Annotated in this window: 51 protein-coding genes, 2 tRNA genes and 1 pseudogene (2 of these 54 running past the window's edge); 36 read left to right on the plus strand and 18 right to left on the minus strand. The window is 46.4% G+C overall.

Annotated features, from left to right (window positions below):
- On the minus strand, positions 1 to 408 hold the beginning of the coding sequence (locus NDA03_RS00685) for a cob(I)yrinic acid a,c-diamide adenosyltransferase (protein WP_190413257.1). Its footprint begins 738 nt before the window's first position; 408 of the gene's 1146 nt are visible here — the first part of the coding sequence; it begins with the start codon at positions 406 to 408; its stop codon lies off the left edge, out of view.
- Between the two features lie 367 nt (positions 409 to 775).
- Here NDA03_RS00685 and fraC point away from each other — a divergent pair, with 367 nt between their 5' ends.
- The 5 genes from fraC to larE all read left to right on the plus strand — a co-directional run bounded on the left by fraC (position 776) and on the right by larE (position 6833).
- Positions 776 to 1312: a filament integrity protein FraC gene (fraC, locus tag NDA03_RS00690; RefSeq protein ID WP_190430429.1), complete on the plus strand. Its 537-nt coding sequence runs from the start codon at positions 776 to 778 to the stop codon at positions 1310 to 1312.
- A gap of 106 nt (positions 1313 to 1418) precedes the next feature.
- On the plus strand, positions 1419 to 2417 hold the full coding sequence (locus NDA03_RS00695; RefSeq protein ID WP_348237015.1) for a DUF5357 family protein: 999 nt from the start codon (positions 1419 to 1421) through the stop codon (positions 2415 to 2417).
- A gap of 205 nt (positions 2418 to 2622) precedes the next feature.
- Positions 2623 to 3414: an ABC transporter permease gene (locus NDA03_RS00700; RefSeq protein WP_347275854.1), complete on the plus strand. Its 792-nt coding sequence runs from the start codon at positions 2623 to 2625 to the stop codon at positions 3412 to 3414.
- A 110-nt stretch (positions 3415 to 3524) separates the two neighbouring features.
- Positions 3525 to 5801 (plus strand): GAF domain-containing protein, encoded by a 2277-nt coding sequence (locus tag NDA03_RS00705; RefSeq protein ID WP_348237016.1) that lies wholly within the window; start codon positions 3525 to 3527, stop codon positions 5799 to 5801.
- 213 nt (positions 5802 to 6014) lie between these two features.
- Positions 6015 to 6833, plus strand: a complete 819-nt coding sequence (larE, locus tag NDA03_RS00710; protein WP_348237017.1) for an ATP-dependent sacrificial sulfur transferase LarE — start codon at positions 6015 to 6017, stop codon at positions 6831 to 6833.
- A 159-nt stretch (positions 6834 to 6992) separates the two neighbouring features.
- Here larE and NDA03_RS00715 read toward each other — a convergent pair whose 3' ends face one another.
- On the minus strand, positions 6993 to 7169 hold the full coding sequence (locus NDA03_RS00715) for a hypothetical protein (RefSeq protein ID WP_348237018.1): 177 nt from the start codon (positions 7167 to 7169) through the stop codon (positions 6993 to 6995).
- 197 nt (positions 7170 to 7366) lie between these two features.
- Between NDA03_RS00715 and NDA03_RS00720 the strand changes: the two genes are divergently transcribed.
- Both NDA03_RS00720 and NDA03_RS00725 read left to right on the plus strand, forming a co-directional pair.
- Positions 7367 to 7771 (plus strand): hypothetical protein, encoded by a 405-nt coding sequence (locus tag NDA03_RS00720; protein WP_348237019.1) that lies wholly within the window; start codon positions 7367 to 7369, stop codon positions 7769 to 7771.
- Positions 7772 to 8057: 286 nt separating this feature from the next.
- Positions 8058 to 8744 carry an SAM-dependent methyltransferase gene (locus NDA03_RS00725; protein WP_348237082.1) on the plus strand — a complete coding sequence of 229 codons (687 nt, stop codon included), beginning with the start codon at positions 8058 to 8060 and terminating at the stop codon, positions 8742 to 8744.
- A gap of 441 nt (positions 8745 to 9185) precedes the next feature.
- Here the strand turns inward: NDA03_RS00725 and NDA03_RS00730 are convergent, their stop codons facing one another.
- Complete coding sequence (locus NDA03_RS00730) at positions 9186 to 9386, minus strand: hypothetical protein (RefSeq protein ID WP_190413235.1); 201 nt, start codon at positions 9384 to 9386, stop codon at positions 9186 to 9188.
- Between the two features lie 382 nt (positions 9387 to 9768).
- On the opposite strand from NDA03_RS00730, the gene NDA03_RS00735 reads away from it, so the two are divergent.
- The 7 genes from NDA03_RS00735 (at position 9769) to NDA03_RS00765 (ending at position 14626) form a co-directional block, all read left to right on the plus strand.
- A complete protein-coding gene (locus NDA03_RS00735; RefSeq protein WP_190413233.1) occupies positions 9769 to 10149 on the plus strand; it encodes a histidine kinase in 381 nt (126 codons plus the stop codon).
- A gap of 207 nt (positions 10150 to 10356) precedes the next feature.
- Entirely contained in the window at positions 10357 to 11802 is a 1446-nt protein-coding gene (ffh, locus tag NDA03_RS00740) for a signal recognition particle protein (protein WP_190413231.1), read from the plus strand.
- Positions 11803 to 11953: 151 nt separating this feature from the next.
- A complete protein-coding gene (rpsP, locus tag NDA03_RS00745; protein ID WP_190533223.1) occupies positions 11954 to 12214 on the plus strand; it encodes a 30S ribosomal protein S16 in 261 nt (86 codons plus the stop codon).
- Positions 12177 to 12626 (plus strand): KH domain-containing protein, encoded by a 450-nt coding sequence (locus NDA03_RS00750; RefSeq protein ID WP_190681654.1) that lies wholly within the window; start codon positions 12177 to 12179, stop codon positions 12624 to 12626. The genes rpsP and NDA03_RS00750 overlap by 38 nt, the downstream gene beginning before the upstream one ends.
- Before the next feature lie 209 nt (positions 12627 to 12835).
- Positions 12836 to 12967 (plus strand): hypothetical protein, encoded by a 132-nt coding sequence (locus NDA03_RS00755; protein WP_277879711.1) that lies wholly within the window; start codon positions 12836 to 12838, stop codon positions 12965 to 12967.
- A 134-nt stretch (positions 12968 to 13101) separates the two neighbouring features.
- Positions 13102 to 14058: a PhoH family protein gene (locus NDA03_RS00760; protein WP_190437647.1), complete on the plus strand. Its 957-nt coding sequence runs from the start codon at positions 13102 to 13104 to the stop codon at positions 14056 to 14058.
- Between the two features lie 193 nt (positions 14059 to 14251).
- Complete coding sequence (locus tag NDA03_RS00765; protein ID WP_348237021.1) at positions 14252 to 14626, plus strand: hypothetical protein; 375 nt, start codon at positions 14252 to 14254, stop codon at positions 14624 to 14626.
- Positions 14627 to 14638: 12 nt separating this feature from the next.
- Here NDA03_RS00765 and NDA03_RS00770 read toward each other — a convergent pair whose 3' ends face one another.
- Complete coding sequence (locus NDA03_RS00770; RefSeq protein WP_348237022.1) at positions 14639 to 15556, minus strand: phytanoyl-CoA dioxygenase family protein; 918 nt, start codon at positions 15554 to 15556, stop codon at positions 14639 to 14641.
- Positions 15557 to 15768: 212 nt separating this feature from the next.
- On the opposite strand from NDA03_RS00770, the gene NDA03_RS00775 reads away from it, so the two are divergent.
- From NDA03_RS00775 to NDA03_RS00785, 3 genes are all read left to right on the plus strand, one after another.
- The gene (locus NDA03_RS00775; RefSeq protein WP_348237023.1) at positions 15769 to 16962 is read left to right on the plus strand and encodes an NAD(P)/FAD-dependent oxidoreductase; all 1194 of its coding nucleotides are present in this window, start codon (positions 15769 to 15771) and stop codon (positions 16960 to 16962) included.
- A gap of 265 nt (positions 16963 to 17227) precedes the next feature.
- Positions 17228 to 17875 (plus strand): HAD family hydrolase, encoded by a 648-nt coding sequence (locus NDA03_RS00780; protein WP_348237024.1) that lies wholly within the window; start codon positions 17228 to 17230, stop codon positions 17873 to 17875.
- A gap of 204 nt (positions 17876 to 18079) precedes the next feature.
- A complete protein-coding gene (locus NDA03_RS00785; protein ID WP_348237025.1) occupies positions 18080 to 18571 on the plus strand; it encodes a hypothetical protein in 492 nt (163 codons plus the stop codon).
- Between the two features lie 143 nt (positions 18572 to 18714).
- On the opposite strand, the gene NDA03_RS00790 is transcribed toward NDA03_RS00785, so the two are convergent.
- Positions 18715 to 19440: a DUF4079 domain-containing protein gene (locus NDA03_RS00790; RefSeq protein ID WP_348237027.1), complete on the minus strand. Its 726-nt coding sequence runs from the start codon at positions 19438 to 19440 to the stop codon at positions 18715 to 18717.
- A gap of 25 nt (positions 19441 to 19465) precedes the next feature.
- Positions 19466 to 19876: a DM13 domain-containing protein gene (locus tag NDA03_RS00795; RefSeq protein ID WP_348237084.1), complete on the minus strand. Its 411-nt coding sequence runs from the start codon at positions 19874 to 19876 to the stop codon at positions 19466 to 19468.
- A gap of 247 nt (positions 19877 to 20123) precedes the next feature.
- On the opposite strand from NDA03_RS00795, the gene NDA03_RS00800 reads away from it, so the two are divergent.
- The 3 genes and pseudogenes from NDA03_RS00800 to uvrA all read left to right on the plus strand — a co-directional run bounded on the left by NDA03_RS00800 (position 20124) and on the right by uvrA (position 25680).
- Positions 20124 to 22397, plus strand: a complete 2274-nt coding sequence (locus NDA03_RS00800) for a glycosyltransferase (protein ID WP_348237028.1) — start codon at positions 20124 to 20126, stop codon at positions 22395 to 22397.
- Positions 22398 to 22440: 43 nt separating this feature from the next.
- A pseudogene (locus NDA03_RS00805) lies at positions 22441 to 22569 on the plus strand (Uma2 family endonuclease); the annotation flags it as partial.
- A 108-nt stretch (positions 22570 to 22677) separates the two neighbouring features.
- A complete protein-coding gene (gene uvrA, locus NDA03_RS00810; RefSeq protein WP_348233364.1) occupies positions 22678 to 25680 on the plus strand; it encodes an excinuclease ABC subunit UvrA in 3003 nt (1000 codons plus the stop codon).
- 349 nt (positions 25681 to 26029) lie between these two features.
- Here the strand turns inward: uvrA and NDA03_RS00815 are convergent, their stop codons facing one another.
- Complete coding sequence (locus tag NDA03_RS00815) at positions 26030 to 30037, minus strand: PAS domain S-box protein (RefSeq protein WP_348237029.1); 4008 nt, start codon at positions 30035 to 30037, stop codon at positions 26030 to 26032.
- A gap of 486 nt (positions 30038 to 30523) precedes the next feature.
- On the opposite strand from NDA03_RS00815, the gene alr reads away from it, so the two are divergent.
- Positions 30524 to 31762 carry an alanine racemase gene (gene alr / locus NDA03_RS00820; protein WP_348237030.1) on the plus strand — a complete coding sequence of 413 codons (1239 nt, stop codon included), beginning with the start codon at positions 30524 to 30526 and terminating at the stop codon, positions 31760 to 31762.
- Between the two features lie 111 nt (positions 31763 to 31873).
- On the opposite strand, the gene NDA03_RS00825 is transcribed toward alr, so the two are convergent.
- A complete protein-coding gene (locus NDA03_RS00825; protein WP_190426947.1) occupies positions 31874 to 32443 on the minus strand; it encodes a GNAT family N-acetyltransferase in 570 nt (189 codons plus the stop codon).
- Positions 32444 to 32497: 54 nt separating this feature from the next.
- Here NDA03_RS00825 and NDA03_RS00830 point away from each other — a divergent pair, with 54 nt between their 5' ends.
- Entirely contained in the window at positions 32498 to 33286 is a 789-nt protein-coding gene (locus tag NDA03_RS00830) for a mechanosensitive ion channel family protein (protein ID WP_190413201.1), read from the plus strand.
- A gap of 29 nt (positions 33287 to 33315) precedes the next feature.
- On the opposite strand, the gene NDA03_RS00835 is transcribed toward NDA03_RS00830, so the two are convergent.
- Both NDA03_RS00835 and NDA03_RS00840 read right to left on the minus strand, forming a co-directional pair.
- Positions 33316 to 35016: an ATP-binding protein gene (locus tag NDA03_RS00835; RefSeq protein ID WP_348237031.1), complete on the minus strand. Its 1701-nt coding sequence runs from the start codon at positions 35014 to 35016 to the stop codon at positions 33316 to 33318.
- A gap of 539 nt (positions 35017 to 35555) precedes the next feature.
- Positions 35556 to 36836, minus strand: a complete 1281-nt coding sequence (locus NDA03_RS00840; protein ID WP_190673390.1) for a glycosyltransferase family 1 protein — start codon at positions 36834 to 36836, stop codon at positions 35556 to 35558.
- 612 nt (positions 36837 to 37448) lie between these two features.
- Between NDA03_RS00840 and NDA03_RS00845 the strand changes: the two genes are divergently transcribed.
- A tRNA-Ser gene (locus tag NDA03_RS00845) sits at positions 37449 to 37540 on the plus strand.
- Between the two features lie 189 nt (positions 37541 to 37729).
- Positions 37730 to 39103 carry an ABC transporter substrate-binding protein gene (locus NDA03_RS00850; RefSeq protein ID WP_190525808.1) on the plus strand — a complete coding sequence of 458 codons (1374 nt, stop codon included), beginning with the start codon at positions 37730 to 37732 and terminating at the stop codon, positions 39101 to 39103.
- Between the two features lie 73 nt (positions 39104 to 39176).
- On the opposite strand, the gene NDA03_RS00855 is transcribed toward NDA03_RS00850, so the two are convergent.
- Positions 39177 to 40145 carry a hypothetical protein gene (locus tag NDA03_RS00855; RefSeq protein ID WP_190984480.1) on the minus strand — a complete coding sequence of 323 codons (969 nt, stop codon included), beginning with the start codon at positions 40143 to 40145 and terminating at the stop codon, positions 39177 to 39179.
- Positions 40146 to 40535: 390 nt separating this feature from the next.
- On the minus strand, positions 40536 to 41477 hold the full coding sequence (locus NDA03_RS00860; protein WP_348237032.1) for a serine hydrolase: 942 nt from the start codon (positions 41475 to 41477) through the stop codon (positions 40536 to 40538).
- An 81-nt stretch (positions 41478 to 41558) separates the two neighbouring features.
- Here NDA03_RS00860 and NDA03_RS00865 point away from each other — a divergent pair, with 81 nt between their 5' ends.
- Genes NDA03_RS00865 through NDA03_RS00875 form a run of 3 tightly spaced genes read left to right on the plus strand, consistent with a single transcriptional unit; the run spans position 41559 to position 44580 of the window.
- Positions 41559 to 42245 (plus strand): C40 family peptidase, encoded by a 687-nt coding sequence (locus NDA03_RS00865; RefSeq protein ID WP_348237033.1) that lies wholly within the window; start codon positions 41559 to 41561, stop codon positions 42243 to 42245.
- 60 nt (positions 42246 to 42305) lie between these two features.
- Entirely contained in the window at positions 42306 to 43295 is a 990-nt protein-coding gene (locus NDA03_RS00870; RefSeq protein WP_348237085.1) for a glycosyltransferase family 2 protein, read from the plus strand.
- A gap of 22 nt (positions 43296 to 43317) precedes the next feature.
- Positions 43318 to 44580 (plus strand): MFS transporter, encoded by a 1263-nt coding sequence (locus NDA03_RS00875; protein WP_348237034.1) that lies wholly within the window; start codon positions 43318 to 43320, stop codon positions 44578 to 44580.
- A 57-nt stretch (positions 44581 to 44637) separates the two neighbouring features.
- Here the strand turns inward: NDA03_RS00875 and NDA03_RS00880 are convergent.
- A tRNA-Arg gene (locus NDA03_RS00880) sits at positions 44638 to 44711 on the minus strand.
- Positions 44712 to 44745: 34 nt separating this feature from the next.
- Between NDA03_RS00880 and moaC the strand changes: the two genes are divergently transcribed.
- The 3 genes from moaC to NDA03_RS00895 all read left to right on the plus strand — a co-directional run bounded on the left by moaC (position 44746) and on the right by NDA03_RS00895 (position 46052).
- Positions 44746 to 45255 (plus strand): cyclic pyranopterin monophosphate synthase MoaC, encoded by a 510-nt coding sequence (moaC, locus tag NDA03_RS00885; protein WP_348237035.1) that lies wholly within the window; start codon positions 44746 to 44748, stop codon positions 45253 to 45255.
- Positions 45256 to 45323: 68 nt separating this feature from the next.
- Complete coding sequence (locus NDA03_RS00890) at positions 45324 to 45641, plus strand: 2TM domain-containing protein (protein WP_190525817.1); 318 nt, start codon at positions 45324 to 45326, stop codon at positions 45639 to 45641.
- A gap of 102 nt (positions 45642 to 45743) precedes the next feature.
- Positions 45744 to 46052 (plus strand): DUF3181 family protein, encoded by a 309-nt coding sequence (locus NDA03_RS00895; protein WP_348233355.1) that lies wholly within the window; start codon positions 45744 to 45746, stop codon positions 46050 to 46052.
- 99 nt (positions 46053 to 46151) lie between these two features.
- On the opposite strand, the gene nrtS is transcribed toward NDA03_RS00895, so the two are convergent.
- Both nrtS and murJ read right to left on the minus strand, forming a co-directional pair.
- Positions 46152 to 46412: a nitrate/nitrite transporter NrtS gene (gene nrtS / locus NDA03_RS00900; protein WP_348233354.1), complete on the minus strand. Its 261-nt coding sequence runs from the start codon at positions 46410 to 46412 to the stop codon at positions 46152 to 46154.
- Between the two features lie 132 nt (positions 46413 to 46544).
- Positions 46545 to 48161 carry a murein biosynthesis integral membrane protein MurJ gene (murJ, locus tag NDA03_RS00905; RefSeq protein ID WP_348237036.1) on the minus strand — a complete coding sequence of 539 codons (1617 nt, stop codon included), beginning with the start codon at positions 48159 to 48161 and terminating at the stop codon, positions 46545 to 46547.
- A gap of 129 nt (positions 48162 to 48290) precedes the next feature.
- On the opposite strand from murJ, the gene sfsA reads away from it, so the two are divergent.
- Complete coding sequence (gene sfsA, locus NDA03_RS00910; protein WP_348237037.1) at positions 48291 to 49052, plus strand: DNA/RNA nuclease SfsA; 762 nt, start codon at positions 48291 to 48293, stop codon at positions 49050 to 49052.
- Positions 49053 to 49231: 179 nt separating this feature from the next.
- Positions 49232 to 50152, plus strand: coding sequence for an NAD(+) kinase (locus NDA03_RS00915; RefSeq protein WP_190681712.1), 921 nt, complete (start codon positions 49232 to 49234; stop codon positions 50150 to 50152).
- Between the two features lie 145 nt (positions 50153 to 50297).
- On the opposite strand, the gene NDA03_RS00920 is transcribed toward NDA03_RS00915, so the two are convergent.
- On the minus strand, positions 50298 to 52466 hold the full coding sequence (locus NDA03_RS00920; RefSeq protein WP_348237038.1) for a tetratricopeptide repeat protein: 2169 nt from the start codon (positions 52464 to 52466) through the stop codon (positions 50298 to 50300).
- Positions 52467 to 52535: 69 nt separating this feature from the next.
- Here NDA03_RS00920 and NDA03_RS00925 point away from each other — a divergent pair, with 69 nt between their 5' ends.
- Positions 52536 to 52682 (plus strand): hypothetical protein, encoded by a 147-nt coding sequence (locus NDA03_RS00925; protein ID WP_190413174.1) that lies wholly within the window; start codon positions 52536 to 52538, stop codon positions 52680 to 52682.
- Between the two features lie 91 nt (positions 52683 to 52773).
- Here the strand turns inward: NDA03_RS00925 and NDA03_RS00930 are convergent, their stop codons facing one another.
- Complete coding sequence (locus NDA03_RS00930; RefSeq protein ID WP_348237039.1) at positions 52774 to 53304, minus strand: hypothetical protein; 531 nt, start codon at positions 53302 to 53304, stop codon at positions 52774 to 52776.
- Between the two features lie 429 nt (positions 53305 to 53733).
- On the opposite strand from NDA03_RS00930, the gene NDA03_RS00935 reads away from it, so the two are divergent.
- Both NDA03_RS00935 and smpB read left to right on the plus strand, forming a co-directional pair.
- Positions 53734 to 55614 carry a serine/threonine-protein kinase gene (locus NDA03_RS00935; protein WP_348237040.1) on the plus strand — a complete coding sequence of 627 codons (1881 nt, stop codon included), beginning with the start codon at positions 53734 to 53736 and terminating at the stop codon, positions 55612 to 55614.
- Between the two features lie 75 nt (positions 55615 to 55689).
- Positions 55690 to 56157 carry an SsrA-binding protein SmpB gene (gene smpB, locus NDA03_RS00940; protein WP_190413167.1) on the plus strand — a complete coding sequence of 156 codons (468 nt, stop codon included), beginning with the start codon at positions 55690 to 55692 and terminating at the stop codon, positions 56155 to 56157.
- A gap of 245 nt (positions 56158 to 56402) precedes the next feature.
- Here smpB and NDA03_RS00945 read toward each other — a convergent pair whose 3' ends face one another.
- Positions 56403 to 57374: a cation transporter gene (locus NDA03_RS00945; protein ID WP_348237041.1), complete on the minus strand. Its 972-nt coding sequence runs from the start codon at positions 57372 to 57374 to the stop codon at positions 56403 to 56405.
- Positions 57375 to 57460: 86 nt separating this feature from the next.
- Here NDA03_RS00945 and NDA03_RS00950 point away from each other — a divergent pair, with 86 nt between their 5' ends.
- Positions 57461 to 57671, plus strand: partial view of a Cof-type HAD-IIB family hydrolase gene (locus tag NDA03_RS00950; RefSeq protein ID WP_190681733.1) — the beginning only. It continues 668 nt past the right edge of the window; only the first 211 of its 879 coding nucleotides appear in the window; the start codon lies at positions 57461 to 57463; the stop codon falls past the right edge of the window.

Here is a 57671-nt window from a genome sequence, read left to right on the forward strand (position 1 = left end):
CGGGTTCAGTTCGTCCAGAACTAGGACAGAATAGAGGTCAGATGCGATCGCGCCTTTTGCCACATCCCAACCGCGCTGCGCCTCCTGGCGGTCAAAGCGCGTTATTTCCTCCGCACCAAAAAATTCTGACCGCCCTGTGCGAACTTGGTCAATCAAGTGAGGGAAGCCTTGTTGCAAGGCAGCGATCGCCCCATCTTCATCGTAGGAGCGTCCCGGTCCTTTGAGAAACCGCAACAGCAGCACTCTCGTTGCTAAATCAGTATTAATTCCCAGCCCAATTGAGCGTAACACCACGCCCAGCGCCGCCTGGGACTTTCCCTTCCCTGCCCCATCGTAAACATGAATCTGACCGACGAGACGCTCAGAACGCACTTGAGCCGTGCGAATGCCGATCCCCATTCTACTCATAATTCTCATGAATCTTAGCTGTCACAAACTGTTAACAATAGCAGCTTAGAAGGGTAAAGTGAAAAGAATCAAGAGTAGCCGTTCCACAAAAGCTAAAGTTGAGACTAGAAATAGGTAGTAGGGGATAGGGAGTCAATTGTCCATCATTCAGTTATCAGTTCTTTTTTCTCTTCTACTGAGTTATTTCTCGCGCTAAACTACCCACCCCTCTACTTAATTTAGGAGTATTCCAAATATGCTTTCTTTACATAAAAGTTTTCTTGATATTCCCAAATTCGCAGGATAATAGAAGTAAAGAGCAAGCTGCCATCAAAACATCAAAATTTACGTCTAAACTTAATTAAATAGGTTTCACAGAGACAACCTTATGCTTGCAAATGTTTTCCCGCTTCAAACGATTTTATTTCAATTTTTATTGCTGTTGGTTGGAATTGCGATTGAATCATTCATTTTATACCGACAATTAAATCTTAGCCAAAGAAGAAGCATTGACTATGCCATTTCGATTAATTTATTTTCAACAATTTTGGGTTGGGTAGTTTTCTTTTACGTACATCCTTGGCTTCCCCGGTCACTGAAATCTCAGTTAATCAGTTATATCTTTTTTGATCGATTCTTTCCATTTGCTCAGTCGTCCAATATTGTAACAGAACTAATCTTAAGTGGCTTTGTTGTCTTCTTTGCCACCTTTATCGTTAAACTAAAAGGATTAGAACTTTTACAAATGTTACTGGAAACACCGTCTTATGGGGAAAGACAAAACCAAGAAAAGTTCAACCTACAAGATTTTCGACTTCTTACTTTTAATTCCAACCCTCTTTTAACTAATACTATTTTTCAGGCTAATATCTACAGCTTTGGGGGATTCGTATTGCTTCTATTTATTCGGACTCAATTTAGTTAAACTACAAACATTTTTTGAGTTAATCATCTTTTGATAGATGAATTTAAATTTTAGTTGCGACCAATTTATCAAGTTAGGCTTAACTTAATAAAGACTTACAAAGAATATGGCATCGATTCTTGACTTTTTTATTTTCAAATACTTAATTAATACTTTTAAAGTATTATGGAAATCCCTAGCTCCTTCCCGTGCTTATTCCTGGAAAACGTTTATTTATCTCAGTTTCTTTTCTTGGGTAATGTCATTTTTTGCAACTGACTTAGTACATGATATTATCACTCATTGCGGTTGGTTATTTTTAATTATTGGAGTGAGCTGGGCTACAACAGAGAATCCAATAAAAATTTGGGGTGTTCCGATTGGTCCTTGGATTACGGGTGCCTTAATCTGTATGTTTTTATTTGGCGATTGGACTGGGAGTATCCCACCGATTGCTTTAATAGTTTGGCCTACGCTTTCATCAGTAATTGCTGTGTTTCCAACCTTTTTTGATGAAAGATTTAGATTAAAAGTACCGGCGCTGCAATTTCGTCAAAAAAGTGTTATTTTGATTGGCAGCAATATGGTAATTAGCTGCTGGATTCAATTTTATTTTATTAGTCAAGATTGGTTAGAACAATATCCTACCTTGCTGTCGGATCATTTTGGGAAAACCACGATGGTATCCCAATCAGCATCTCAATCAACAAGGACTCTTAGAGGTACGGTTATTTTAGAATTTATGGAACCCTTGATCGTACAAGAATTAGAAAATAAACCTTGGTCGGAAGTGGAGCGATGGCTGCTAGAACCACAACCGCGTATAGAAGCAATTCGGGCAGAAGCCGCAAAAAAAATTCCGCTTGTGGAAGAAGATTTTTGGTGGCGTTATACCTATAATATTGGTTCGATTAACTCAGGATACAACTTACAATTACGCGCAATTTGGCAAGGTCCTCGTTCGCAAACCGAAGCATATTATGTGGAAAAAAACTGTCAAATTACTCAAAGTTATCAACCAATAGTAACTGGAGCAAGGACAACGCCTAGCCAGACAGCAGCACAAAATATTGCGGTTGCACAAGTCAATTGTCAGCCTATCAGCGAACTAAAAAGCTATGAATGATGAAGACTCTCTCTAAAACTTATCAATAGAGCTAGGAAGTGGCTGCTCGTGGAAGATAGTTGATCGCATAAAGAATTAACTATTAGTAACAAAAGAGTTATTTTTTATTCGTGCCAAGGATAAAATATAAATCGTTGAGAGAAATCATCAATGATGATTTAGAAGGACGATGAGTTTAAGCACAGTAAAATCGAGGAAAATAAATGTGTTTCGGGCAGCGATCGAGAGTTTAAAGAGAATTTGGGCGATCGCAGTGAATGGGTTTCGGGAAGTCATCCGCGATCGCGTTCTCTATATCATCGGTTTGTTTGCGCTGTTAATGGTGGTGGCGTGGCGACTGTTGCCAGAAGTGGCAGCAACAACAGAAGATAAAATTCTTAAAGATGTTGGATTAGCAGCAATGGATGTACTGGGAACCATTGTTGCTGTATTTGTCGGGACTGGATTGATTAACAAAGAAATCGAAAAGCGCACTGTCTTAGTGTTAATTCCCAAACCGCTCAGTCGCGCCGAATTTATTATTGGCAAACATCTGGGGCTATCAGCCGTTTTAGGCGTCTCGATCGCAGCTATGACGGCAATTTATCTTGGCATCCTCAGTTTAAGTAAGATTTCTTACCCGCTAGGTAGCATTCTGATTTCGGCGCTGTACTTGTTTTTTAAGCTATCTTTACTGACTGCTGTCGCGTTGATGTTTGGCGTCTTTACAAGTTCGCTGTTAGCGACCTTGTTTACATTTGCAGTGTATTTGATGGGACATTCCAGCCGAGATTTAGTAGAGCTGGGAAAATTAAGTCGGAATGTAGACATCGAACGGATCGTAAATGCTTTATATGTGGTACTGCCAGATTTATCTCGGCTAGACCTCAAAAATCAGGCGGTTTATGGTCTTTTGCCTTCTTCCTCGGCGCTTTTAACCGATGCTTTGTATGGTTTGGTGTATACCGTCCTCCTCTTAGCGATCGCTATCATAATTTTTTCGCGACGTGAGTTTTGAGCTGCCTCGCGATACAAACTAGCTAGAAGAAGCGCGAAAGTAAAAGAAGCAAACCCGTCCCTAATCCTTCGTCCGTTACTCCTTGTTTCCAGCTCGTACTTCGCCTCGTGATGCCACAACTGCAACAAGCTCCGTCCCCAGATGCCCTCCGCCTCTTGATCGTGATAGCTTCAAGCGCGGATGTCGGGCTGATTACAAATCCACTGCGGGAAGCGGACATTGATTTTACTTACGAAATTGCCGCTACATCTGCCGCTTGTCGAGAACAATTGCAGCAAAACACCTACGATGCAGTGTTGTCAGTGCAGCGGAGGGGGGATGCTAGCTCAATGACAGATAGGAAGGCTGGGAGGCAGGGAAAACTAGAAAATTCCCCTTCTCACCCCCTCACAGATGCCCCAAGCTCCTTAGAAGCATTGGAGTTAGTCCAACAATCCGGGCAGTTTATTCCTTTGATTGCGATCGCGCCGGAAGCTGAAATCGCCGATGCTGGCTCAGAACAGATGAAACATCTGCCAAAGATTTTGATGCGATCGCTCCACGAATTTGAACAACACCGAATCGAGCGCGATCGCATTGTCAAAATTCAGCAGCAAGCTCAACGAGAGGTAATTATCAACCGCATTGTCCAAGCAATGCGCGAAACGCTGGTTCTGGAGGAAGTGCTGCAAACCACCGTCAATTTGCTGCACGAAGCGCTCAACCTCAGTCGGTGTCTAATTTTTCTGCCCGATCCCAATCAACAAATGCAGGCTTGCCTTGCTAGCGAATCTACCCCTCAAAGGCAGAGCCTGATTGGCGTCTATTGCGGTTTCTACTCCTATTACCATTCCTCCCTTGCTCAAGGTGAGCCGCTGATATTCAACCAAATTGACGACCGCATCCCGCTCAAACTGCAAGAATTAGCCAGAGAGTATGAAGTTTGCTCCATGCTGACGATGCCGATGTTGTATCAGCAATCCTTGGTGGGGGGGATTAGCCTGCATCAATGTGTTAGCGAACGGGAATGGACAGAAGATGAAATCGCTTTGGTGAGTGCGATCGCGAATCAATGCGCGATCGCCATCCACCAAGCGCAGCTGTTCGCTCAAATTCAACAACAAGCAACGCGGGAGCGATTGTTAAATAATATCTGTCAGAGCTTAAATTCCAGCCTCGATCCACAATATATTTTGCAGGAAATTGTGAATCTAACTGGAGAGTTCTTCGGCGTTGATCGAGTCGCTATCTTTGCCTTAGAACCAGAGGAAATAAAGATTCTCAAAGAATGGCGAGTCAGCGAACAAGTGGTTTCTCTGTTGAACCGCAGATTTCCTCTATCGGAAAACCGCGATGTATTAGATCCTGCCTCCGAGTATTCGGTTCAGCGGGTTTTCCATGCTCCCAAACTCGCAGACGTTCCTTCTTCTTCCACCCGCCAAGAGCAAATTCAACAGTTACAAATCCTGTCTATGGTAAGAGTGCCAATTTTTATTCGCGGTCAGCTTTTTGGTGGCATTTCGTTACAATCCACAACCCGTTACCGAACTTTCACCGAAGACGAAATTCACCTTCTCGAAAGAATTGCTGACCAAGTGGCGATCGCGCTTTACAATGCCCAAAGCTATGAAGCAAGCGAGCAACTTGTCAAAGAACGTACCCAACAATTAGAGCAAGAAAAACAACTCTCAGAAGCCGCGAATCGTTCCAAAAGCGAATTTATCGCTACGATGAGCCACGAACTGCGAACCCCTCTAACTAGCATTTTGGGGCTTTCTCGCCTGCTAGTCGATCAAATTGTCGGATCGCTCAATGACAAACAGCAAGAATATCTTACTTTGATTACATCCGGCGGCGAACATTTATTGGAATTGATTAACGACCTTTTAGATTTATCCCTGATTGATGCCGGTCGAGAAGAATTCAGCCTAGAAATCCTGTTAGTGGAGGAAGTGTGTCAGGCGTCTATTTCAGTCGTGCGTGAACGCGCGCAAAACAAAGGATTGCAATTAATTGTAGATATTGCCCCAGACATCGCCACCTGCCTAGGCGACCATCACCGCTTGAGGCAGATTTTAGTCAACCTGCTCTCTAATGCGGTGAAATTTACACAAGTTGGCTCAGTTACGCTAAAAGTGGAAAAAACCGCAGACACTATCTTATTTTCAGTGATTGACACCGGAATTGGCATCGCCAAAGCCAATCATGCCACCCTCTTTGAACCGTTCCTACAGATAGATAGTGGTTTAAATCGTCAATATGAAGGAACGGGTCTCGGCTTAGCTTTATCCCGCAAACTGGCATTCCTTCATGGCGGCAATATCACCGTAGATTCAGAACTGGGACAAGGCAGCTGCTTTACTTTACACTTACCGATCCAGCCACCAGACGAATTGAATCAACCCTAAAATTCGTTACGATCTGGAGAGTGCCGAGGACTTAGGACTGAGGACTGAGGGAAGGATGAAAAACTTCTCCCCATCTCCTCTGCACCATTTGGAGAGTGCTGAGGACTTAGGACTGAGGACTGAGGGAAGGATGAAAAACTTCTCCCCATCTCCTCTGCACCGGAAGCGCCTGAAGCACCTTTGCGTCCTCTGTGATTCGATTTAAAAAAAACCATGATAAAGCAGAAACTTGAGCAACTAAAAACCCTCTTTGCAGAAATGGATCGGGCATTAATTGCCTATTCTGGGGGCGTCGATAGTACCTTGGTTGCCAAGATAGCTTACGACGTTTTGGGCGATCGCGCTTTAGCTGTTACCGCCGTTTCTCCCTCCCTCCTCCCGGAAGAACTCGAAGACGCCCAAATCCAAGCAGCAGCGATTGGAATTGCCCATCAAGTGATACAGACGCACGAAATGGACAATCCTAATTACACCTCGAATCCTGTCAACCGCTGCTATTTTTGTAAAAGCGAACTTCACGACAACCTTAAACCCCTGGCACTTCAACTGGGTTATCCCTATGTTGTAGATGGAGTGAACGCCGACGATTTGGGGGATTATCGTCCGGGAATTCAAGCGGCAAAAGAGAGGGGTGCGCGATCGCCTTTAGCAGAATTAGGCATTACCAAAGCTGAAGTCCGCCAACTTTCTCAACACCTCGGACTTTCCTGGTGGGATAAACCCGCCCAACCTTGCCTAAGTTCCCGCTTCCCCTACGGCGAAGAAATCACCGTCAGCAAACTGCAACGAGTCGGACGCGCAGAAATCTATCTGCGTAAATTAGGATTAAAAAATCTCCGCGTTCGTTCCGAAGGTGATACCGCCAGAATCGAGTTACCGTCAGAACAAATTAAAGAATTTGTTCTTACCACCGATTTACCCACCCTGGTTTCCGCCTTTCAAGAATTCGGCTTTATTTACGTCACCCTCGATTTAGAAGGCTACCGCAGTGGCAAACTCAATCAGGTGTTACCGCTGGCAGTAAAAGCCTAAAATTCTGGCGTTGTACAAAGTTAAGTTGTACAAAGTTAAATAGATTCTAGGGGATGGGGACGTGTCTACCCCCTCAACGCCGATCGAGATTACGATCCCCCATCCTCTCAAAAGTTGCGATCGCTTCTAGCAACTAAATTAGGTTTTAATACAAATCCATCAACAATAATCACTCATGCCATAAGATAGTAGTTTTCTCGCAGGATGGGCACGACGCCCAAGAGTGCGAACAAATGGCATGAAAGCTTCGGCTTTGTCTACATCATCTTCGATCGAGAACGAGCGATCGCTCTGGCAAGCAGAATTAGCTTGGAATCGGGAAGTATTGTACGTCAAAGTCTGACTTCTCAATTTACAACTCAACCAAAAAGTAGGGGTACCTGATTGCCGTACCCTTAAAATTGAAATATACGAGGCGAAGCGCGGCGACGATACTACCCGATTATAAGCTTAGGCAAAAAGGCAATTCCTGCCAAACAACGATTCCTCATGAGTTAGCTGTGTGGCAACCAATGGAGGGCAAGGCTAGGGCAATGCATAAACTTTCAGAAATGGTATATTCGACTGTATTTTGGTTAATTTCCGGCTTACTTGTGTGGCTGGTAGTTCTGCCCGCAGCACTCATTACTTTACCCCTTATTTTACTGGGGAAAGTAGTCAAACAGCTACTTTTCAAGATACCTCAACAAAATCTGACAGAGGTCGAAATCTCATTAGAAAATCACTCCGAACAGAAACCTAAAAATGCAGGAGAATCGCTTTTGACTTCGTTGCTCATGACAACGCTTGTGGGAGTGCCCGCTCTACTCGCATCAGCCATTTCTTTGCAGCCAATGAGAGTTATTAAAAGAGAAACAGAACTTGGCCCAAAGCCTCCGCTACAGCCAACAACAGCACAGACAACCTCATGGATAGAGACTGAGGAAAGTGAAACTTAAACTAGAAAGGCATCAGTGACATTGCCAGACCCAGAAAAAATGCTAGTCATCTTATAAATTGGAAAGTCCACTTTGAGATAAGGAACCCGGCATTTCCTGTATGAGGATGGCACAAAAACGATCTACTCAAAATCTCTTATATTTATTAAAATTTTGTGCGACAAATTTAAATAACTTACTCAACTATCTAACCATCACCAAGTCAATTTTCCATCTTAGTTGGTTGATTACAGAGCCTTCAGTCATTTTATAATCAGCCAAGGAAAGTATGCGATCGCTCGAAAAAATGGGATTAAAACTTGAAAGTGTCATTCCTTGGGGACGTTCCCTGGCAGAATACATCAGGATGTTCAACTTAACGCCTGATGACCTCCAGTTAAAAATTCTGGATTGTGGCGGTGGCCCTGCCAGCTTCAATATTGAGATGACACGCCTAGGCTACAACGTCATCTCTTGCGATCCGGTATATCAGTTTACCAACCACGAAATTCGAGAACGTATCCAGAAAACCTATCAAAAAGTGATCGATGGAGTCCAAGCCAACCTCGATAGCTACGTTTGGCACGAGATCCAGTCACCAGAAGATTTAGGGCAAATTCGGATGTCAGCCATGCAGCAATTTTTAGAAGATTTTCTACAAGGAATTCAACAAGGACGCTATTTAACCGCTGAGTTACCTGTTTTACCCTTCAAGACTCAGCAGTTCGATTTAGCCTTATGCAGTCACTTGTTGTTCACCTATTCGGATTTCTTCTCAGAAGACTTTCACCTCGCCTCCATTGTGGAATTGTGCCGTGTTGCTGCTGCGGTACGGGTTTTTCCTCTCTTAAATGTTTCTGGAGAGGCGTCGCCAGTCCTTCAGCCAGTAATGGAGAAATTAAAAGCGCAAGGCTACAGTGTAGAAATTCAGCCAGTACCCTACGAATTCCAAAAAGACGGCAATCAAATGTTGCAGATAAAGTCAGTCGTGTAAATATGTACTGCAATCTGTCGCTCCTTTGAACCTAGATGATTCAAGAAGGCGAAATCCCCGACTTCTTAAAGAAGTCGGGGATCTGAAGGGCTAGTATTTCACAATTTAAATAGGATTGCTGTATATGCCTGCTACACATCATGCAGGTTAGCGGTAATGGATAAAAGGTCATACGATAACGTGAAATGGTATAAGAAACACTTTTTTCTCTAATTACCTATTCCCAAAAACCTATAAGTCGCGCATTTAAAGGGAAATACTCAAAAGGAGATACTATTTTTTCAAAAAAAAAGTTTCAGGGTGTTCTTATTGAAAAGAACACCCTGAATTAGGTTAATTATTTATTTAGCAGCCTTTGATATATCAAATAAAGCTGCTACACCACTATGCAAGCGAGATAATACAAAAAACTAACTCTAGCCGGTTAACTTTAGCTCAAACCTAGCTCAGCGAGGCACCGCTGCGGTCGTAGCTAGAGCGGAAGCTTGGGTGTGGTTGTCCTTGAATGTGATTCCAGTATTCAGATGATTCAACATCTAGACCCACTTCAGCAGCGGCGCGACCCAGCATAGACTGCTGACGGTTCTTGATGAGGTGATGATGACGCATCATGAGGGCGCGAGCTTGTTCTTGAGTAGACATACCAGGTTTCTCCGTACTGCTTCAGTGATGTTTGACTAACTTATTTTCTCTTACCTATTTAATATAACAGAAAATTCTGTATCTAAATTTACAAAATGCTTTTAAAAACAAAACTTTACAAAAAAATTAAGGTTAGGTGCGGCACTCATCCGATAGAGCGATTCTAAATGAGGAAAAAATCGGAATTGCTGATTCCAATTTTGCATAGGGGATAATAGCCAGACGCAGAAACTGTAAAATTTGACAAACATCCTGAAAGTTTAAACGGCTACATCCTCCAAAAGTGTGATTTAGTAGTCGCCTTTGGCAGCCTAAAAGCATCATGGACGATGTGGAGTTTGTGCCCAGATCCAAAAGAGACAGCTGACCAGGAGATAAAACAATGGCTACCCCCTGTCACATTCTTGTAGAAGGCAACCCGGTCATCATCTATGCTTCCCGGAATGGCAGCCCTAAAAAAGTTTTGCCTATCCTCAATCGCTTTCTAGAGAAGTTTTGGCAAGAGAGAGAAACCTGCGGAGAATACTGCGATACACCTGGGTGCTTAGTGGCTCAGATTCTCGTCCGTTTTGGCTACGAGATATGCGAAGATGATTTTTCTAACCTGCGAGTGGGAGTGAGTTTCGACCCAGCGGTGGAATATCTCTACTGGGTTTCTTTGGATTACAAAGTGAGTATCTGGGTTCCAGAGGAGTCCTATCGCAATAATCCCGCTTTGGGACTGCAAGGCTGTCACCAGGACTTAGTTTTGAGTACTATCTGAATGCTGTGTGCGCGATCGCACATTTTGTTTGCATTTTATTATTTGCACTCCTCACCCCCATTCCTGACCTGACTGCACGCCAGATAACAGCGAAAACGACTAATCTGTATACAGATGGATAAGACCCACAAACTCACAAATGTGGGCTTTCTTCAGCCGATTTTGATAAGCAGATAACTATCTAGCCGCCTAAAAGATACACATATTATGTTCGACGCACTTGCTGAACGCTTAGAATCTGCCTGGAAAAGCCTGCGGGGTCAGGACAAAATTTCCCAATCCAACATTCAAGATGCCCTGAAGGAGGTGCGTCGCGCTTTATTGGAGGCGGATGTCAATCTCCAGGTCGTCAAAGATTTTATTGCCGATGTTGAAACCAAGGCACAGGGAGCCGAGGTCCTTTCCGGCGTGCGCCCCGACCAGCAGTTCATCAAAATTGTTTACGATGAGCTAGTTCAGGTGATGGGGGAAACCAACGTCCCCCTGGCTTCAGTAGATAAGCCTCCCACGATTGTACTGATGGCTGGGTTGCAGGGAACGGGTAAAACCACAGCTACAGCAAAGCTAGCTTTGTACCTACGCAAGCAAAATCGCAGTACCTTGCTAGTCGCAACCGACATCTATCGCCCAGCCGCCATCGATCAGCTAGTGACGTTGGGACAGCAAATTGAGGTGCCAGTGTTTGAACTCGGCACCAATGCTGACCCAGTAGAGATTGCGCGACAGGGGGTTGAACGAGCTAAAGCAGACGGCGTAGATACAGTCATTATTGATACTGCCGGACGCCTCCAGATTGACCAGGACATGATGGCGGAATTAGCCCGCATCAAACAAACCGTCCAGCCGCACGAGACGCTGCTGGTGGTGGATGCCATGACCGGGCAAGAAGCGGCGAATCTCACCCGAACTTTCCACGAACAAATTGGGATCACGGGTGCCATTTTGACGAAGCTGGATGGCGATAGTCGCGGCGGTGCAGCGCTATCAGTGCGACGGATTTCCGGTCAGCCGATTAAATTTGTCGGCGTTGGAGAAAAAGTCGAGGCGCTGCAACCGTTTTATCCGGAGCGCATGGCTTCCCGAATTCTGGGCATGGGAGACGTGATCTCCTTTGTGGAGAAAGCCCAGGAGGAAATAGACCTGGCAGATGCCGAGAAGATGCAGGAAAAAATGCTCTCGGCTAAGTTTGACTTCAGCGATTTCCTCAAGCAGATGCGGCTGCTGAAGAATATGGGTTCTCTGGGGGGCATCCTGAAGATGATTCCAGGAATGAATAAGATTTCCGACGAACAGTTGCGCCAAGGAGAAACCCAGCTAAAGCGGGCTGAGGCGATGATTAATTCTATGACGAAGGAAGAACGCCAAAACCCAGACTTATTAGCGAAGTCTCCCAGTCGTCGTCGCCGGATTGCTCGCGGTGCTGGCTATCAGGAGACGGATGTCAGCAAGCTGGTAACTGATTTCACAAAAATGAGAACCGTCATGCAGCAAATGGGTCAAGGCGGTTTCCCCGGTATGCCCGGAATGGGCGGTATGCCCGGAATGGGTGGTGGCAATCGTCCTTCTCAAGCCGGTTGGCGGGGCTACGCCCAAGGAAGTCCCGGCAAGAAAAAGAAAAAGGAGAAAAAGAAGAAAGGCTTCGGCACTCTCTAGCTGGAACCGTTAATCCAATTAGCTTTTAGCTTGGAGGGGTAGAACTTGATGCCAAAAAATGGTACAATCAATGACTCTGCGTCTAAAGTCTAAAAGCTAATCGCTAAAGAGCTGATAGCTTAAAATCCAAACAGGAACATTCTTCATCAACATGATCAAACTGCGATTAAAGAGATACGGCAAAAAGCGGGAAGCTAGCTACCGGATTGTGGTAATGCAAAGCACTTCCCGCCGCGATGGGCGTCCTTTGGAAGAACTGGGCTTTTACAACCCCAGAACCGATGAAGTCAGACTAAAGGTGCCAGAAATCCAACTGCGCCTCCAACAGGGAGCGCAACCTACGCCAACGGTGCGCCGGATTCTTCAAAAAGCTAATGTCTTGGAACAAGTCAGTGCCCCAACTACCGCATGAGTCCGAGTTGGATTCCCCAGATTCAACCAGCCAGCCTGTAAGGTCATCCCACGGGAGTTCCCTACCGGATTATGCTGCTCTGGTGAAATTTTTGGTGCAGCCGTTTTTAGAATCACCAAAATTGCTGAGCGTGGACTGCGAAATGTCGCAGGGAAATACTAAAGCGTGGGTGCGGCTGGCTTTTGAAGGCGAAGACAAGGGAAGAGTTTTTGGTCGGGGAGGACGTAATATTCAGGCAATTCGGACGGTGATTGAAGCGGCTGCGAAAGCTGCCAATCAATCTGTCTACCTGGACATCTATGGGAGTTCGGCGCGATCGCTTGAAAGTACGTCAGGAAGTCCAGAAGTTGCGAAAAAAGATCCACCCCGCCGGTCTTCCTCGGTAGCTGCTCCCAAATTCCGCTCCCGTTAAAACTTTAGACGGTTAGCATTGAGGAGGTGATGGATCGCCTCCGATTATGGATATCTCTTAAGTAAATCGCTTGTTATCCTTAGCCAAAGAGGCTATTAACCTGGTGGAACTAACCAAAAGCTAGCGTTGATGGTTAACTGAAGCAAAAAAAACAGCGAGTGGCTGCAAGTCCGTTTGGTTGACAACAAGTTGATTAACTCGGCGTGAAGATGCAACCAACTAGAAAATCTAGCGATGCGGAATTTTCTGGGGTTAAATCTCGCCAACGGTACGAAAAGCCGAGTATTCGTCGAAAGCGGAAGCCTCCCGTCAGCGCCTACGCTCTCATTGAGGATCTGTAGCCAATTAATTTGGGACGCCTGAGCTGTTATGGAAAGTCATATATCGGGCGTCTTTTCGCATCAAAGGGACGGATTTTACTAATTAATTCCGTCCTCTCACCGACGAATGCTGTAAACTCGCCCATAATATTACGATGACCGAGGCATTTAAAACAATACATCTACCAAATGCTAATAGCGCGATCGCCTTAGCAGGCGACCGTGAAGAAAACCTCAAAACCCTGGCAAAAACGACTGGCGCGGTTCTAGTGTTGCGGGGTCAAGAACTGATGGTTTCTGGCACTCCTAAACAAGTAGACCGCACCAACGATCTGGTGAATGCCCTCAAACCTTTTTGGAAAGATGGGAAACGGATCTCCAAAGTAGATATCCGTACGGCTTGCCAAGCTCTGGATACTGGACGCCAAGTAGAATGGCAGGCAATGCAAGAGGAAGTTCTAGCGCGAAACCGTCGTGGCGAAGAAATTCGAGCTAAAACATTTCCTCAGTTGCAATATATCCAAGCAGTACGCACCCACGACCTCACTTTCTGCATTGGCCCAGCAGGCACCGGAAAAACCTACCTAGCAGCCGTTCTGGCAGTTCAGGCGCTGCTGTCCGATCAGTACGAACGACTGATTCTCACCCGTCCAGCAGTGGAAGCTGGGGAAAAATTGGGCTTTTTGCCTGGGGACTTACAGCAGAAAATTGACCCGTTTCTGCGTCCCCTTTATGACGCGCTCTATGAATTTATCGATACAGATAAAATTCCCAGTTTGATGGAACGCGGGGTGATTGAAGTTGCTCCCCTGGCTTATATGCGGGGTCGAACCCTCAACAACTCCTTTGTAATTGTGGATGAAGCCCAGAACACCACCCCAGCACAGATGAAAATGGTGCTGACTCGCCTAGGGTTTCGTTCTCGCATGGTTGTCACGGGTGACATTACCCAGACCGATTTACCACTCAACCAACAATCTGGGTTAGCCGTTGCCCAAAAAATTCTCCAACGGGTTGAAGGCATTGCCTTCTGCAATCTCTCCAAAACTGATGTTGTCCGCAATCCGTTAGTTGAGCGAATTGTAGCGGCATACGAAAATGATGCGTTGTGAGGGATGAGTGAGGAGAACTCTTCGGGTTTTCTAACCAGGAGAATGTCGGTTCTCAGACTATTTGAAAATTTGCTTGCAGTTCTCTACCCAAACAATCAGGGAAGAAGTTCTCGAATGCGTGCGTCGAGAGTAAAGATAAAACTAGAAAATTTTGCCTTTTTCAGCAGCTGATAGAGGTAAAAAAAGTAAAAGAATGAACGATACCACAGTGCTATTTCGTCCGGTGGGTCAAAAAGAGCTAGATTTAATCGGAGAAAGCGGCTACACTGCCTTTCCACCTCGGCTTCCCTACCAACCGATATTTTATCCAGTGCTAACTGAGGCGTATGCCGTGCAGATTGCTAGAGATTGGAATACGAAAGATGAAGCTTCTGGCTATGTAGGTTATGTCACCCGCTTTTATGTCAAAACGGAATTTCTAGTGCAGTATGACGTGCAGACAGTGGGTAGTTCTCAACACCAAGAGTATTGGATACCGGCGGAGGATTTAGCCGAGTTCAACCGGAATATTGTTGGGAAGATAGAAGCGATCGCTAAATTTCAACCCAAACCAGAAACCGCATCATAAAATGTTTTTGTCTTAGCAGATACGACCTCGCTTCCCTGCGGCTGAGTGACCAACAGGGTTGCTCCCCACCCATCTTTCATCCACGGGTTCCGAAGCTAGCTGATAACGGCTATCTGAAGAAAGCCGAATTTGCTGGGAGTGGTTATCTAAGCTGGCATGAATTGTAAACATACCGAAAATCAAAACATCTCCAGCTTTGAAATCGGCGGTTAGCCAACGTCCTCCGTATTTTTTTCGCAGAGAAACTGGATTTTTTGATAACGCCCCATTCCACCACTTTTCACCAGATGCATACAATTGGGCAGTCTTTCGGTTGGAACAATAACTATCTACATCCTTGCACCCATAATCGTTTTTAATCCTTTCCAGCCGATGCGAGTTTTCTAAAATTATCAACCCTCCCATCTCCAGAGATACGTCGCCCAACGGTGTCCAAGTTGTGTAAAGGTCATGAGTTCCCCGTCCCATGTACACGATATCGCAGTGAGCATAAGTACCATGACCGGGGGCAATTGCCCTTAACCAGGTGTAATCGAAAGGTCGGACATCTCTGCCTAAAAAAACTTGATAAAATTCCATCATTCGACCCGAATAAAGCAGTTTTTTAATCGCCTGACTTTGGGCTGCTAAATCGGGTCTAAAATGCATTTTTAATCCCGGTTTTGCCACACATTCTAGAATCGGGTGTCCGGGTTTGAGACAATCTTCTGCGGCTAAGAGTTCGGCAATTTCCTGACGGCTTTGCCAAACTTCTTGGGAATTTAGAAGTGCCCGAAGGTATAAATACCCGTCCTGTTGCATCCGCTGGCGCAGTTTTTGGGGCTGATTGAGTAAATTTGAAGAATCGGTTAAATAACCAAAAGCTTCGCCGCTGCAATCGAGTTCGTAACCTAAAGAAGTGAGGACGGTTTTCTCAGGTAAGACGATCATCACTCAGTATTTAAAGTTGCTATTCTCACATCTTATTCTCGTTATCAGGCAGCAGCCCAGGAACGAGAGGTGCGAGGCTACTGCCGCCCCAGCGCCAGCGCTCAGACGAACGTTATCAAATCACATAATTGGACAACCCACTTGCTTGAAGGATTGTATTGCTATCCTGTAAGTTAGTTGCCCTGCGCTTGAATCGCCCACTCACTAGAACCATGACCCAGCAACCTAAACGCATATGTATCCTCGGTGGCGGCTTTGGCGGTCTCTACACTGCCCTGCGCTTGAGCCAGTTGCCTTGGGAAAAGTCGGAACGTCCGGAAATTGTCCTGGTGGATCGAGATGACCGCTTTTTGTTCACGCCGCTGCTGTATGAACTACTCACCGGGGAACTGCAAACTTGGGAAATTGCCCCACCGTTTCAAGAGATTTTAGCGAACACGGGTGTGCGCTTCTGCCAGGGCGTTGTGGCTGGAATAGATATCCAAGAAAAACTGGTACATTTGCATGATGGCCCTGCCTTCTCCTACGATCGCTTGGTGTTAGCCCTGGGTGGAGAGACGCCCCTAGATATGGTGCCGGGGGCTGCCGAATATGCGTTTCCTTTCCGGACGATTGCTCACGCCTACCGCTTAGAAGAACGGCTGAGAATTTTGGAAGAGTCGGAAACAGATAAGATTCGCATCGCCATTGTGGGGGCGGGTTATTGTGGGGTTGAATTGGCTTGCAAGTTGGCGGATCGCCTTGGCGAACGAGGTCGCATCCGGTTAATTGAACAAGCTGATATGATTCTCCGGACATCGCCAGAATTTAACCGGGAAGCGGCGCGAAAAGCTTTGGAAGAAAGGGGTGTGTGGATTGATTTGGACACCGCTGTGGAGTCGATGACACCGACTACGATCTCGCTAGTGTACAAAGCACAGGTAGACCCAATCCCAGTGGATTTAGTGCTGTGGACGGTGGGAACGCAAATGGCAGAGGCAGTGCGATCGCTCGAACTCAAACACAATCAACGCGGTCAAATTACCACTACGCCGACTCTACAAGTGGTTGACTATCCAGAAATCTTTGCCCTTGGCGACCTTTCGGACGCTCGCGACGCTGACGGTCAGCAAATACCGGCAACTGCCCAGTCTGCCTTCCAGCAATCAGATTATACTGCCTGGAATATCTGGGCGTCGCTGACCGGGCGTCCTTTGCTTCCCTTCCGCTATCAGAGTTTCGGCGAAATCATGACCTTGGGGACGGATAACGCCACTTTCACCGGCATGGGAGTAAAGCTGGATGGTTCCCTTGCCTATCTCTTCCGGCGTCTGGCGTATCTGTATCGGATGCCAACGCTCAACCATCAGTTGAAAGTCGGATTCAATTGGATTGCCCAACCTTTGTTGGAAATGTTCTCGAAGTAATCCGGAATGCGGGGTCATCGGCTTGGAGTCAAAGGTGGGCAATGCCCACTTATACAGTTTCACTATATTTATCTCTTAGATTCTCATGTAGGGGCGCGAGGCTTTGTCTCGTGCCCTTACGTTTAGGAAGGAATTGACGCTCCCACGGCTTTAAGGAAGTAGAGCTGTGGGAGCATCAATACTGAGATAGGATTTATGACATGATGATGAATCTAATCGCTGGTTTTGTTGGGTTTGCGATCTTGAGATGGAACGCTAAGGTAGCATGAAGCGCCCCAAAGTTATTTTTCTCGATGCCGTGGGCACCATGTTTGGTGTAAGAGGTAGTGTAGGAGAGGCGTATAGCGCGATCGCCAGTCGGTTTGGCGTCCAAGTCTCTGCTGAGGTGGTGAATCCAGCCTTTTACCAAAGCTTTAAAGCCGCACCGCCGCCAGTTTTTCCAAGCGCAGAACCCCAAGAAATCCCGGACCGGGAATTTGAGTGGTGGAAAGCGATCGCGCTTTCCACATTTGAACAAGTTGGCGTCTTGCCCAAATTTTCCAACTTTCCCAGTTTTTTTAACGAACTCTACGCCTACTTCTCCACCTCTGAACCTTGGTTTGTTTATCCCGATGTTCTTACAGCTTTGGAACAATGGAGAGAAATGGAAATTGAGCTGGGTGTATTGTCAAATTTCGATTCGCGTATCTATTCGGTTTTGCAATCGCTGAATTTAATCGAATTTTTTACTTCTGTGACCATTTCCTCGGAAATTGGTGCTGCCAAACCCGATCCAAAAATTTTTGCCGCTGCGTTGGAGAAACATAACTGCTCGCCTGAGGAAGCATGGCACATTGGCGACAGTCATAAAGAGGACTATCGAGGAGCAAAAGCAGCCGGACTCAAGGGCATTTTTTTAAAGCGCACTGAGTAGAGGGTTGGGACATGATGTAACAGTGTAGTTGTGGCAGCGAAAAGCCACGTATAGCGCGATACGGTCAGCGATCGTTTTTCTCAAGTGCTACTGCCTGTAGTTTCACCATCGTGACTCAAGAGCAACTGTGCTAATCGAGCCATGCTACTGCATCATTTCTACTTGCTTGGAGCGATCGCGTAACTCGTCAACAAGGAGTCATAGATGTCTTTTCTACCTTATGAAAATTTCACTATTACAACTAATCTAGATTCAGAAGAAGTCAAGAGAATATTGGCTGATGTCATTGAACCGCCTAAGACGTTTAGAAATTCTTGGTCTTCGGCATCAAGATCGCATAAACTCTATGAAGGTAAAATTTATGATGATAGTTTCCAAATATCTAGAATTATCCATACCCGAAATTCATTTTTACCAATTATTAAAGGCAAAATTTCCCCTCAAGTTATTGGTTGCTCAATCAATATAACGATGAAATTGCATATTTTTGTATTAATATTTATGGGCTACTGGTTGAGTATGACTGGCAGCATCGGAGTAGGATTTCTATTGGCATTGCTATCAGATAGTCGAATGGGCATAGCTGGTTTGATGCCCCTTGGGATGTTTGTATTTGGTTGTCTTTTATGCATAATTCCTTTTAAAATTGAAGCCAAAAAATCTAAGGAGTTTTTATACAAGCTGTTCAGCGCTTAGTTTTCATAAAAATCACACGACAAAAGTATCTAAGAAAAATCCTTCGTTCCATTTGACTAGGAAGAAAGAGCATCGACCAACATTCAAGCAGTTTGATGGGAGCGATCGCGCTAATTTTGTAGCCAGATTAAAACTTGAGTCACTTAATTTTTTGCAGGTGTTACTTGGATGGTGCAAGGCTGACTGTTGCACTGCTGGATGTAAAGCCGATCCACATAAGGTTTCTGCCACCTTAAAGGAATCTCTAGTAAATCTCGCGTACCAGTCATGCTTTGTCCTACAAACATTAAGAGTGCAATGCAGCTCAAAATGATGTGAATGGTGCGCCAGCGATTTAACCGATCTTTGTAGATATCTTCAATAATTGCTAACGAAAAAATCATCAGCATTGCCGCTGCGATGCCGATGTAGTAGTGAGACACCAACCACTCGTTGTCCCGACGATAGACGCCTTCTTGGAAGCCGAGAATAATTAAACCTGCGCCGGTTAAGGTTGCAAAAACGCCGCGCCAGAGCCGCTGTTTGGCTTTGTAGAGCAATACTAAGGAGCCAATGGTAGCCGCAAACATTAGGACGATAAAGACAACTTGAAAAGGTTTCTGGCTCCAGATTTGCTTGCTCAAAATATGCTCAAAAATTGGATAAGCAAGTCCGATAAGGGTAACTCCGACAATAGCACCTGAGAGCCATTTGCCTAATTGGACGTGTTCTTGCCCAACCACTGGCGGAATTTTACTTTTGCCTTCTAAATTTTGTAAGCGGCGTTGGCGAGTCTGCCAAGCGCGGTTGACGACAATGCCAATCAGAGGGAAGACGACTGCAATTGCGATTGCGGGATGAAATAAAGCCGCCAAATCTGCAATTTCCATAACAACCTCAGTATGCGTTGATTTTTTAGCTACTGAAAGGGGCAAAGCCAAAGGTAGGGTTGAATAAGCGACACCAAATCACCACCGATCCAAACTCTGCTGGATTGACACTAGCAGGAATAGCATAGCGTTGAGTACCACTTATTTTTTGCAAGCGACCGATACTTGCATAATCTTTCTCTTTAATGCCATTTGTTGGAGGTTTTTCAGAACGATACAGAATGACGAATAAATCCAGACCATTGTCAGTTTTGAAAGCTCGATCTAACTCCAGATAGCGTTTTCCATTTTCTGTCCCCAAGCGCACAGTTCCTTGGGTATGATGTTCTGATCCCTGAAAAGTCCCAGATTTTGTAGGCGTCTGTGCTACCGATGTAGCAGATGAGCCAGTTAATGGTGCAGTCTGAACATTTGGCTGATTAAAATTGGCTTCTATTGTATTACCTTTTAGCTTTAATGATTACTAAGCTTATCTGGTGTTTAAACAGTTTTATTAACCCCTAGTAATTAAGTAAAACTTTAGAGTATAGATAAAAGTTGTAACTACTATAAAAAACGACATTACGTATTATCTAATATTTTTTCAATTTGTGTTTAATTGAAAATTAGTATATTACTATTAATTTCAAGGAAACCTAAAATTAACTGATTATCAAACAACTTTGAATTAGGAAAGTACAGCGATGACGACTTCATACATTAAAAATAAAATCTCAAAGCGTCAAGTCCTAAAACGAATTTTCCGCCTTCGGATGGCAACGCTGCTCATGGTAGGAATTGTTGTCTTCGCAGCTGCGATCGCTACTGCGTGGTTTGCGGGTGAAGGGAAAATTAGTCAGATATTTGCCGAACTCAATACTTTACAAGAGAATCCACCCATGTGGCTGCAAGCGCCCATGAAGAGTGAATACTTGCTAGTTCCTACGGTTGCTCTGCTAGTAATTGTTTTGATAGTAATGAAAATCTCTCCAAAAACCGATGCTTGGTCTCGGTTTTTTGTAGTGGGGATTTTGCTGGGGTTAACGGGTCGATATATTGTATGGCGATCGCTATCTACTCTGAATGTTGCTGATCCTCTAAATGGTGTCTTCAGCTTGGGGTTATTTTTCATGGAAATGTTGATGTTAAGTAGTAGTACGATCCAGCTTTTTTTGATGCTAAACGTAAAGGAGCGACATCGTGAAGCTGACCAGATGGCGAAAAGTGTGATTGATGGCAGCTTTATGCCAACCGTTGATATTCTTATTCCTACTTACAATGAAGCTGTATTTATTGTTAAACGCACAATTATTGGTTGCCAAGCTTTAGATTATCCCAATAAAACAGTTTATTTACTGGATGATACAAGACGGCCAGAAATGCATAAATTGGCTGAGGAGTTGGGCTGCGAATATAAAACTAGACTTGATAATAGACATGCAAAAGCCGGTAATTTAAATCATGCATTCCCTCAAACAAGTGGAGAATTAATTGTTGTGTTTGATGCAGACTTTATTCCGACTAAAAACTTTCTTACTCGCACTGTAGGTTTTTTTCAAGATGAAACAGTTGCCCTGGTACAGACACCCCAAAGCTTTTATAACTCCGATCCAATTGCCTACAATTTAGGATTAGAACACGTCCTAACGCCAGAAGAAGAAGTGTTTTACCGACAAATTCAACCGATTCGGGATGCAGCTGGTAGTGTTATTTGCTCTGGAACTTCTTTCATTGTTAGGCGTAGTGCTTTAGAAGCAGCGGGTGGCTTTGCCACCAACTCCTTAAGCGAAGATTACTTCACCGGCATTTGTTTATCTGCCCAAGGCTACCAATTAATTTACCTAGATGAAAAGTTAAGTGCTGGATTAGCCGCAGAAAATATTGCCGCTCATGCTACTCAGCGACTACGGTGGGCACAAGGCACTTTACAAGCGTTCTTTATTGAGGAAAATCCGTTAACGATTTCAGGACTTAGTCCTCTGCAAAGGCTGGCTCATTTAGAAGGATTATTACATTGGTTTACCAGTTTGTCGCGGGTTTATTTCCTGTTTATACCCTTGGCTTATTCGTTTTTCGGTGTTATTCCTATTCGGGCAATGACTGGTGAATTATTATATTACTTTTTACCTTACTATGTCGTGCAACTTTCAGTTTTTTCCTGGTTAAATTATCGTTCTCGATCAGCTTTGCTCACGGATATTTACACGTTGGTGCTTTGCATTCCTTTAGCACTAACTGTAATTCAAGCAATGCTGAAGCCTTTTTCTAAAGAGTTTAAGGTAACGCCTAAGGGAATATCACGCGATCGTTTTTCTTTTAACTGGAATTTAGCATGGCCTTTGATTATTTTGTTTATAGCAAGTGCTGTCAGTTTGTGGCGAAATTTAGGAATGTGCATAATAACGGGTAATTGGCAAAGGCTAGAAGCTTACGGAGCAACTGAAGTGTATAAAGGTATCGGGTTGGGTTGGATTTGGAGCGGTTATAACTTGTTAATGATTGGCATTGCATTGTTAATTTTATTAGATGTTCCTAAACCAAATATTTATGAATGGTTTGATTTGCGGAGGGTTATACGTCTGAATGTTGCTGGGCAGAATTTTTGGGGTGTTACTACCATGATTTCGGAAGCAGGCACTCAAATTGCCTTAACCCACGGAGGGCTAGCGAATAATACCAGTGAAATGTTGCCAGTGACATTAGAAATTATGGAAGAACAATTAGAATTGCAGGGCAAAATTATCTACACCGGATTTAGATGTGAGTATCCAACTGTGCGGGTGATTTTTGAAAAACTGACCCTCAAACAATATCGGTGTTTGGTGGAAATGCTATTTTGTCGCCCAGGTCAGTGGAAGCGCCGGGAGACTCCTGGAGAATTTGGCTCTTTATTACTGATTTTCAAAATTTTACTTCGTCCACGAATTTTATTTGATAGAGAGCAAGAAGTGAGAGCGATCGCTGTCTCCAAAATTTAATGACTGTCCGCAAAAGCGATATCTACATTTCCCCAAAAGACTGTTTAGAAGGCGATCAGAGGGGCGATGGGTTCTCTATCCCTACGGCGGAGGGGAAGAAGTTCACTTGGCTAGTGTTGATTTTAGGTGCGCGATCGCAACCTTGTATGAAGATGTATTAGCGCTTAGTTGATCGCTGAGTTACCCGCCCGGTTAGCGATAAATTGATTAATTGGCTAACTCATCCAGCGCAGCCTCTTGCCAGCGCTAAGATCGTTAAGCACTGTTTCGCTCTGCCCTCATGTCTGACCGTGTCAATCTTTCGGATGCTTTACCAACTGAGTCCTCAAATGGGCACCATTCCACGGGTGTAAATCAAAACAGCCAGAACGCGATTCGCATTCGCGGCGCTAGGCAGCACAACCTGAAGAATATCGATCTGGAACTACCGCGAGATCGCTTGATTGTCTTTACTGGCGTCTCTGGTTCTGGCAAGTCTTCCCTCGCCTTTGATACCATCTTTGCAGAAGGACAGCGGCGCTACGTGGAGTCTCTGAGTGCCTACGCGCGGCAATTCTTAGGGCAGTTGGATAAGCCAGATGTGGATGCGATTGAGGGACTTAGCCCTGCAATTTCGATTGACCAAAAATCGACATCTCACAACCCCCGCTCAACGGTTGGTACGGTAACGGAGATTTACGACTATCTGCGGTTGCTGTTTGGACGCGCGGGTGAACCCCACTGTCCCCTCTGCGATCGCTCGATTGCACCTCAGACGATTGATGAAATGTGCGATCGCATCCTGGAACTGCCCGATGGCACTCGCTTCCAAATCTTAGCCCCTGTAGTGCGCGGCAAAAAGGGCACCCATCAAAAATTACTCTCCAGCCTGGTTTCTGAAGGATTTGCTCGCGTCAGAGTTGATGGAGAGGTGTTTCAACTGTCCGATTCTATTGAACTAGATAAAAATTATACACACACGATTGAAATTGTCGTTGACCGACTGATTAAGAAACCCGGTATTCAGGAGCGTCTAACCGACTCTCTCAGCACTTGTCTGCGTCATGCCAGTGGAATTGCGGTCATTGAGGTATTAAATGATACATCGAACCCCAAACAATCCGACCAATTAAATAATTCGTATACGGAAAATACCACAAAAAATGAAAGTGGGCAAGAAAACTCTACAAACGCTGAGAATTCCCATCAGGAAAGCTCCAATGAATTAGTCTTTTCAGAAAACTTTGCTTGCCCGGAACATGGGGCGGTGATGGATGAACTTTCTCCGCGATTGTTCTCCTTTAACTCCCCTTATGGTGCTTGTCCTCAGTGTCACGGATTGGGTAGCTTGCGGACATTTTCACCAGAGTTATTGGTACCTTTTCCGGAGTCGCCCGTGTATGCTGCGATCGCGCCTTGGTCAGAAAAGGATAATTCTTACTATCTCTCCCTTCTATACAATGTCGGACAAGCGTATGGCTTTGAAATTCAGACACCTTGGAATCAGCTAACAGCAGAACAGCAGCACATCATTATGCATGGTGCTGACAAATCAATCTGGAACGAAAGTCGAAATGATTTTAGACGGTATGCAGGCGTTATTGCTATCCTCCAGAAACAATACGATGAAACCAGTTCCGAACTCATTAAACAAAAAATGGAGCAATATCTCGTCGAGCAGCCGTGTGAAGTGTGCGCCGGGAAGCGATTGAAACCGGAAGCCTTGGCTGTGCGATTGGGACAGTATCGGATGCTCGATTTGACAAGCGTTGATATTGGGGAAAGTCGAGAAAGAATCAATAATTTGAAATTGAGCGATCGCCAGTTTCAAATAGGCGATTTGGTACTTAGAGAAATTAAAGCTAGGCTGCAATTTCTCCTTGATGTTGGCTTAGATTATCTGACGCTTGACCGTCCGGCAATGACACTTTCGGGTGGGGAAGCGCAACGAATTCGCCTTGCAACTCAAATCGGTTCGGGTTTAACCGGCGTCCTCTACGTGTTAGATGAACCGAGTATCGGACTGCATCAGAGAGATAATGGGCGCTTGCTGCAAACTTTAATTAAACTCCGCGACTTGGGCAATACATTAATTGTGGTCGAGCATGATGAAGAAACGATTCGTGCCGCTGACCACATTGTTGATATTGGTCCTAGTGCGGGCGTTCATGGTGGAAGAATTGTTTCTCAAGGTGACTTGGAGACATTGTTAGCAGCAGAAGATTCCCTAACAGGTGCTTATTTGTCGGGACGGCAAGTGATTGAAACACCTGCACAGAGGAGAGAGGGAAATGGGCGATCGCTAATTCTCAAAAATGCCTACCGCAACAACTTACAAAATATAGATGTCGAAATTCCACTGGGTAAACTTGTCTGCATCACCGGCGTTTCTGGTTCCGGCAAATCTACTCTAATTAACGAATTACTTTACCCAGCCTTACAACACCACCTCACCCGCAAAGTTCCCTTCCCGAAACATTTGGAAGCCATCAAGGGATTGAACGCAATTGATAAAGCAATTGTCATCGACCAATCTCCAATTGGACGTACCCCTCGTTCTAATCCAGCTACCTATACAGGTATATTTGATGCGATTCGAGATGTATTTTCACAAACGATAGAAGCAAAAGCGAGAGGTTACAAACCGGGGCAATTTTCTTTCAATGTTAAAGGTGGACGCTGCGAAGCTTGTGGCGGACAAGGCGTGAATGTGATTGAGATGAATTTTCTGCCAGATGTCTACGTACAGTGCGAAGTTTGTAAAGGCGATCGCTACAACCGAGAAACTTTACAGGTAAAGTACAAAAACAAGTCGATTTCTGATGTTCTCAACATGACCGTAGAAGAAGCTTTGGAATTTTTTATAAATATCCCTAAAGCATCAACACGGTTGCAAACTTTGGTAGATGTGGGACTCGGTTATATCCGTTTAGGACAAACTGCACCTACTCTCTCTGGTGGTGAAGCGCAACGAGTGAAGTTAGCCTCGGAACTCTCTCGTCGTGCTACCGGGAAGACGCTTTATTTAATCGATGAACCGACAACGGGTTTATCTTTTTACGATGTCCACAAGTTGCTAGATGTGTTACAGAGATTGGTAGATAAAGGCAATTCAATTTTAGTCATCGAACACAATTTAGATGTAATTCGTTGCGCCGATTGGGTTATCGATTTGGGACCGGAAGGGGGGAATAAAGGTGGAGAGTTAATTGCGATGGGAACTCCAGAAAAAGTGGCGGACAATCCGAGGTCTTATACCGGGCAATATTTGAAACAAGTGTTGCAGCAGCATCCCCCAAAATGACAACTTTTAATTTGTCAATCTACTAACCGCGATCGCGCAATACCAGTCCAGAAATCGACAGATTTTTAATACTGGCTTTTCGCCAGATGCCTGTCTGGAAAAAGGTGAATTTTCTTAAGGAAGTAACTAAAGGAATTCAGCAATGGGCTTTGATAGCTGAAAATCTAAAACTTGCGTTGGTTGTTTTTTTCCTCAACCCAAAACACATAAACAATGGTTGGGTTTCACTGTCGTTTAACCCAACCTACTCGCTAACATTTCGCTAACATTCGGTAGGGGCTTTTGATTGCCATACCCCTACAGGTGTACCGCACCCAGCCGAAAACTGCAATATTGAAAGCAAAGTAAGTCAAGTTTTTCTGCCAATTAGAAGATAAGTTGTCATCTCACCTTTGCCTTTGACATGGATAAGACCCCGTTCCTCAAAAACATATTCGTCTCGTAATAACTCATAGGTAGTGGCAGTGACTTGAATTCGACCCGCAAGACCGTGAGATTCCATCCGAGAAGCTGTATTTACCGTATCGCCCCACAAATCATAGATAAACTTTTTGATACCAATGACGCCAGCAACGACGGGTCCCGTACTAATGCCGACTCGAATCTGAAAATTTTTCGCATTTTTGAGGTTAAATAGCCCGATCGCATCTTGCATATCCAGCGCCATGTCAGCTATCGCCTGGGCATGATCGCTGCGGGGCATTGGCAAACCGCCGACAACCATATAGGCATCCCCAATTGTCTTTATTTTCTCCAAACCATGCAGTTCGGATAGGCGATCGAACGCAGAAAATATCTTGTTGAGTAATTCGACAAGTTCGGTGGGTGATGTATCGGCAGAAAGTTGGGTAAAGCCAACAATATCAGCAAACAAAACGGTAACTTCGGCAAAGCTATCGGCAATTGTGCTTTCCTGAAGTTTTAATCGCTCGGCAATCGGGGCAGGTAAGATATTGAGCAGCAGCAGTTCCGATTGTTCCTGTTGATAGCGCAGTGCTTCTTCTGCGACCTTGCGATTGGTAATATCTTGGACAGTGCCTTCGTAGTAAAGGATTCTCCCTTGAGAATTCTTTACCGTGCGGGCGGTTTCCAAAATCCAGATAGTGCTGCCGTCCTGGCGGTAAATTTGAGACTCAAACCGAGATACAGAATCATACTTTTGCATGGCAGCAATAAATTCCGTTCGTCGGTTTGGGTCAACATAAAGTTGCCGCTCAACGCTCGTCACATTGGCGATTAATTCCTCCGGGGACGAGTAGCCATAAAGGCGTGCGAGGGCAGGATTCGCACTGATGAAGCGTCCATCCGGTGTCGTTTGAAAAATGCCTTCAACTGCGTTTTCAAAGATGCTGCGATATCGTTCTTCGGCTTGCCGAAGTGCGCCTTCCACTTGCTTGCGCTCGGTAATGTCGCGGGAATTAACCACGATGCCTGCCACGAAGGGATCGGCTAGCAAATTGCTCCCAGTTGATTCTAGAAAACACCAGGAGCCGTCTTTTCGGGGAAAACGATATTCGATGGAAAAAACACTCTGAGGGTTGTTAAGCGCCTCATGGAAAGCTTCTAAAACGCGGCGACGATCCTCTGGGTGAATCATGCCCAAGGTGTGTACCCCGGTCAATTCCTCTGGTTGGTAGCCCAAAATACTCACAATCGAAGGACTTTGATAGCGGGTAATGCCATCTGCGTCATAAATGGCGATCAGATCCGAACTGTTGAGAATCAGCGAGCGAAATTTCGCTTCACTGTTAGCGAGGGCGGTTTCTGCTTGTTTGCGATCGCTCGCTTCCATTGCCAAAGCAGCCATATACGCTAAATAAGTCGCAAAGTTCTGATCCTCCAACGCCCACTGCCTTTGCGTACTCATGTGTTCCAGACAAAGCACCCCCATCGTCCGTCCACCTACCCGAATCGGGACATCCAACATCGAAGCAATGCCTAAAGGAGCTAAATAAGCCGCGGAAAACTCCTTCGTCCGAGGATCGGTATGGGCATCAGAAGCCGCGATCGCGCGTTCCTCTTCTAGTGCTTGGAAATAGCCCGGATAGTCTACTCGGTACAGCTCCATGCCCCAGCTATGCCGCTCCTGAGTGACTTCGTACAAGTCAACGCAGAGCAATTTTGGATTGGGTTGGGATGTGGTAAAAGCCGGTTCCTGAGTCTCAACGATTTCTTGTTGATAAAGCCAGATACTCGCTCGTGCGACGCCCAGCGTGTTTGTGGCTGTCTCGGTAATCTCCTGCCAAGCCGCGATCAAATCGCCCGTGTATAAAGCCTGACACGTAGCCAGTTCCATCAGCGCCCGCTGCTGTCTGCAAAGCCGAGTCTCGCTTTCTTGGAGTGCGGCTTCCGTCTGCTTGCGCTGAATGACGGAACCCAGCTGAGCCGCAACGCCCGATACTAGCTCCACCATCTGCCGGTCTTCTTCCTGGCTGTCGAAGCTGAAGAAAACCAGAACAGCTAGCACTTGTGGCTGCTGTAGAGGCCCCCCAGCGCTTTGCCCGTCCTGAATCGGCAGGGGGGACGATTCCCAAAACGTTGCCGCAATAATCGGAATGGCGAAACTTGCTTTCAATCCGCTTTCTCGTGCAATTGCGACACGATCAAAAACGGCTGGTGGCTGAATTGAAACATCATCAATCCACTCTGGCTGCTGCGATGACCAAACTCGTCCCGGCAATCCGTTCCAGGATGCAAAAGTGAGCTTCTGGCTGAAGTGTCTGAATTTCTTCAAGGCGGGGGATACTTTCTCCTTACCGCCATACCAACCCCGACTGCATTCAAGAAAGTCACCCGTTGGGTGGGGAATCCAAGCTTCCCCAAAACTCCAGCCGATTGTCTCGCAAACCTTGCCCAGCGTGACTTGCAAAGCTGAGTGAAAATCTGAGGCATCCGCGATCGCTTGCGTCGTCGTCTGCAACAAACGGATTTCTTCTTGGGCTTGTTTGCGATCGCTAATATCTCGAACCACGCCACACACGACCTCTCTGCCACCATAGGAAATCGAGTTGGCACTCACTTCCACATCCACCAGCGTTCCATCTTTACGCCGGTAGCGTCGTTCGCCTAGGTAGTGCTGTTTATCGGCTAGGATTTGGTTGATATTTAAGTCAGCGCTGTCTTGGGTGTGGGGAATGAGATCGTAAAGGGTCAGCTGTAGAATTTCTTCATGGCTGTAACCGAGCAAGCGATTAAAGGCAGTATTGGCTTCCAGAATTTGAGAAGAGCGAGCATCAATCAGAACAATCCCTTCTGAAGCTTGCTCAACCACGGCGCGATGACGTTCTTCGCTTTCAATGCGATCGCGTCCAGATTTTTCCAACGCTTCTAGCATCCCATTAATCGTCAGTGCCAAGCTGGACAATTCATCCTTTCCGGGCGTCGATACCCGCAGCGAAAGATCGCTACTCGCGCCAATTTTCCGAACTTCCCCACTCAAAGCTGCCAACCGAGATAGCACCAATCGCTCTATCAGCAGCAGCGTCACTCCACCAAATACCAGTCCTACTACCAACAGACACAAGATGAGATAGACTAGGCGAATCTTTCCTTGCCTGTAGATTTCTCTGGGGACATCCACCCGCAACAGCAAAGCCGGTTTGCCATAAATGTCTTTAATCCGGGCGTATCCAGAAATCGTGTCTTCATCGCGCGATCGCACCAGAATTGGGCGTTGTTCTGAAAAAGCAGAACGCACGGCTTGAAAGTCAGCAGGCATTTGAGAATCGTTCATCCCGTACATCATCACGGGCAAACGGTTAATTCTTGCCAACTTCTCGATCGTTCGATCGTCTATATAGCGCCCGAAGATCAAAGTTCCTCGGATAGAACCTTTGCCATTTGAAGGCAAAATCGGCTGCGAACTAACCAGCATTGGCCCTTCCGGAAGCAGAATGATTCCCGACAGGATGCGATGAGAATTGGGACGCTCTAAAAGCTGGTCGTTGAGAGCCAGGTGTTCTTTGAGGGCCGGTGGAATCGGTGTTTTTTTCTGACTTTTCAGATCGAACCCAGTCCCAAAGACAATTTCACCGCTGTTATTGATATACAGCACCAAGTTGATCTGCAAGTTGTAGAGCGATTCTGGATTTAGATTCGACTCCCGATAAGCTTGGTTTGGGTTGTTAATAAAGTTGTAGGTGTCATCCCACGCCGACCAATCGAGAAATCCAGAACTAAAGTCATCGCCAGTTTGGGCAAAAACATTCAGAACTGCCTTAACCATCTGACGGGTATTTTGATCCTCAGCGTGCTTGAGGCTCCGCAACAAAACGATGGAAGAGGTAGCATATAGCACCCCTACCAGACCGACGAGTGTCGCGCCAATGACCATTAGTGTCTTCGTTCGCAGTCTCATGCTTTAGTGCTGAGTCCGTCCTGTAAAGGCGGGTTGACCCGTCCTAGCTAAGTGTTGAGAGGGGAAGTCAAATTATCTCCTTTATTGTTCCTCGTAAACTCGGCATTCGATACGATTTCTGCCAAAATCTACCTCCAGACGTTTGACGAAAAGCGGGATCGCTAAATACTGCGTCAACAAGCTGTGTTCGAGAAGCACCCTGGATGGCGAAAACCCCGAAACCCAACAGGAGGAAGGTTAGGGTTGGATGCCAACATCCTAGCTGCGTTCAGAACGACAGCTACAGTCTCTAATCAATAACAACGAGAAACTACTTGACGATCCGGACGCGATCGCTCACTCTAAGTTGTTAACTGTAGGACTTCCCCTAGAGTTTTCTCTAGACGGAATCGATGAACGCTAAAGCTAGATATACCAATAGTGTAGTAATGGCTTGAAGGCGTAAGTCCTAAACTAACAGGTGTGAGTGAGTGAGGAGTGAGTCTAATGCTAAGCTGGGAGCCGACTCCTGTCGGGATGCCTTCTTCTGGGTACCCCAATCTTTCCCAAATACAGCGAGAAAATTTTACAGCGCTCAAGGAACGGGCTTGGGTAGAAATTGATTTAGCCGCTTTAGCTCATAATGTGCGGCAGCTGAGGCGTTTTCTCTCCCCAAAAACGGCACTGATGGCGGTGGTGAAGGCGGATGCTTATGGTCATGGTGCCATTACGGTTGCCGAGATTGCTTGCCAAGCCGGTGCAAGTTGGCTAGGTGTTGCCACGATTCCAGAGGGAATTCAACTGCGGGAAGCGGGGATTCAGGCACCGATTTTGATTTTAGGTGCCAGTAATACGACCGAGCAAGTGCAAGCGATCGCTCACTGGGATTTGCAGCCGACTCTCTGCACGCCTCAGCAAGCTTTAGTCTTTTCCGAGACATTAGGCACTTTAAATCGTTCTTTAGCGGTTCATGTAAAATTAGATACCGGGATGTCTCGCCTAGGCACTCCCTGGCAGCAAGCAGCGGAGTTTGTCTCCTTGGTGCAGCGATTGCCCCATCTCAAAATTTCCAGTATTTATTCTCATCTAGCAACGGCTGACAGTCCAGATCCCACGGGAATGAGACAGCAACAAGACAGATTTGAGGAAGCGATCGCTCTTATCAAAACTACAGGAATGACGCCTCCCCGTCTGCACCTCGCCAACTCAGCTGCCGCTCTAAGCGACCCAAGCCTACACTACGACATGGTGCGAGTGGGTTTAGCAACCTACGGTCTTTACCCCGCGCCCCATCTAAAGTCTGTCATCGACCTCAAACCCGTCATGAAAGTAAAAGCACGGGTAACGCAAGTAAAAAATATTTCAGCAGGTACGGGAGTCAGCTACGGGCATCAGTTTGTCGCTAGCCGGGATATGCGCCTCGCCGCGATCGCCATTGGCTACGCCGACGGGGTTCCCCGCAACCTCTCCAACAAAATGCAAGTTTTGCTCCGAGGTCAGCAGGTGCCGCAAATCGGCGCGATTACAATGGATCAGCTGATGCTGGATGTCAGCGCAATCCCCGATTTACAAACTGGCGAAGTCGTCACTCTGCTGGGGCAAGAAGGAAACGCCGGAATTTCTGCGGATGACTGGGCGGCGACTTTAGGCACGATTTCCTGGGAAATTCTCTGCGGCTTCAAGCATCGCCTCCCTCGCGTGGCAGTCGGTCAACCCCTGGAATCAGAACAGGCTACACCGTCTTGACGCAACTTGAAATACTCGCAAGTCTTTGCTTCTAGATGCCGGGGTACGACACTGCCGTACCCCCACCGAGAATAAGAATAGCCGAGAATAAGAATAGTGGCAGACAAAAATTCATTTCCTCTGCCAATTTTTATTCGTTAAGCTGGTCAAGATATGGTCTTGCCATTCACCTTGAATAAATAAATATTTTCTAGCATATCCTTCAACAACAAATTCTAATTTTTTCAGTAAATTAGCACTCCGGTGATTGTGGGGTAGATAATTTGCCATCACCCGGTGCATATCTAATTGTGCAAAGACATCATTTATGGCAAAGTGCAATGCTTCCGTCATATACCCTTTACCTTGTTCAAATTCTGCTAAATTATAGCCCAAATAACAAAATTGGGCAGCACCCCGCATAAACCCGTGAAAACTAACATTGCCAATAATTTCTGAGAAATTCCCATTCTTGAAAATAAATAATTTTAAAGAGCGATCGCATTCAAATTCTTTAATGTTTTTCTCAACTTGCTCTTGCCAAAACTCATGGGTTAAAAAATTATCAGGCCAAAAAGGTTGCCAGGGAGATAGATGCCCTTGATTATTCCGGTAAAATTTGACAATCTCAGGCACATCTTCTTGAGTTCCCATCCGTAATAACAATCTAGGCGTATAAATTAGCTTAAATTCCGAATTCATTCCAGTATTCTTATAAAAAAAGATATATTAATTGGAAGTGAAAAACGATTGAAAATGGATATTATTTCTGTTGAAGCTGCATCGCAGTTATGGAACTACCTGATTGGCCAAGCGTATTTTAAGATTCTACAGAACCTTCTCTGGGCAGCGACAATTCTGCTGCTCACCCGATTAGCTGTAGGTTGGGTAGGAGGTCTTACCCGCAAAGCGCTAAGTCGCACAGAGCCAACCTTACGCAAGTTCTTGATTCAGGTAGCCGAGATTTTCACGCTGGTCGTCGGGATGGTCGCCGTTCTCAACCGGTTGGGAATCGAGACGACCAGCGTTGTCGCGGTAGTGGGGGCGGCTGGTTTAGCAATCGGCTTAGCATTGCAGAATACCTTATCTCACTTTGCCGCTGGTGTGATGCTGATTAGTTTGCGCCCGTTTGAGGTAGGGGATTTTATTGAAGGGGCGGGGGCTGCTGGGGTAGTGGATGCCATCGGCATTTTCTCGACTACGCTAGTAACGCGAGACAACGTAGTAATTACAGTGCCGAACGGGCAATTATTCAGCGGGACGCTGAAAAATACCACCGTACTCGGCAAGCGACGAGTCGATTTAGACATTGATATTGGCGATCGCCCGATCGAACCGACTATCACCCTACTTTTGTCTTTAATTCAACCCCATCCCTTAGTTTTGGAAGAACCAAAAACGACCTGTCACGTTGCTTCCATCTCAGCAACCGGAACAATTTTATATCTCCGTCCTTGGTGTGCATCTGAAGCCTACGATCACGTCCGTTCCGAAGTACAACAGCTGGTGAAAGAAGCTCTGCGAGAGCCAGAATTGTCACTGTAGTCTTCTGCCTACTCCTGAAGGGCGCGGGATCATTCTTGCTCCTTCATCTTCATTATTTTCCCGTGAATCGGCAGTTCAATCCGAAACTCTGTTCCTTGTCCTGGTTCAGACAGACACTTCAGTCCCCCGCCATGCTTCTCAACGATAATCTGGTAGCTAATCGACAATCCGATTCCCGTGCCTTTCCCTACAGGCTTCGTCGTGAAAAATGGATCGAATATCTTTGCCCTAATCTCTTCCGGTATGCCAGGGCCATTATCCGCAATGCGAATTACTACATGAGATCGGTCAGAAGAAAGGCTGGTGCTAATGCGAATCCAAGCACTGCTAGTGGGTAGAGACACGATTAATCGTGTCTCTAGGTCAGTTGTTGTTTCACGAATGATTGACGGCTGACTATTGACCATTGACAACTCTAGAGCATCCACCGCATTACTCAAGATATTCATAAATACCTGGTTCAAGGGACCTGCGTAGCACTCAACGGGTGGAAGGACTCCGTACTCTTTAATCACTTCAATGCCGAGATTTTGGGCTGTGGGTTTAAGCCGATGCTGAAGGATTAAAAGCGTGCTATTAATCCCTTCGTGGATATCAACTCGTCTCATCTCGGCTTCATCCAATCGGGAGAAGTTTCGCAACGAAAAAACAATTTGATGGATACGGTCAGTACCCACTTTCATAGAAGCCAAAGTTTTTGGTAAATCTTCTACTAGAAAGTTCACATCAATTGTTTCTGCTTTTTTTTGAATCTCGCCATCGGGATGGGGATATTGCTTTTTGTAGAGGTTTAGCAAATCGAGGAGATCCCGAACATAGGCACTAACATAGGGCAGGTTGCCGTGAATAAAGTTGACAGGGTTGTTAATTTCATGGGCGACACCAGCAACCAATTGACCCAAACTCGACATTTTTTCGCTCTGAATCAGTTGGGCTTGAGTATTTCGTAATGTCTTGAGGGTTTGCAGCAGTCGTTGATTACTGCGGCGGAGTGCTTGCTCTACTCGCCGACTCTTGCTGACAGTCCGTTCTAATTTATCCAGGTTAATCCGTAACTCCATCTGGCTGACCACTTGACGCCCCAACGCCCGCAGTGCCTCCATCTGTTCGGGGGTGAGATGACGTGGAATCCGGTCAATCGCGCAGAGGGTGCCGACAGCATAGCCATCAGATGTTACCAAAGGGGTACCCGCATAAAACCGGATATTGGTGTCTGAGGTCACGAGCGGGTTGTTGGAAAACCGCCGATCTTCTAAGGCATTGGGCACAATCAACAACTCATCTGGTTGCACCAAGGCATGGGCGCAGAATGCCACGTCTCTTGGCGTTTCCGTTGCTTCTAGACCGATTTTTGATTTGAACCACTGCCGATTAGAATCGACGAGGCTGACTAAAGCAATGGGAGTGCCACAAATATAGGCTGCCAGAGCCGTCAAATCGTCAAATGCTTCTTCAGGAGCAGTATCAAGAATCTTGTAGCGATTCAGCGCTTTGAGCCTATCTGCCTCATTGATGGGGATGGGTGGGCTGCTGCTGATTTCCTCTGTCGGTTTCGATGGGGTGAGGTTGATTTGATTCAATTCAGAATCGATTGAGGCGTCTTGTCGGAGGGGCTGACGACGTAACTGGCGACGTTTTTTTCTAAAAAGACGACTGTAAATGGTTTGAATAGCGTTCAAAAGAAGGTTCCATGCTGTTGTAAATAGCCGTTTCACGCTGGTATTCTGCACGGTTAATTAGAGATTATCATAGGTCATTCATACCCTTTCTTTAATTGATTGTAGGTATATGAACGTAGGCACACGACTATGCGCTCTTACTAAAGTCACAAGTACAAAGTGAATTGGTATCAACGTTAATTGGTATCAACGTGAATTACTATCAACGCCACGAGCGGTACTGTGTTACTTGAGGTTAACACCATTTTAGGTTGAGGATTTTGGATGGGAAAAGGGAACTTAGAATCGGATTGTAAAATTTAAATAAAGTATATATATAACAACATCATCCAATTCCAACCCATTATTTTATTTATTCCAATCACTAATAAATTGCAACCAATCTCCTCAAAATCCGGATAATTTGAGAGCGAGCAACACTCAAATGGTTGCTTTAAAAAGGGAATTTTTCTAAATAATCATTCTGTAGATCTAGAATAATTTTTATTTGGAAAAAAGTATACAGTAAAACAAAGGCTTCTAGTTGTACTAATCTTACTCGTACAACTAGAAGTCTTTGTAGGGTATTTCCAGGACAAGCTGCTGCGTAATTAGGCGCTGACTTGAGTGACTAATTCTAATTCTGGTGCAGGTTGTTCTTTCAATAACTGGGTGTAAAGGTCGCTTAGTTGAGTCGCTACGCCATCCCAACTAAACATCTTCTCTACCCGAACTCTTGCCTTCTCACCTAGCTGCTTGCGCCATTCTGGATTGGCGAGAATGCGGTCAATCGCGGCTGCAAACGCTACGGCATCTTTCGGGGGTGCCAGTAAACCCGTTTCTTCGGGGACGACGGTGAACTGGAGTCCGCCGACATCACTAGCAACGACGGGCGTTCCAGAAGCCATTGCTTCAATTGCTACTAAACCGAAGGGTTCGTAATGACTGGGTACGACACAAACATCAGCGGCGGCGTAGTAAGCGGGCAGAGTGTCGTCACCCAACCGTCCGGGGAAGGAGGTGATGTCTTGCAGCCCCAGTTCGCCGACAATTTTTTCAATGCGATCGCGTTCGATACCGTCACTTTGACCGGGACGAGAACCCCCGCCGATAAATAGTTTTAGGTTGCCCTGCTGGCGCATCTGGGACTTACCAACGGCGCGAACGAGTGTTTCAATTCCCTTGCGGCGATCAAATCGACCCACATAGAAGACCACGTTGGTATCGGCGTCGATTCCCAGTTTCTCTCTTGCTGCTTCGCGGGTGACGGAACCAAACTTGCGAATATCGGTGCCGCAGGGGATGATATCGATGTTGCCTTTTGTGGAAACGAGCGATCGCATATGTTCTTTCTCTTGCGGACTGGTGGCAACAATCCGTTCCGCTGTCTCTAAAACCTTTCTTTCTACCTCTAGCCGCGTGGTAGCAATCAAGGGAATCGTCGAAACTGACTTATATTTGACGGCTCCCAAAGAGTGGTAAGTATGAATTTGTTTGATGGGTTGAACTTTCTTCAGCTCCATTCCCACCCAAGATGAGAGCCAGTAATTTGTGTGTACTATAGAATATTCAATGCCTTCTTGCTGCTGAAACTTGAGCATCTGTTCGACAAACACTGGCAGATACTCAAACAAATTGTCTCTTGGGACAAACTCTTCAGGACCAGCTGTCAAGCGAATTGTTCGACAATTCGCGCTATGTTGAACAATCGTGGGTTGATCGCCACTAACTTTGCGGGTAAACATATCTACTTGCCACCCCTGTTGAGCAAGTGCCTCACCCACCTGACGTACATAAACGTTTTGACCGCCAGCCTCTTCTTTACCGATTTCAATTGCTGGATCTCCGTGGACGGAAATTAGAGCAATGTGCTGGTTGTTTGTGGAAAGCATATATTTATATCGATTTTTTCACTCAACGACGTTCAGGGCGAAGCAGGGGTTGACTATTCTACTTAGTTGCCTGTTTAGCCCACCGGAACTTAAGGAATCTTTACTTGTGCTAATAGGATAAGCTTCGCCGTTGATGATGAACATCAACTACGGGAGAGAATCTACTACCTGACTATATTCAACCTTCCGGGGGACGGGTGGGTATCATTGGGTATCATGACCTCCTCCCAAAGAAATAAAATTTTAAGCCAAAGGGCATATAAATCGCCAGAGTAGCGAATGGATTCCCATTTTTCCGTCCTCCAACGGTCAGGGAAGTGAAGATTTATAGATTTAATTGTGAAACGCGAGAATATTTAAATCGCCCAAGCCTTAGGGAAAGCGGGTTGTAAGCATTTATTAGATTTCTTTGTCAGCCATAAGAAATTTAACAATAGGTAATTATACTAAGGGAGCGGGAAAGAAGCAAACAGCCACAACGACGAGGATGAATCATGGCTTTCCCTGCAACTGCGAAGACTCACTCGGAACGATCGGGCATCAAAAAAAGAAAATTTTTTTGACAGCAGCACCAATTGATTAATATCTGCTATTATCTATATTTGTCACCTAGGAGAGGTGGCTGAGTGGTCGAAAGCGACAGATTGCTAATCTGTTGTACGGTTGGTAACTCCGTACCGAGGGTTCGAATCCCTCCCTCTCCGTTTTAAAAGCGAAAACAGACAAGTAGCGAAGCCCAATCGGGAAAAGCAAACGCCTCACTCTTGACGTCTCACAGCGATCGCTTCTGCTAGCTAAAATGTTGGCAGAAGTTATGGCTGTATTCTTAAACAACTGAGATCAATTAAAATATTTGATTTCAATCGTGGACTGTTGAAGAGTTAAACACCCAAATGAGCAGACCCGCTTCAGCCAAAAATATCAAACCGAGTTGGGCGATCGCCCTAGCAATTACCACTATTACGACAAGTTTTCTAACCGCTGCTTGCGAAAACCCCTCTCAAACAACGCCAGGTAATAACACGCCAACCAGTACAACCAGTAGCCCCGCCCAGACTACAGGTTCTACCCCAGCCACCAGCGGTTCCGGACTCAAGATTGGCTCACTGCTGCCGACCACTGGCGACCTATCTTCCGTAGGGCAACCCCTGCCAGATGCTATCCGCCTGTTAATAGACACCGTCAACAAGTGTGGCGGCGTCAATAGTCAGCCAGTCACATTTATTCCTGAAGATGACCAAACCGATCCCAACGCTGGCACCGCAGGAATGACCAAATTAACGGAAGTAGATAGAGTTGCTGGCGTCGTCGGTTCCTTTGCCAGCAGCGTTTCTAGTGCCGCCGTGCCTGTCGCTGTACGCAACAAGGTAATGTTTATCTCACCGGGTAGTACCAGCCCCGTTTTTACAGAACGAGCCAAAAAAGGAGAATTTCAAGGTTATTGGGCGCGGACGGCTCCCCCCGATACCTATCAAGCTCAGGCTTTAGCAAAACTAGCTAGTGACAGAGGATTTAAGCGCGTTTCCACCATCGTCATCAACAACGACTATGGAGTTGGTTTTGAACAAGAATTTGTACAAGCCTTTAAAAAATTAGGAGGCACTATTGTCAACAAACCAACTCGCTACGACCCCAAAGCCGCTACTTTTGAAAGCGACATACTAGAAGCGTTCAAGGACAAGCCTGATGCGGTGGCAGCAGTTGTTTATGCTGAAACCGGCAGCTTGCTCTTAAAATCTGCCTACGAACAAGGTCTAAGTAAAGGCGTCCAGGTGATGCTGACAGATGGTGCTTATTCGGAAGACTTTCCCGAACAGGTCGGCAAAACCAGCGATGATCAATTTATATTAACTGGGGCAATTGGCACGGTTCCCGGTGCTAATGGCCCAGCACTGGCTGAGTTCACCAAGATTTGGAAAGAGAAAACCGGAAGGGGATTGAGCGCCTATGTGCCTCATGCCTGGGATGCTGCCGCTTTGATGGTACTAGCAGCCGAAGACGCTAAATTAAATACCGGCGAAGGCATTAAAAGTAAGATTCGTGATGTCGCCAATGCCCCAGGAACGGAAGTCAGCGATGTTTGTCAGGCGCTAGAACTGGTGCGTAAGGGTGAGGAGATTAACTACCAGGGAGCTAGCGGTAACGTCGATATTGATGCAAACGGCGATGTGGTGGGTAGCTACGATGTGTGGGCGGTGGAACCTACAGGTTCCCTAGCCGTGACCGGCAAAGTCAGCCCTCAAGTAGCCGTAACCGAGAAAAAGTAAGAAAGTACAAAGGCAAAAGAAACAGGAGAAACCAAATTTTTCTGCTGTCTTTTGCCTTTGATTTTTACCTTCTCTAGAAACCAGGGAAGGTGTAACCCACGCCCAGAATTAGTCCCACTGGCACTTCATCGCTTTGAAATCCGATATTTAGAGCTGCATTTGCTGTAAATTGCCGTGTCAAAGGTACATCGACGCCACCCGTAACCAGGAAACCAATGTCGCTGTCATCACCCGTGGAAATCGTGACACCGCCACCCACGTAAGGGGCGAATCTGACGGGTTCAAACGGATCTGACTGTCGGATGTTAAAGTCGTAAGTCACTGGAAGCAGAAAGGTCGTATCGTCACCGAGTAGCACGGAAGGGCGTACAGACAACGTATTGGTTAGACCAATTTTGCTGATCACGGCGAAACTACCATCGCCCAAAGCACTATCACCCCCGAAACCAATATTGAAGCCAACCCCGACGTAGCTGCGACCGGCACGGGTGGTTCGACCGAGTTCGATATCGGTTTGAGCAACCTCAGAGTCATTGGGTAAGTTTGGAGTTTCAGCAGTTGGTTGCTGTGGTGCGGCGAGAGCGGCAGCAGAAGTGGTTACGCCGGGAAATGGTTGCGTAGTAGCAGTATCATCAGCCGCTGCCAAGGAGGAAGGCTCTGAAGCCACGGGCTTTGCGCTTTCTTCAACCAGCGTTGCATCTTGGTACTCAGAGAGAATGACCGGCTGTTGGCTCAGATTATATTGTGTTGAGACCGGGGCTTGCGGTGCAGCCGGGACTTGTGATGCAGCCGGAACAGTTGATTGGGTAATCGGTGTGACATCTGCCGACTTGACAACTGGCTTGACAACTGGCATACCCATTACTGTTGGCTCAGCGATCGCTTCAGATGCGGCAGGTTCTGAAGTCTCAACGACCGCAGGAGTCTTTTGGTCAATGACTGTGGCAGTGGACTGGGCTGTAGCTGACAAGCCACCGCTGAAAACTGTCAGTGCGGTCAGACCTAGTAAGAAAGAAACACGCTTAGAAAAGATTGTATTCACGGTCACTCCTCAAAAACTTCCTCAAAAATCTACGAAAGCCAACCTTAATTGCCTATTCTCTCGGAAATTATATTTCCCTGTCGTCAATTTAGGAAATTTTAAAAGATTTTGCTACCCACCAAGGAAGGATTATGCGCTGAAAGTGGCTAGTATTCGACGAAATTGATGTTGACAGGTGAAATGGAATAAAGAGGGTCAGAAGGTGATAAGAGAGATTTTTATTCCCGGTTCCTAGGCTTTATCTCCAAAGCAGCGATCGCAATTTCTCTGATAAAGGCTTGGGATGCGACCAATCGCTCATTTTGATTTTGATGACGAAGAAACCCTTTTTTACAATAAAAAGGGTTTCTTCGTGATTGATGAAGCTCGCCTCTGTAACCGCAGATTGTACTAGGTAAGGCTGTCCATTGCCGCGACGACTTGTTGGGAAACAAAGGGGAGAATCGCTTTGTTTTTACTATTTGCTTTGCCTTCGGTGAACACAATCAACAAATAAGGGTGCCGTGATGGTAGCTCGATATAAGCGGCGTCGTGGCGAACTTGGCTTGTCCAACCGGCTTTAGACCACAATTGGGCATTTGGAGGCAGTCCGCCACCTAAGAAACCCCGCACCTGATTTTCCTCATCGGGGGCTTCATCGTCTTCTGCATGGAGGCTGCGTTTCATCAGTCCCATCATTGCTTGCGATCGCCCGGAGGAAACTGCAACGCCTCCGACAATGCTATGTATGAGCCTCGCCGTGGCATTGGTCGTCACCATATTGCGGTTTTCCCGCATCTCCCCTAAGAATGCCCGCTCTCGCCCATAGGGACCGTCACCCCAAGGTTTTTGATTGACATTGATGGTTTCCATCTCTGTCCAACCGAGGGATTGAAAGTAGCGATTCACGATATTGCGCTGCAACTGCCAGGTTTCAAACGGCCCTAGCGGCAACTCTGGACCGCTAGTAGTGCCAGTCAATACATCCAGCACCAAGCTGGTGGCGTCGTTGCTCGAATCAATAATCATGTCGCGGATGGCTCGCTCTAACTCCGAGGAAGTTTGGATCATTCCTTGTTCCAGCCACTCTTGTACAGCAACCAGATAAAACAGTTTAACGATGCTGGCAGGAAAGATTCGCTCGACGCCGCGATAGCTAAAGCCCCGGACTGGATATTTCCAGAATTCCTCTGAACTAAGGGCACCGCCAGTATTGACGGGCACTGGGGGATCGTAGACTACCCAGGTTAAGGCAATTTGGTTGCGGGCTAATCCCGGAAATTCTGCCCAAGTTGCTTCTAAAATGCGATCGCCTAATTTTTCTAGTTGTGCGTCTTTGTGAAAAAATGTCATTTTTATCAGTTGTTATCAGTTGTCAGTTATCAGTTGTCAATTGTTCAATAGTTTGTACCACTGACCAACAACCACTGACCCATGACCCATGACTCATTCCGCGAGTACCAATGTCGAGTCAATCTAAACCTCTATGATTCCCCCAGTTGTACTCGTTTGGCAACTCAGGCAGCAACCGGGCGTCACTTGCGGATTTTGTCGCCAAATACAGATTTAGATTCATCTATCCAGGTTTGTCTGTGTGAAGATGACTATTCCGGCTGGGTGGCAATTCAAGACCTCAAAGAGATTGAGGAGGCACAAACGCCCTACGAAGCTCATACTATCTCCCCGACAGAAATTCAAAATCGCATACCCCAAGTCATTGCCTTTATGCAAGCGGCGATGCAACAGCCGAATTATTATCTCTGGGGCGGAACATTAGAGCCAAATTATGACTGTTCCGGGCTGATGCAAGCCGCTTTTGCTGCCTCTGGGATTTGGTTGCCGAGAGATTCCTATCAGCAGGAAGCATTTACACAATCAATTGCGATTCAAGAGCTACAATCAGGTGATTTAATCTTTTTTGGCATCGGAGATAGAACAACCCATGTGGGTTTATACCTGGGAGAAGGACGTTATATCCATAGTTCCGGTCAAGAACAGGGTCGCAACGGAATTGGAATTGATGTCCTTTCGGAACAGGGAGATTCGATTAGTCAGTCGTATTTTCGGCAACTGCGCTCTTGCGGGCGAGTGGTTGCCAGTTATCAACCACAACGACAATAAGACACCAAAAGGTGGGAGGCAATCGTGTTAATTCCTGAAAGACTGGTAACGCAAAGCGAAATGTCTGCTGACGATATCCCCGATATTTCTGTAGTAGTGCCGGTTTATAACGAGGTGGAAAGTTTACCCCACCTAATTGAAGCGATCGCAACCACTTTAATTGAGACGAATCTGAACTACGAAATTATTTGCGTGGATGATGGTTCCAAGGATGGTTCAGCGGAATTGCTGAAATCTCTAGTGCAAACCCACAAAAACTTAAAAGCAGTGCTTCTGCGTCGAAACTACGGTCAAACTCCAGCAATGTCTGCGGGGTTTAACTATGCGCGAGGCAAGGTGATTATCACAATGGATGGCGATTTGCAGAATGACCCAGCGGATATTCCCCGGCTCCTGGCAAAGTTAGAAGAAGGCTATGACTTGGTAAGTGGCTGGCGTGAGAAACGACAGGACGCCGCCCTGACTCGTCTGCTTCCGTCTAAAATCGCTAACTGGTTAATTGGGCGAGTCACGGGTGTAGAGTTGCATGATTACGGTTGTTCCCTAAAAGCCTACCGCTCAGAATTGGTGGCGGATATGAATCTTTATGGGGAATTGCACCGATTTTTACCAGCTTTGGCGTTCATTGAGGGGGCAAGAATTACTGAGCTGCCAGTAGGGCATCATGCCCGCCGCTATGGAAGCAGTAAGTATGGGCTGGGGCGGACATTCCGAGTCGTGATGGACTTGTTAACCGTCTACTTTATGAAAAAGTTCCTCACCCGCCCCATGCACGTCTTTGGGCTGTTTGGCATTATTGCAATGGCATTGGGGACGCTGCTCGGTCTGTATTTAACGATTTTAAAAGTGGGTTTCGGTCAGAGCATTGGCGATCGCCCGTTATTGATTCTGGCGGTCGTACTGCTAGTGACGGGTGTGCAATTGTTTTCTTTTGGACTGCTTGCAGAATTGTTAATGAGAACTTATCACGAGTCTCAGGGCAGACCAATCTATCGGGTGAGGGAAGTTGTTGGGGGGAATGTTAACAATAGTAAACAAAGGGAAGGCTAAAAGTGTAAGAAGGAATTAAGCTTTGAAAGTTTTTTGGACGCTAGAGCCGCCCAGTCGCCGCAATCTGTTGGTTTTATTTACGGCTGGGCTATTATTTTGGTCTAGTATGGCTTCTTTGCTCCCGACGCTGCCGCTCTATATCGAGGATGTGGGCGGTACGACGCAGCAGATTGGGATTGTCATGGGGTCATTTGCCCTCGGATTGGTTCTGTGTCGTTCGTGGCTGGGGCGTTTGGCAGATCGACGCGGTCGCAAGGTGGTCTTGCTGATTGGCATGACCGTGGCAGCGATCGCGCCTTTGGGCTATCTAGTTGTTAAATCAATTCCCCTATTAATGCTGCTGCGAGCGTTCCACGGGATTAGCATTGCGGCTTTTACGACGGGTTACAGCGCCTTGGTGGTTGATTTGTCCCCATTCTCCAAGCGGGGTGAGTTAATTGGCTACATGAGCTTGGTAACGCCAGTTGGGATGGCGATAGGGCCAGCAGTTGGGGGTTATATCCAAGCTGGGGTTGGTTACACGCCGTTGTTTCTGCTCTCTTGCGGGCTAGGAGCGATCGGTTTAGTTTGTGCCAATCAAGTCAAAGAACCCCGAATCGTCCACGAGACAAACGATTCCTCTGCCGGTTCATCCGAAACTCAACAATTTTGGCGACTTCTGGCAAGTCCTCGTCTAAGGATTCCAGCTTTAGTGTTGTTGCTGGTTGGTGTAGCGTTTGGAGCGTTAAGTACCTTCGTCCCTTTATTTATTAAAGATGCCGAAGTTGACTTAAATCCGGGGTTATTTTACACAGCAGCAGCGATCGCTTCTTTTATTTCCCGCATCATCATTGGTCGCGCTTCTGACCGTTACGGACGCGGAATTTTTATCACTGGCAGTATATTCAGCTATGCATTGGCAATGCTGATGCTGTCTCATGCTTACACTGCCCGTAGCTTTTTAGTAGGCGGTTTTTTGGAAGGCGCAGGAGCGGGAACATTACTGCCGATGATGATTGCCTTGATTTCCGACCGTTCCTCTCCCCAAGAACGAGGCAGAGTTTTTGCTTTGTGCATCACGGGGTTTGATGTCGGGATAGCGATCGCGGGTCCTGTTTTGGGTTCCATTGCTGAACCCATTGGCTACCGAGGGATGTTTACCATCACGACTATCTTGTCCTTCCTAGCTCTGATTATCTTCGCTACTTTATCGAGCAAAAATTTATCCCATTCCCTCCGCTTCGCCTTTGGCAGAGAAAAGGATGTTTACGCCTTGAATAAGGTTGGGCTACATAGTGAGGCATAATCCAAAGAAAAAAGGCAAAAGAAAGAATCTTTTGCCTTTTTCTTTTTTACTTAGTAACGGGCTAGGAGGGATTCGAACCCCCGACACCGTGGTCCGTAGCCACGTGCTCTAGTCCACTGAGCTACAAGCCCTTGCCAGAAATTTATAATAGCACACCCCAACCGTATGACGCAAAATTTTTCTCAATCGCAACAATTAACTCATCTGGATGCCCACGGTGAGGCTCAGATGGTGGATGTTTCCGGCAAAGAACAAACTCGACGCCATGCTGTTGCTGCGGCACAAGTGCGGATGTTGCTAGAGACATTTGAGGCGATTCAGGCGGGGAACGCGCCGAAAGGAGATGTATTGGGAACTGCGAGATTGGCTGGGATTATGGCAGCAAAGCAGACTTCCCACTTAATTCCCCTGTGTCATCCCTTGCCAATTCATAAAGTAGAAGTTCAGATTGTGCCTGACGCCCAGCTACCGGGATATCAGATACAAGCCGAAGTCGTCACTAAGGCAGAAACTGGCGTGGAAATGGAAGCGCTAACAGCGGTTTCTGTCGCCGCACTCACCCTCTACGACATGGCGAAAGCGCTAGAAAAGGGAATGGTGATTGAATCGATTCGCTTGGTGAGTAAGACGGGTGGCAAGTCGGGAGATTACCTTCGCCAAGGACAGGGTAGTTAGAGGCTTAGAATGAATTTAGTTGTTAGCGCTAACAACTCATAACTCATAACTTATAATTCATCACTTCCATGCCTCCTCGTTGGCCTCGAAAACCAGACCGTAATGACCCCGCCTATCGTCGCCTCGACGATAGAATGAATTTTGCCATCCATGTGGCGATTTTTGGTGCCTGTAATTCTGGCTTGTGGTTTTTCCACAACTTGCAGAATGCTACATGGCCTTGGGCAACCTGGGTGACAGGCGGATGGGCGTTAGTCTTAGCTACCCACGCTCTGTATATCTTTGCACTCGCAGATTATTCCGACCCAGTAACAGAATCTGCAAATACCAGTGCTGGTTTAGGATTCCAGCCCAAAACCAAAGAAAAATCCAAAAAAACTACCTAAAGATAGATCCCTGTTTCTTGCTTTTCGTGGATTCAAACTCGGACGGGGATCAATTGCAATGAAAGCATTAGATTCCCTATCCGCATAACCAAAGTAAATCCTATGGCTAGAACCAACACTTCCGAAGCAATTGAATCTCTCGCCGCTGAAATTGGCGAAAACGTTTACATCGATGTGGCTAAATGGCACCTTTATTTGCGAGATGCCAAGCTGCATACGGTTGTAGCAGAAAAGTTGTACCCCCTACTGGCTGACAATTCTGTAGATGAAAATCAGGTGTCGAAAGTCCTGCAAAGTATTCCCGTCAAGTTAGGCGGCGGGAAGCGGGAAGTTCCCCTAGTAGATTTATTGCCTACGCAGTGCCAGGTAAACCTGATGGAGCTTCTGGAAGAATTCCAGCGCAATCTATAAACAAGCTGTAGCTTTTCCCTTCCCCTTCTCTGGCAGAGAAGGGGTTTGGGGGTTACACCTGCTCGCTCCTAAAAGGATTAGCAAGAGCGAGTTGCATGACTAAAAATGTTTAGTTTGATACGCAGAAGTTTTGATTAACTTGCGACGATAAGCGTATTGACCGTAAACACTAACTAGATAAGGCATTAGGTAGGTCAGCAATCCAGAAATCCAGCGATCGCGCGTCATTTCGCCTCGGAAAAAGGCAAACCCGTGATTGATCAAAAACAAGAGAGTCCCGACAAATACAGCCGTTTTTAATCCAGTCGGGATAAACTCTTTGTCAAATAAGCTGACAAGATATGCTTTAAGTGTCTTCATTCGGGGTTGCGATCGCTAAGCTAGATGAGCCAAGCTTCAATACTCATCTCGGCTTACTGTTAGATATCACACCTCCCTCTTTAAGTTTGGTATTGTTTCATACACCTAATTGAGCTGGTTCAAGTGCGATCGCTACCTCGCAAAGCGTTGGCGAATCCGCGACACAAAAATATCAACTTCTGGCAAATTCAGCTGCTTTGCCAAGAAAGCATAAACGATCAAGCCAACAAAAGCAGCTAAACTTAGCTGCAATAACTGCACCAGCAACCCATTCGCATTCCAGACTTGTTGAAAACCTTTACTGACACCCCAACTCGCTAAACCAGCTACAAAGCTAGCACCTGTCAAACCCAAAATTGGCAAACTCCACTCTTGCCAAGGCAAGCCGTTAAGCTTGCGATTCAACATCCAAATGAGTGCCACGACTGAAATGGTATTCACCATCACCGTGGATAAAATTAAACCGGGTGCCCCAAAACGTTGAACAAGAATAAAATCTAGCAGAGCATTGAAGAAGATATTCACGATACTGATGCGAAAGGGCGTCTCTCCATCGCCCAAGGCATAAAATACCCGCACCAGTACATCTCGCCCCAAGTAGACAAACATCCCAATCCCATAAGCCATTAGCAATGAAGCAACCAACTCAGATGCTCTAGACTTAAAGGCTCCGCGTTGATAGATTACTTGGACGATGGGGACGGCTAGCGTCATCATCAGGGCACTCAAAGGCAACATAGTAATCGCAGTCAGCAGTAATCCTTGGCGAATCCGCTGCTTGAGTTCGGGCCAATCTTCAGGGGCAGCGAGTCGCGAAAAAACCGGCAGCAGGGGGACTAAAATGACATTCGAGATAATTCCTAGAGGCGTTTGAACGAGAAGCCCCGCATAGGTCATGGCAGCCGCTGCTGTGGGGATATACGAGGCGAAAAATAAATCGGTGTAGAGGTTAATTTGCAGCGTCCCGGAGGAAAGCGTCGCCGGTCCCATCACCTTCAAGACCTCCTTGACCCCCGGCTGATTCCATTCAAATCGCAGGCGTAACTTGCCCAAGCCAGCCCGCCACTGGGCAGTAAGTTGGACTAGCCACTGCAACACGGCACCGGCAAGGGTTCCCCCCGCCAACACCAGTCCTCCTACTTCAGCGTATTGGGGTAGGGTAATTTGGTTGCCGACTTGTAGCGCCAAAACTGCCAGTCCACCAATTACGGTAATGCTGGAGAATAAGGGGCTAACCGAGGGTAGCCAGTACATATCTGCCGCATTTAAGGTGCCAAAACCAATCCCAATCAGCCCAGCCATTAGCGCCATTGGAGCCATGATCTGTAACTGCTGGATGGCGATCGCTCTCACTTGCATTCCTTGCGGCGTCTCGCTTAAACCAGGTGCCACCAGGTTAATAAACACACCCGCAAACACGATTAGGACGATCGTGACGAGTAGGAGTATCCCGCCTACGAGTGTTGTAATCGTCTCCACGAGGGGCGCGGCTTCCGATTTGTCGCGCTGCTTGGCTAAAACGCTGACAATCGCACTGTGAAAAGGGCCATTGATGCCGCCCAGTAAGATCAGCAAAAAGCCAGGAATCACATAAGCGTAGTTGTAGGCATCGGCAACGACACCCACGCCAAAAGCGGCGGCGATCGCTTGTTGACGCACTAACCCAAAAATTTTACTAATCAGCGTAGCAATTGCAACAATTCCGGCAATGCTAGCGAGTGTCCGAGCGGTTTTCTGCTTTTCAGTCACGAACGGTTAACAATCCCTCAATTGGCTCATCTTATTTAAACGCAAAGGTTAACCCCAAGGTACGCCAAGTTAAAATCTCCTGTGCGCTCCTTTACGATTTCCCTGGCTTACCTCTGCGTTAAAAATACTATGGATTGGCTCTACCGCTACCCGACTCTCTCATCCGGAATTTTGCTCAAACGCTACAAGCGTTTCTTTGCCGATATTGAACTAGCGTCCGGGGAGGTTATTACCGCCCATTGTCCAAATACCGGCCCAATGACTGGGGTTTCAACGCCCGGTAGCCCCGTGCAGGTGTCGTATAGCGACAATCCCAAGCGGAAATTGCCTTATACCTGGGAAATGATTCAAGTTGACGATACCGAACCGACTTGGGTGGGAGTAAATACCGCTTTGCCAAATCGGGTAATTAAGTTAGCCCTAGAAAAGTTTCTTTTCCCAACATTGGGCAGTTACAGCCAAGTTCGCTTTGAGGTGCCCTACGGAGTAGAAAAAAATAGTCGGGTAGATTTTTTACTAACGGGTAATGACTCCGATTTACCTATTTATTTGGAAGTCAAAAGCACGACTTGGGCGCAAGGGAAACTGGTGCTATTTCCCGATACAGTCACGACAAGAGGACAAAAGCATCTGCGGGAACTGACCGCGTTAATTCCTCAGATGCGGGCAGTGATGCTTTATTTTGTGAATCGCGGTGACTGTACTCATTTTGCGCCTGGAGACACTACCGATCCGCTGTATGGGAAGTTGTTGCGCGATGCGATCGCCCAAGGGGTGGAAGTATTACCTTGCCGCTTTGAAGTTACCCCAGAAGGAATTCGCTTCTTGGGCTTAGCCGATTTTCTACCTTCAATGCCCGTGCAGACATCTTGCTTATCTTTGCCAGAATAGCGATGCCTAAACAGTGGAACCTTCACCCCTAACCCCTCTCCGTTCACGGAGAGGGGAATATGGAACCCTTCCCTGCGAACGAGGAAGGGCAGGAACCGGGTTAAAAAACGGAAAGGTAGCCCAAATGCAGAGCGATAGGTATCTTGAAAAATAGCTAACTTCGATTGAGTAAAGGCAAATTGGAGCTAAAAAACGTCATCATTGCACACAAGGCAGGAGACCCCCTCAGCCGTAGCTGGGCAGAAAAGTGCGCCAAACAACTGGAAAAACGCAATTGCCATGTACTGATGGGGCCAAGTGGGGCAAAGGATAACCCCTACCCAGTGTTTTTGGCTTCTGCAATGCATCCAATCGACCTGGCGATAGTATTGGGCGGCGATGGCACCGCTTTGGCAGCAGTACGGCATCTCGCACCCGAAAAAATTCCGATTTTGGCGGTGAATGTGGGAGGACATTTAGGATTTTTAACCCAGCCGTTTGAGGAATTTGAAGATACTGAGCGGGTTTGGGACAGGTTAAGCGAGGATCGCTATGCCCTGGAACGGCGGATGATGTTGCAGGCGGCGTTATTTGAGGGGAACCGCACGAATTTGGAACCCGTGAGCGATCGCTTTCTGGCACTCAATGAAATGTGCATCAAACCTGCCTCCGCCGACCGCATGATTACCTCGATATTAGAAATGGAAATTGATGGAGAGGTGGTCGATCAATATCAGGGAGATGGACTGATTGTTTCTACTCCCACTGGCTCTACTTGCTACACGATTTCTGCCAATGGCCCGATTGTCCACTCTGGCATGGAAGCGATTACCGTTACGCCCATCTGCCCGCTAAGTCTGGCGAGTCGCCCAATTGTCATCCCTTCTGGTTCTGTCGTCAGCGTTTGGCCTTTGGCTGACTACGAGTTAAACACTAAACTATGGATGGATGGTGTCTTGGCAACTGCCATTTGGCCCGGACAGCGCGTAGACATTCGCATGGCAAATTGTCTCGCTAAGTTCATTATTTTGCGGGAAAACTATTCCTATTACCAGACACTCCGCGAAAAGTTGCAATGGGCAGGAGCCAGAATCCGGTACAGTAACAATCACCGGAATTAAGGATGTTGTAGAGTTGAAACTTTTGCCATCTGGCATTGCGTTTTAAAATTACAGCGATCGCAATCAGTAAAGTAGGCAGACAAGCATTTCAATTTATCCACCAACAAACCGACGCGATCGCTATCTATTTAGAACGCATAGCAGCTTATTTCTTTTTCTCACGCTTCGGCTTTTCTGGTTTAACGGACTCAGCACCTGATTTTTGAGCTAGCTTTTCTTTTTCCTGCTTCAATTGATCCTGCGATCGCTGTTTGCCTTCTATGGCTTGCTGGTAATCTGGCTTGTATCGAATCGCCTTGTCATAAGAGGCGATCGCTTCTTCATACCGCTTTACGTTCAACAGCGCATTTCCCCGACTGAACCAGCTTTCGTAGTGATCTGGCTTGATAGCAACGGCTCGATTATAAGACGCGATCGCTTCTTGATATTGTTTCAAGTTATAAAGTAAATTGCCTCGATTGTACCAAATGAGGTAATCGCCTCGATTAAATTTTAAGGCTTGGTTATAGGAAGCGATCGCTTCTTCATATCGTTGTAATTGATGCAGCGACCAACCAATCCCGTACCAGCCTTTAGAGTAATTTGGCTGAATTTTAGTGACTTGGGTATACGAGTCAATTGCATCTTTATATTGCTGTAAATTTACTAATGCATTCCCTCGGCTATACCAAGCTTTGAAGTGATTCGGTTGAAATCTTACCGCCTTGTCATAAGATTCAATCGCGTCTTGATAACGTTGCAAGCTCATTAGCGAGTTGCCCCGATTGTACCAAGCTTGGGAGTAGTCGGATTTAGATTCTACAGCTTTGTCGTAAGACGCGATCGCTTCCTCATATTTTTGCAAATTATGCAACGTCCAGCCCCTACTGTACCAAGCTTGATAGTAGTCTGGCTTAAATTGCACCGCCTTATCAAAAGATTCAATTGCTTCTTGATATTGCTGTAAATTCGTCATTGTTTCGCCGCGACCATTCCAAACTTCTGGCGAATTGGGATTAATAGTTAAAGCTTTCTCGAAAGAATCAATTGCCTCTTTGTATTGCTCCAATTTATCCAGCACATAGCCGCGACCCGCCCAAGCTTCAAAGGATTCTGGGCTAATCTGAATGGCTTTGTCGTAAGCTTCAATCGCCTCTTTATATTTATTCAGACTGAATAGAATTTGACCGCGACCATTCCACGCTTCTAGGTATTCCGGTCTAATTTTAAGAGCTTTGTCATAAGCATTCAGCGCTTCCTCATTGCGATTTAACTCTGAAAAGGTTTTGCCTCGGTTATACAAGTCAGTTGCATTAGAAGAGTTAATAATATTAACCGTAAAAATAGTTGCGCCCGTTCCCAATCCTAGGACAATCGTTGAGATTAAAATTTTCCAAGGAAGGGAACGCGATTTTTTGCTTTTTTTCTGGCTTGTCGGACGAACGGGTGATTTTACAGAGGGTGCAACCATCATTGTGACACCTGTCGGGATCTTCAAAGCTTTGAGAGCTTGCAACGCTTCAGCAGCAGATTGGTAACGCTGCCGAAAATCATAACGCACCATTTTATCTAGAACATTTGCGAGAGCGGTGCTGACTGATGAATGGTTGCGCCAAATGATTTCACCCGTATTAGAATCTTCTGGTAATTCGTTAGGAAATAAGCCGGTGAGAGCCTGAATTCCTATCATGCCTACCGCATAGATATCACTGCTTAATTTGGGGTTTCCGTTCGCTTGTTCGCTCGGTAAGTAGCCTGGAGTACCAATGGCAACCGTAAAGCTAGTTTTCGCTCCCTTAATTATTTGAGTGCTAATTCGTTTAACTGCACCAAAATCAATTAAAACTAACTTGTTATCTGGCTTACGTCTGATTAAATTTCGAGGGTTGATATCGCGGTGGATAACATTTTGTTGATGGACAAATTCTAATATTTCCAGAATCTCTTGTAACAGAGAAATTACTTCATCTTCAGATAGCGGCGGGGTGACTCCACTGCTACCGCCTGTGGGGAGTTCCTGGCTAAGATCGCTACCTTCAATGAATTCTTGAACTAGATAAAACTCTTGATTTTCCTCGAAGTAAGCAAAAAGTCGCGGAATCCGATCGTGATTCCCTAACTGGTGCAGAACTTTTGCTTCCGTCTCGAAGAGGCGTCTTGCGGTTTGCAAAGTTTGGGGATCGGTTGCTTGAGGCTTGAGTAGCTTAACAACGCATCGAGGGGTGCCAGGAAGATACATATCTTGGGCAAGATAAGTTTGACCAAACCCTCCTCCTCCCAAGGAGTTAATGATTTGGTAGTGTCCTCCCAGTGTTTGTCCGATAACTAAGTTCATGTAGTTTCGTGGCAGTTAGCGTTAGGAAAGCGTCTTTGCAGAAAAATCGCGCAATCGTTGAAATCGATTTTGGCACAGAAAAACTTGCCTAACTCCACCTACATAGGTGAAAACAATCCATCAGGTGATTTGATGCGATCGCTTCGCTGGAAACACCGCAGCTTCCAGTCAACCCCCCCAAAGTGCGATCGCTCTCAGCTCAAACGTCTTTCTTAGGGTAGGCGATTGACTCTACCCATAGCAAGGGGATTGCTAGTGAGCTGAAACATACTTTTGTCAATATGCAACCAGGCTCTTTTGATAAAACTTAACCATAGGCATCTACCCAAATGATAAGAAAGTTTGTCTTTGCTACTCTTCTAGCCTTTTCAGCGCCCGTCGCTATCTCCACCTCAGGTCTTGCCCAATCTAACGCCCCAGGCACATCGACCACACCAGGCGTCACCACACCGACTACACCAGGCGTCACCACACCGACTACACCAGGCGTAACTACGCCAACTACACCAGGTGTTACCACACCGACTACACCAGGCGTAACTACGCCAACCACACCAGGTGTAACCACACCAATCACACCAGGTGTAACCACACCAGCCACACCAGGCGTCACCACACCAACCACACCAGGCGTCACCACACCGACACCGCCGACCGCACCAGGCGTAACCACGCCGACTATACCAGGTGTAGCCACACCAACCACACCAGGCGTAGCCACACCAACCACACCAGGCATAACACCGCCTGCTCTACCAGGGTTTCCACCCGTGATACCCGTAATACCGCCGGTCACACCAGGCGTCACACCGGCAATCCCGTCGATTACACCAGTCACACCACCCACGCCACCATTACAGTGAGCGAACGGTAAATCGGTGTCTGGAGATTAGTCTGTCAATGCTTATCTGAAAAGTAGGGGCTTTCCGACCCGAAAGCCTCTACAGACTGTCAAAACATTTTTGACACAGCAATAGACTTGATTTTTTTGACCCACAACAGGGGCGCAAGTTGAGAAATGCGCTCCTTTACTGTAGGCTTCTAAACGGTGTAGCGACGCTCAGCATGAGCGTATAGGCACAACAAAAGTGTAAATAGCTCTGTGGTTGAGAAACTGAGTTTCTGGTATCCGGGCGCGATTTTACATTGATTTGCGCTTAGCTGTACAGTACGTGTCACTGGCTTCCGGAAATAGATGTGAGTTGCTGAAAAAATTATCTAGATGTGTTTTTAAAATTCACTAGATAAAAAGCTGGCAATTTACTCCATGATCGGGAAACTACTAAAAGGGCGTTACCAAATTGTCCAACTCCTGGTATCTGGAGTTTTTGGACAGACCTATATTGCCGAAGACATTCACCAAGTAGGCAAGCCAAAATACGTTGTCAAGCACTTTAGTCTTGCAAGTTCAGACCCCAACAGTTTGGAAAGTGCAAGGCGTCGGTTCGTCAACGAAACAGAAATATTGACAAAACTTGGCACCCATAATCGAATTCCTCAGTTGTTAGACTCCTTTGAAGAAAACCAGGAATTCTATTTGGTACAAGAATTTATTCAGGGACATCAGCTGAGTGCGGAACTGCCAATAAGCAAAGGCTGCGTCAAACGCTGGACGGAAACCCAAGTGATTGAAATGCTGCAAGAAGCCCTGCGTATTCTGGCATTTGTTCACAGCCACGGCATTATTCATGGCGACCTGAAACCGAACAATTTAGTCAGACGCGCCGAGGATGGCAAGTTATTTCTAGTAGATTTTGGTGTAGCGCAGCCACAGCATTCAGGTTCCGATTTAGCACAGAGTAAAACGACTTTAGCGGTTGGTAGCTTAGGCTACATTCCCTCAGAGCAACTCATCGGACATCCCCGCCGCAATAGCGATATCTATGCTTTGGGAGTAATTGCCATCCAAGCCTTAACTGGTGTGGAACCGGCACAATTAAAAGAAGATCCTGAGACGGGTGAGCTGATCTGGCAGCACCTTTTTATCAGCAGTCTCTCGATGAGTGTCTTGAGCGATCGCTTAGTTTCTGTCCTGAACAAGATGGTACGCTACCACTTCAAAAGCCGCTACCAGTCAGCTTCGGAGGTACTGCAAGCTCTCCAGTCGTTAGACGGAAGCCAGAAGCCAGCAGTAGAGACAACCAACCAGCCACCCGTACAGAAGGCAGTTTTTAATCGTCAAAAAAAAGAAACTCACAAAGCCACAATTAAAGAATTTCCAACTCAAAAATCAAGGAAAGGCGAGAGAAATACTCGCTCTTACAAACCTCAACATTCTCCAATACTGACTGGGCTTGGAATCGGGATTGCAGCGAATAGTTTAGTAATAACAGGCGGACTTTATTCTCTGCTGAATGCTTTTCCGTCAGAGTCTTCATCAAACATTTTAGTTACAGCGAAGGACAAATATCAGACAGGAGATGTTCAAGGCGCGATCGCGCTAGCACAATCTATTCCCTCAGAAAGTTCTATCTATCCAGAAGCTCAAGCCACCGCACGCGAGTGGAGCCAAGAGTGGCATACCGCTGCTGCTCAATTTCAATCCGCCGAACAAGCATTTAAAGAAAGCCGGTGGTTAGATGTGCTAGAAGCAGCTCGTAAGATTCCTAAAATTTCCTACTGGCAAGAAAAAATAGCGCCACTTGTTCAGAAAACTCAACCCAAAATTGAAGCAGAATCTCAACAATTATTAAAAAAAGCCTACGAGCGAGCGGCAGAAAAAGACTTTACCAGCGCCCTAAACTATCTCAAACTCATTCCCCAACAAACGCCTGCTGGGGCAAAAGTTCAGACAAAGATTGCTGAATATACCCAAAAGCAACATATCAAAGCTGATTATCTGTTACAACAAGCCTACGAACGAGCATTCAGAACAGACTTTGCGGGTGCGTTAAATTATCTGCAACAGATTCCCCAAGACACCCCTACCTACGCCAGAGCTTTAGCCAAGAGTGCAGAATATACCGAAAAGCAGCACCTCCAAGCTGAAGCCGAAAAAAAGGCGGAAGCTCAAAAAGCAGCAGCTCAATCTGCTTCCCAGATTTCAGCAGAACGCCAAGATGCTAGAAGTCGGAAAGTCGGTGCAACGTATCGAGATATGAACCCTGGTAGCCGCCTCCAAGAAGTTACGCTAAGACTCATTCCCTAGCTCCCTCCAGAGTCTATTGCAACAGGTTCTGTTTTAAGGCTACGTTAAGGGAAGGTTTTCCACTGATGGGCTGCAATGAGTCAAAAGAACGAAGGGATAAAAATTCTTAGCGATAACCGGCAAGCCCGTTTCCTCTATGAAATTTTGGAAACCTATGAGGCGGGAATAGAGTTAACTGGCACCGAGGTTAAATCGATTCGTCTGGGTCAGGCCAATCTACGAGATGGCTATGCCCTGATTCGCAATGGTGAGATATGGCTGCTGAACGTCCACATTTCGCCCTACAAGGGCATCGGCGCATTTTTCAACCACGACCCTCGTCGCACTCGCAAATTGCTGCTGCACCGCCAGGAAATCCGCAAGCTGATTGGCAAGGTGGAACAGCAAGGTTTAACGTTAATCCCTCTGAAAATGTATTTGAAGGGGGGTTGGATTAAAATTAGTTTGGGTCTTGGCAAAGGTAAAAAGCTGCACGACAAGCGCGAAGACGTCAAGCGGCGCGATGATAAGCGCGATATGGAACGGGCGATGAAAAATTACTAATGAAATCGGGAAATTGGGAATTGACGTGAGTTTGGAATTAGAAACAGACAAAGACAGCTAGGTTGAAAGTGCTGGATTCGCATCTGCTTATCTGATACTCAGGAAAGATACTCAGGCAAGAAAAGTTCTGCGGCGTCGATAGCCCCCCGCTCAATTGGGGGACAAAAGACAAATTGAAAGTGAAGCGTCAACAAGCCGGAATTGGGATGAAGTTCTACTCCGCTCGCCAGAAGCGTCGCTCAAAGTTAATTTTGGCTGTGTGTCTCATCTCGTCGATAACGAATTCCATTCACTTCTAAAGTTGGATTGGCGGAGCTGTAGTTTTCCAGCTCTCGAACATCGTCATCAATATAGAAAATGGCTTGAATGGGACCATAGCGCTCTCGAATCGCCAACTCGATGCGCTCGGCAATCAGAGAAGCAATCCCCATAAATTCTGGATGCAGAATTAGATGCATCTGCACCAACACCAAACGCCCGACAATTCCTCGCGACTCAATCTGGTAACAGTGGGTGACGCCCCCAACCTGACGGGCAATTTGCGCCAAAACTTCGGGAGCGATCGCAGTCTGCTGCACCATCAACGGTAACTGCCAATTCACCACGTACCAACAACTTCTCACGGCTAGAAGAACCAAAAAAACTGCCAGCATTACGTCGAGCCAGAAAATTCCCCACATCACGCCTACCAAGCCTGCTACTACCAAGAGGGTTAGCCCCACATCCTTAAACAACTGAATGGAATTAAACCGCACAGCAGGGCTATTTAAAACTCTGGCTTGGTACACGCCGATGAGGGCGAGGACTAGGGTTGTGGAGACAACCACTCCTAGCAATTGAATTAGGGGTAGACTCACGGAGGTGGGATACGGGAGATCGACAACCCTGGTCGCAGCGACTAGCTGCTGGGCGGACATTCCCAGTAAATTTAAGCAAGCAAAGCCCAAAAAAGCCACGAGCAGAAGCGTTGCCACGCTTTCCAGTTTGCTATGACCATGCACTTCGCGCCCTGCTAGACGGTCGGGTGCGGCAGTGACGAGCAAACTCAACAGGATACTGAAGCTGGTAATCAGGGTGTGCAGCGACTCCGCTAGCAGGCTGAGCGATCGCGTTGTCCAACCTGCTGAAACTTTAATGGATAAAACGAACAAGGTGAGCCAAAGCGTCGCAAATAAAACCCGACGACTGGCGCGATAGCGATTCTTTGCCTCGGTCATAGCCTTTTAAGGAGTTATTAGTTTTTGGTTGTTAGTGTTTAGAAGTTTGGTTACTCTAGCAACGAACAACGAACAACGAACAACTCATGTCAAACCCTTCTTTTTCTAACCAGGTAGTTGAGGTCAACTCTCCCGGTTTAGATGCCAAGGCGATTCGATTATTAGTTTTAGACATTGATGGCACGATTGCCGGTGTATCCAACACTATCAGAGAACCTGTACTTCGGGCAATTCGTGCCGTTCAAGCAAAGGGTATTCACGTTGCGATCGCGACAGGTCGGATGTATCGTTCTGCTT

Origin of the sequence: Trichocoleus sp. Lan (assembly GCF_039961855.1) — a bacterium.
Taxonomy (GTDB): Bacteria; Cyanobacteriota; Cyanobacteriia; order Cyanobacteriales; family FACHB-T130; genus FACHB-T130.

What these genes read in the sequence shown, in the direction of transcription:
- fraC (WP_190430429.1), top strand. Translation starts at nt 776, where the DNA reads ATGCTTGCAAATGTTTTCCCGCTTCAAACGATTTTATTTCAATTTTTA.
- NDA03_RS00695 (WP_348237015.1), top strand. Translation starts at nt 1,419, where the DNA reads ATGGCATCGATTCTTGACTTTTTTATTTTCAAATACTTAATTAATACT.
- NDA03_RS00705 (WP_348237016.1), top strand. Translation starts at nt 3,525, where the DNA reads ATGCCACAACTGCAACAAGCTCCGTCCCCAGATGCCCTCCGCCTCTTG.
- larE (WP_348237017.1), top strand. Translation starts at nt 6,015, where the DNA reads ATGATAAAGCAGAAACTTGAGCAACTAAAAACCCTCTTTGCAGAAATG.
- NDA03_RS00720 (WP_348237019.1), top strand. Translation starts at nt 7,367, where the DNA reads ATGCATAAACTTTCAGAAATGGTATATTCGACTGTATTTTGGTTAATT.
- NDA03_RS00725 (WP_348237082.1), top strand. Translation starts at nt 8,058, where the DNA reads ATGGGATTAAAACTTGAAAGTGTCATTCCTTGGGGACGTTCCCTGGCA.
- NDA03_RS00730 (WP_190413235.1), bottom strand. Translation starts at nt 9,386, where the DNA reads ATGTCTACTCAAGAACAAGCTCGCGCCCTCATGATGCGTCATCATCAC.
- NDA03_RS00735 (WP_190413233.1), top strand. Translation starts at nt 9,769, where the DNA reads ATGGCTACCCCCTGTCACATTCTTGTAGAAGGCAACCCGGTCATCATC.
- ffh (WP_190413231.1), top strand. Translation starts at nt 10,357, where the DNA reads ATGTTCGACGCACTTGCTGAACGCTTAGAATCTGCCTGGAAAAGCCTG.
- rpsP (WP_190533223.1), top strand. Translation starts at nt 11,954, where the DNA reads ATGATCAAACTGCGATTAAAGAGATACGGCAAAAAGCGGGAAGCTAGC.
- NDA03_RS00750 (WP_190681654.1), top strand. Translation starts at nt 12,177, where the DNA reads ATGTCTTGGAACAAGTCAGTGCCCCAACTACCGCATGAGTCCGAGTTG.
- NDA03_RS00755 (WP_277879711.1), top strand. Translation starts at nt 12,836, where the DNA reads ATGCAACCAACTAGAAAATCTAGCGATGCGGAATTTTCTGGGGTTAAA.
- NDA03_RS00760 (WP_190437647.1), top strand. Translation starts at nt 13,102, where the DNA reads ATGACCGAGGCATTTAAAACAATACATCTACCAAATGCTAATAGCGCG.
- NDA03_RS00765 (WP_348237021.1), top strand. Translation starts at nt 14,252, where the DNA reads ATGAACGATACCACAGTGCTATTTCGTCCGGTGGGTCAAAAAGAGCTA.
- NDA03_RS00770 (WP_348237022.1), bottom strand. Translation starts at nt 15,556, where the DNA reads ATGATCGTCTTACCTGAGAAAACCGTCCTCACTTCTTTAGGTTACGAA.
- NDA03_RS00775 (WP_348237023.1), top strand. Translation starts at nt 15,769, where the DNA reads ATGACCCAGCAACCTAAACGCATATGTATCCTCGGTGGCGGCTTTGGC.
- NDA03_RS00780 (WP_348237024.1), top strand. Translation starts at nt 17,228, where the DNA reads ATGAAGCGCCCCAAAGTTATTTTTCTCGATGCCGTGGGCACCATGTTT.
- NDA03_RS00785 (WP_348237025.1), top strand. Translation starts at nt 18,080, where the DNA reads ATGTCTTTTCTACCTTATGAAAATTTCACTATTACAACTAATCTAGAT.
- NDA03_RS00790 (WP_348237027.1), bottom strand. Translation starts at nt 19,440, where the DNA reads ATGGAAATTGCAGATTTGGCGGCTTTATTTCATCCCGCAATCGCAATT.
- NDA03_RS00800 (WP_348237028.1), top strand. Translation starts at nt 20,124, where the DNA reads ATGACGACTTCATACATTAAAAATAAAATCTCAAAGCGTCAAGTCCTA.
- uvrA (WP_348233364.1), top strand. Translation starts at nt 22,678, where the DNA reads ATGTCTGACCGTGTCAATCTTTCGGATGCTTTACCAACTGAGTCCTCA.
- NDA03_RS00815 (WP_348237029.1), bottom strand. Translation starts at nt 30,037, where the DNA reads ATGAGACTGCGAACGAAGACACTAATGGTCATTGGCGCGACACTCGTC.
- alr (WP_348237030.1), top strand. Translation starts at nt 30,524, where the DNA reads ATGCTAAGCTGGGAGCCGACTCCTGTCGGGATGCCTTCTTCTGGGTAC.
- NDA03_RS00825 (WP_190426947.1), bottom strand. Translation starts at nt 32,443, where the DNA reads ATGAATTCGGAATTTAAGCTAATTTATACGCCTAGATTGTTATTACGG.
- NDA03_RS00830 (WP_190413201.1), top strand. Translation starts at nt 32,498, where the DNA reads ATGGATATTATTTCTGTTGAAGCTGCATCGCAGTTATGGAACTACCTG.
- NDA03_RS00840 (WP_190673390.1), bottom strand. Translation starts at nt 36,836, where the DNA reads ATGCTTTCCACAAACAACCAGCACATTGCTCTAATTTCCGTCCACGGA.
- NDA03_RS00850 (WP_190525808.1), top strand. Translation starts at nt 37,730, where the DNA reads ATGAGCAGACCCGCTTCAGCCAAAAATATCAAACCGAGTTGGGCGATC.
- NDA03_RS00860 (WP_348237032.1), bottom strand. Translation starts at nt 41,477, where the DNA reads ATGACATTTTTTCACAAAGACGCACAACTAGAAAAATTAGGCGATCGC.
- NDA03_RS00865 (WP_348237033.1), top strand. Translation starts at nt 41,559, where the DNA reads ATGACCCATGACTCATTCCGCGAGTACCAATGTCGAGTCAATCTAAAC.
- NDA03_RS00870 (WP_348237085.1), top strand. Translation starts at nt 42,306, where the DNA reads ATGTCTGCTGACGATATCCCCGATATTTCTGTAGTAGTGCCGGTTTAT.
- moaC (WP_348237035.1), top strand. Translation starts at nt 44,746, where the DNA reads ATGACGCAAAATTTTTCTCAATCGCAACAATTAACTCATCTGGATGCC.
- NDA03_RS00890 (WP_190525817.1), top strand. Translation starts at nt 45,324, where the DNA reads ATGCCTCCTCGTTGGCCTCGAAAACCAGACCGTAATGACCCCGCCTAT.
- NDA03_RS00895 (WP_348233355.1), top strand. Translation starts at nt 45,744, where the DNA reads ATGGCTAGAACCAACACTTCCGAAGCAATTGAATCTCTCGCCGCTGAA.
- nrtS (WP_348233354.1), bottom strand. Translation starts at nt 46,412, where the DNA reads ATGAAGACACTTAAAGCATATCTTGTCAGCTTATTTGACAAAGAGTTT.
- sfsA (WP_348237037.1), top strand. Translation starts at nt 48,291, where the DNA reads ATGGATTGGCTCTACCGCTACCCGACTCTCTCATCCGGAATTTTGCTC.
- NDA03_RS00920 (WP_348237038.1), bottom strand. Translation starts at nt 52,466, where the DNA reads ATGAACTTAGTTATCGGACAAACACTGGGAGGACACTACCAAATCATT.
- NDA03_RS00935 (WP_348237040.1), top strand. Translation starts at nt 53,734, where the DNA reads ATGATCGGGAAACTACTAAAAGGGCGTTACCAAATTGTCCAACTCCTG.
- smpB (WP_190413167.1), top strand. Translation starts at nt 55,690, where the DNA reads ATGAGTCAAAAGAACGAAGGGATAAAAATTCTTAGCGATAACCGGCAA.
- NDA03_RS00945 (WP_348237041.1), bottom strand. Translation starts at nt 57,374, where the DNA reads ATGACCGAGGCAAAGAATCGCTATCGCGCCAGTCGTCGGGTTTTATTT.